Consider the following 57,671-nt stretch of genomic DNA (forward strand, 5'->3'; position numbering starts at 1 on the left):
CAGTTAAATCAATAAACTACCGGTAGTGTAATTATTACTTTTGTTCCCTTTCCTTTGTTGCTAAAAATATTTATTCCGAAAGAATCGCCATACATGAGCTTTATTCTCCTATGAACATTATATAAACCTATGTGTTGACTTTCATTGTCATTGAAATTTAAGCTCGTAATAATTTCGGATAACCTTTCATCATCAATACCCTCACCATTATCCTCAATTTCTATAAACAGTTTATCCTTATCTGTATAGCAATTTATTTCCACCTTTAAATATTTCTTTGTCATAAATCCATATTTGATACTATTTTCAATTATTGGTTGTATTATGAGTTTCGGTATTATGCAATCTTTTGCGGTCTCTTGAAGAATTATGCTGTAATCAAAATTATCTTCGAACCTATATTTTTGTATCATCAAATAATCTTTTATATATTCAATATCCTCAGTTAACTTAACTTTGCGGACATTATTGTTGATGCTGTATCTAAGCAGGTTAGATAGGGAAACAATTACCTTTATGGATGCATCCTTATCAGTTTTAACTAAGTATTTTAACATTTCTAAAATATTGAATAGAAAATGAGGATTAAACTGTGCTTCCAGCTGCTTTAGCGCTGACAGCACTCTTCTTTCAGCCTCCTCCTTATTTTTTTCCATTAATTCTTTTACTTTTATAAGCATTTTATTATAATGATCTCCTATAAGCTCAAATTCATCCTCTGTATTTATGTTAACTACTGTGTCTAGATTTCCTTTCTGTACACTTTTTATAGCCCGGAGCAGTTCGTCTAAAACTTTAGTCTTACTAGCTGCTATTCTACCGGCTATTATAAACATGGTTATAAATAAAATAATGAAAAGGACACTTAAAAATATTTCTCCAATTATATATATTTTTTTGATAAATCCCACAGGGGTTATAGTATGCACATATACATTACCTTCTAAAAGAGAGGATCTATATTGATATAGTTCTTTATCTTTAGAAATATCCCTAAGTTTTCCTATACTATCTAAAAAGGCATTATTGCTTGAAACAATGTTGTTATCATACCTATCAGTAATAACGGCGTGATGCCTTGTATTATTGCTTATTACCTTGTTTAATTCATTCTCTAAAATATCAAAAACTACAAAACCTATAGTTTTTCCTGAGGAATCTAAAACCGGTTTTCCGATAGAATAAATAGTTCTGGTACTTGAATCCAGTTGGGTTCTGTTTAACATCAAAGTAGTATCATTAAGATTTTCCTTCATCCTTTTAAATATTCCCCAAATAAATAAATCATCATTTTCTGCATATTGGGGAATAACAGCGGAATTGCTTATAAGTACTTCACCTTTATCATTGTACACATAAAACATACTTCTGATTTTTTGCTTGTTTACTGTATTATAAAACCGTTCATAAATTATATGTTCATTATGGTTGCCGGATATGACATCTTTTATCTCCTGCCACTGGCTTAGAAACTCCACTTCTTCTATATACTTATTGAATTCTGTCCTTACAATTTGAGCTATTTGAGCATTGTATTTCTTATTGCTATTCTCAACTAAAATCTTACTACTTAGAAAGATCAGGTTATAAAATATAAAGGATATAAAAATAATGGGGACTATGGTATAATGAAGAAATGCCATTCTAAGTTCCTTTTTAAAGAACTTTCTTTTTCTTTCATTCATATCAAGTCCCCCTTATCAATATATTGCTTTATTTATCTTATAAACTGATTTCTTTCTTTCCACTGAGCTTAAAGAATATAAGCAAGGAAATTATTGTAGTGGCGGTTAATATAGTTGACAAGGCTGCTGCTGTACCGTAGCTAGCTCTTATAACTTCTGTATATATAGCTACAGACATAGTTCTTGTCTTACCAGTATAAAGAATTACAGAAGCACTTAACTCATTAATTACTGTAATCCAGCTTAGTATAGCTCCAGATAAAACTCCTGGCAACATCATAACTGCTGTTACCTTGAAGAAGGTCTTCATAGGTGAATAACCTAAGCTTATAGAAGCTTCCTCAACACTTGGGCTTAACTGATATAGTATAGCAGCACTGGATCTAATTGTATATGGTAATCTTCTTATTACGTATACTACTACAATTATAGCAAAAGTACCTGCTATAGCTAATGGTTTTTTATTAAAGGCTAAAAGTAATGTTATACCAAGTACTGATCCCGGAATGATATATGGGAACATTGTTATTGTGTCCAGTAAGGATGTGAACATATTCTTTTTTCTTACAGAAACATAGGATATAAACATTCCTAGCAATACTATTATAAAAATAGCTATTATACCGTAAGTATAAGTATTTGCTATGGAGCTTCCAAGCTTGTTAAGTACTGTTTTGTAGCTGTTTAATGAGAATTCCCTTACAAACATGGAACCTCTTGTCTTTAAGAAAGATGTATAAATAACTGTTGCTTGAGATATTATTGCTAAGCCTACTACAACGTATACATAAAGATGAGCTAATACATTTTTATATCCCTTTAGTTTCTTAGGTTGTATAGGCTTTAATGAACTCATAACGTAGGACTTTTTATTTACTACATATTTTTGTCCTATAAATATTACAGAAGTAATTAATATCATCAATACACTAAGAGCCGCTGCAAAATTAGCTTGTCCTCCAACTTCACTTATAAACTCAGAGTATATTAATACTGGCATTGTTCTATAACCTTCACCTATTAACATTGGTGTTCCAAAGTCTGCTAGACAGTTCATAAATACTAACAAGGAACCTGCTAAAATGGTTGGAGTTATAAGTGGTAATATTATTGTTGCTACCTTTCTAATTCCATTACATCCAAGGCTTTCTGCAGCCTCTCCTAAGGAAGCATCCATCTTTTTAAGAGCACCGGAAACATACATATAAATGTAAGGGAAAAGCTTCAAAGTGAATACTAACAAAATTCCAGTGAACCCATAAATGCTTGGCACTTGGAATCCAAAGGTATTTGAAAAGAACTTAGTTACAACACCGTTTCTTCCAAGAAGTAGGATCCAGGAATATGCTCCTATGAATGGTGGAGATAATACTGATAGGATTATTAACACTTCAACTAATGACTTAAATCTAATTTTTGAAGTAGACATAATGTAGGCCAATGGTGCACCAATCAATATTGCAAGAATTGTTACTAATATGGTTACAACAAAACTGTTAATTAAAGTTTGATAGTAATACTTTTTTGAAAAGAACTGTGCAAAATTTTTAAGGGTAAAGGTTCCGTTTTCTACATCCTTAAAACTTTGTACGAAAAGTGTAAACATTGGATAAATCAAGAACACTACGAATACTAAAAAGCATAATATGCTTATAGATGTCCAGAAGTCTAATTTAAATTTTTTTCTACTTTTAGCTTTCATACTTATTCACTCCATTTATCAGACTTTCTACTCCTAACTCATTAAAGACATTAATTCTTTTAGCATCAACCTCTAAGGTAACCCTATCTCCTGTATTGTAAATATGTTCATGGTCGCTAGACTCCTGTGATACTTCTATTATCTGTCCATTCTCTAGCTCTACTTCGTAATTTACATATCTGCCTAAGAAAGTACTAAAATGTACTTTTCCTTTTATACCTTTTCCATTTTTTGATAAAACAAACTCTTCTGGTCTAACGGATATTACTACATTCTCCTTATCCTTAACCCTACTGCTTAAGTTTGTCATAGGAAGCTTGTAACCTCCTGGGAAAACTACTGCAGTACCTTCATTGTCTACGGTCACTTTTCCTTCGAACAAATTGGAATGTCCAATAAAGGTTGCTACAAAGGTGTTAACTGGTCTTGTATATATTTCTTTTGGTGTACCAATCTGCTGTATTACTCCCTGATTCATAATAGCAATTCTGTCAGATACAGCCAAAGCCTCTTCCTGATCGTGAGTAACATATATTGTTGTAATACCAACTTTCTTTTGAATATCTCTAATAGCAGTTCTCATTTCTACTCTCAATTTAGCATCTAAGTTAGAAAGAGGTTCATCCATAAGAAGCACTGTTGGATGAATTACAATAGCTCTAGCTAAAGCAACTCTTTGCTGTTGTCCTCCAGAAAGTTTATCCGGTAATCTATCCTTATACTGTTCAATCTTAACTACCTTTAAGATATCATCTAAACGTTTCTTCATTTCTTCTTTGCCAAGCTTTCTTAGCTTTAAGCCGTATTCTACGTTTTCATATACTGTCATATGTGGGAAAATAGCATAGTTCTGAAATACCATACCTATATTTCTTTTGTGAGCTGGAATGTCATTTATCACTTTACCATTGAAACTTATTTCACCATCTTCTATACTGTTAAAACCTGCTACCATTCTAAGCAAAGTGGTCTTTCCACAGCCAGAAGGTCCTAGAAGTGTGAAAAATTCACCCTTTTCAATTTCTAAAGACAGTTTTGGAATTACTACATTATCATCATACTTTTTTACTATATTATCAAACTTAATAGTTGTACTCATTATCTTTTCCTCCATATTATAAGATTTATTAAGTCCCTACGAAACGAGGGGGGTAACCTTAATGATTTCGTAGGGACCTTTTACTAGTTTGATGTGAATATATCTTTATATTTATCCATTATTGCTTGTTTATTTTCATTTACCCAATTTTCGTCATCTTCAATAAGGTTAATTTCTTCCATTGTCTGTAAACCTTCAGCAGGTCCAACATCTTTTCTTACGGATCTTCTGTTAAGTTCACTTACAACTAAGTTCTGAGCATCTTTACTTGTAACAAAGTCTATGAATTTTTTAGCATTTTCCATGTTCTTTGCATTTTTAATAATAACAACTCCATCTGGCTTTGCAATAGTACCTTCTTTAGGATAAACGATTTCAACAGGAGCACCATCTTTTACGTACTTTACTGCTGCTTCTTCAAAAGTTAATCCTACTGTGTATTCACCATCACCAACACCTTTATAAACAGCTGATGAACCACTTAGTAACTTACCATCTAAGTTAGCTGTTAGCTTAGCAACATAGTCCCAACCCTTTTCTGGGTCTCCATTACCCATTGCATAAAGCTGATTTACAATTTGCTCAAAGGAAGAAGATGATTTAGTTGGATCTGCATTAGCTATCTTTCCTTTAAGAGCTGGATTTAGTAAATCTTCATAACCTTCTATTTTTATATCTCCTATAAGATTTTTATTAACCATTATAACGCTTGGTATAACTGTAAATCTTGTAATGTGACCATCTACGTTCTTGTATTCGTCATATACATATTCTTCATTTACAGATTGATATTTTTCAAATAATTCCTTCTTTGGTTCTAGTGTTGATAAAGAACCTCCCCAAAGAATATCACCCATTGGGTTATCTCCTTCAGCCTCAACTCTCTTTAAGAGCTCTCCGCTACCGGCTGCTACAACTTCTACCTTAACGCCAGTCTGATTTTGGAATTCGTTTACAATTGGGTCAATAAATTCTAGTGGATGTGGTGAATAGATTACCAAAGATCCTGCGTCTTTACTACCTTCTCCGCCGGTCTCCGCTTTATTACTACAAGCTCCTAAAGAAACCGCCATAACCGCTGCAACTAAAACTGATAAAGCTTTTTTCATGTTAATCCTCCTCATTTTTTAACAATGCCTTGATCTTGCATCAAGAATGTTAACGTTTTCTATGATTAAATAATATACCAAAACCTTTATATCGAAAATACCATAAAACTATTATAATATCCGAAAAACTGAACCAAATATCTTGTTAAAATATGGTTCTTAATATATGAACTTTCCCTCTGATTTAGTAATATCAAGCTTTAATCAACTATAAAAAGCCCATTAAGTTAGTCCTTCTCCATATACATGTAAACATTCTTATAGCTTTTTATAAGCAATACTTACTTAAAAGCATACAAAAAAGTCCTTGATTATATTTAATCAAGAACTGCAAATGTTTCAATCATCTCTCTTATATCATGGAATTTGGCAAAGGAAGAACTATCGTCCTGAAGCTACCTTTGTGCAATATAACATTGTGTTTCTGAATTTTCTAAACTATTGAAGATATCTATTTAGTATCTTTCATTAAGTACAGCATCAATATTTGCAAGTACTTGTATTAGTTTTTCAAAATCAAATTCTTTTTGAGTAAATTCATCTTTTCCATATGCTCTTGTATTATCATATCTGAAAGTAAAAATTAAATCTTCTTCTAGAAAGTATCTTCCAATATGCAGTTGCATAATATATTCAATAAGTTCATTTTTTCTTTTATATATGTAATCATTGAAACCGTCTTTAATAACATCTAAGCCTTTGTCCATATTGGATAAAGCTAAAAAGTCAGTAATCATTATCCTAATCCAATTTATATCTATAATTGATCCTTCCTCTTTTGAAACTTCTTGTATATTTGTAGTATTAAGGAAAAATAACATAGATCAAAGAAAAAATTATTTAGAAACTAGTTAATGATAGGTTATTTTCTACTTTAGAATAAAAAAAGAGCCTCAATAAAAGGCTCTTAATTAGTCTTTGAAATTTATATCAAAACAAGTTATTAAAATTATGATTTATCATCCTATGACTAACGATATTAAATCCCATTTTTTTATAAAAATTTATTGCATCCTGATTAAATTGCCAAACATTTAGTTCAACCTCTGACACTTTGTTAGAATAAATCCAATTTAAGGCTTCATTAAACAATAACTTTCCGATACCTTTCTTCCTATATTCTTCTTTTACATATAAACTATCAATATAAGCAAACTTCCTTTTTTTCAATATATTTATATCAGGGGTTTCTTTTATATATACTTGGATTAAGCCTATTATTTTAGAATTAATTACTGATACATACAAGATAGATTCTTCTTGCTCTATTAAACTATTTATGTATTCAATTGATCGGGAAGGTCCCTCATATTCAGAAAAATACTGTGGTAAACTATTTCTATGATAAGTATCTAACTCTTCGTATAATTTGCAGATTTCTTCATAATCAAGCTTTGTAGCTTCTCTTACAATAACATTCATAAAATTATCACCTCTAACTTCCTTAATAATTATAGTAAGAATATTCTACAACTTATCATAAGCCTATATTATTAATAATTATATAACAACTTTGCTTCTAACAATAGTGTTTTATACCATATATTTCATACATTCAACTTATCATAGCATATTTATCTACAAATCTCTATTATTTTTTGAACTATAGATTGCTTATCAAAACTTTATGCCAAAACTAGCATAATTTATCATTATTTACCATATATAATCAACAGTTACAAAATAACAAGAGGCCAATAGCGAATATAGAAAGAAGGTTGGTAGATGCAATGCTAGAAGATCAATCTTTAAGCCCTTCAGTTAATTGCAGTAAAACTAAAGTTACTAAAGTAAAAAAAACTAAGAAAAAATATGTTATGCCCCTATTTCGTCGTTTAGTAAACAAAAGCTATATAGTTGTGAATTGCGGAGTAATTACTTATAGACAAGTGACAAAGGAAGCGGATTACTTTTATGTGTTAAATAATATCACTAAAATAACAGAGGAAAAAAAATATATTCGCTTATTTGGTGATTTTTTAAAGTATACTATAGAACATTCTTTTATTAATCTACCAGGTTATGGCACACCAGAATCCATATCTACCATTGATATTCCAAAGTCCTTTGCTAATATGAAGGAGTTAATAAACTATATAAAAGAAAATTTAAATTACAACAATTAAAAAAACACCTCTAGCCACGGTACAATACTCTTTACCGCTGCTAAAGGTGTTTTTATTTAATTACTCATTATCTTGATACTTATGCCACACATATCCATAAGCCTTAACTCCATCTTCTTCTCTTTCTAAGTAAACTCCTTGTATTTCAGGTTCAAAGCCTGGAAATTGATTTATGCCTTCTTCCAGAATTAGGAAGTATCTTTGTGCTACTTCGTTCCATCTCTCTCCCGGAACAACACAGAAGATTCCTGGAGGATAAGGCAAAGCCCCTTCTAACGCTATCTCTCCAACTATATCTCTAAGTGGGATTAACTTTGCATTATTTCTTACCAATTCCCAATTAGCTTTCTGAGGATGCATAGCTATTTCCGGAAAATAAGCTTCTTGAAATAATTTCTTTTGGTAGTCTTTCGCCTGTTTTTCCTTATAGAAATCATGCATTTCTTGGCAAAGCCTTCTTATGGTGTAACCTTTATATCTATCTATATGGTTATGATAAACACTAGGCAATACTTCCTTTAAAGGTGCATCTTTCTCAATAAGCTGTTCAAATCTTACCAATTGTTCTACTAAGGCATCCATTTTAGCTTTCCCTTCTGCAGGTGTTAGGATAAATAGTATAGAGTTTAAGTCATTCTTCTCAGGAATTATTCTATTATCTCTTAAGTAATTGGCCAATATAGTGGCTGGTATACCAAAACTATCGTATTCACCAGTTTTAACGTCAATTCCCGGTGTGGTCAACATAAACTTGTTAGGATCTACAAAATATTGATTTTCTCCGTATCCTTCAAAGGAATGCCACTTTTCACCAGGAACAAATTTAAAAAACTCAATATTGTTAGCAATCTCTTCAGTATCGTAATCCTCCCACCTCTTGCCTCTTACAATAGGCGGAATAAAAGGCTTGATCATTGAACATTTTTTTAATACAGCTTTTCTAGCCTCCACTCCTAATTTTATACACTCAATCCATAACCGCTGTCCTGCTTCCCCTTCCTGCATTCTTGCATTAACATCTAGTGATGCAAACAAAGGATAAAAAGGACTGGTGGAAGCATGTAATCTAAATACATTGTTAAATCGTTTATGATCTACATAACGTCTTTGCCCCTTTATATGGTTATCCTTTTTATGTATCTGTGATGCCTGGGAAAAACCTGCCTGTTGCTTATGAACAGATTGAGTTACTATTATTCCTGGATCTTCCGGCTTTAAATCAAGAAGCAATGGCGAACAGTCCTTCATCATTGGAATAAACTGTTCATAGCCAACCCAAGCACTATCAAACAAGATGTAGTCACAAAGATGACCAATCTTATCCACCACTTGTCGTGCGTTATATATAGTACCATCATAGGTACCTAGCTGAATAACCGCCAACCTAAAAGGTCTTTTCTTTTTAGATTTTTCTAAATCCACCTTGGCAGCCGCTTCTCTAAGATACTTTTCATCAAAGCAATGTTCATATATTCCACCAATAAATCCAAAGGGATTTCGAGAAGTTTCCAAATAAACAGGATTACCCCCTGACAATACCAAAGCGGCATTGTACACCGATTTATGGTTATTTCTATCAAAAAGAACCAAATCTCCTGGAGATACTATAGCACTGATAGCTACTGTGTTAGAAGTACTAGTTCCATTCATAACAAAATAGGTTTTATCTGCATTGTATACTTTTGCCGCATAGACCTGAGCCTCCATAGCTGGTCCTTGATGTATCAGCAAATCACCTAGCGCTACATCCGCATTACATATATCTGATCTAAAAATCCTTTCTCCATAAAATTCATAAAGATATCTTCCTGCTGGATGTTTACGGAAATACTTCCCTCCTTGATGTCCAGGACAGTTAAATTGTAAATTACCTCTTTCCACATAACCACTTAAAGTTTTAAAGAAAGGGGGAAGCATCTTTTCTTCATATTCATTAGCCGCTGCCTCTATTTCTTTGCTTAATCTCTCCTTATCAATATTATCAATAGATACTAGACTATAAAGCATTTTTAAAAAATCTTTAGTATATTTGTCAGTATCCTTTGAAAGTAAAAACACTGGAATACCTAACTTTAAATTATATACATCCTTAGCTAAATCTTTATCTTTGTCTGTTAAAACAACCGCTGCAGCATCTATATAATCTGTATTCTGAACTGAAACTATCTGTCTATTTGTACTAAAAAACTTTTTAGAAGCTTCCGTGCAAGCTATTTTTAAGTGTTCCATGGCATTTTCCCTTTCACTAATGAAATATAATAATTTATCTTGCTATCCTATTGAATTTTATAGTTTTTACTACTATCTTTCAATATTAATTTTTCTATAATTTCGTACTTTTATAAATTAATTTAAATTATTTGTTATTTTCCTTAGATAATTAGTGTAATGAAAACTTATATTCATTATAAAAGCAACCTAATTTTAAAAAATTAGGCTGCTTTATAATGGATTAAGAATTAGTTCCCTTTTTATTAATTAAGGTTGGTAGTCCCACTTTCATTAACATAGAACCTACAGGAAGTGCTATAATAATCCCTGCAGAAGCCTGCCATAAGTTACCTGGCACATCCTTTAGTGCAGCTGCAAAACCTGCCGCTAAATTTGGTTGCCTACCTAAAATTAAACTTGCCACAAAAGCTCCTGCCACAAAGTAGGCAGCTGTCATCCACAAACCTGCTACAATAAAGCCCAAGGCGTTATTCCATACCTTTTCACCTTCATAGTCTTTTCTAAAAGCTATGGAAGCGGCTATAATAGCCATTACAGCTTTTATTACTATAGTAAAGGGTGCCCAAATTGGCATGTATAATATATCTGCCAATCCCATCCCCATAGCGGAAGCTACTGCACCTTTTTTCTTCCCCAAGAGCAAGGCTGATAAAAGTACCATGCTGTCTCCTAAATGTACGTATCCACCAAAGGTATTAATTTTTATAGAATAGGTAGCTACAAAAACTATAGCAGCCATCAATGAAGTAATTACCATATTACTAACATGGTTACTGACATTATTATCACTCATCTTTATTCCCCCTTATTTAGAAAATTATTCATATGATTTCGAAATCATATTTCTATTATATACCAGCATAGAAAACTAGCAAATGTACCGGTACAATTTGTATAACCTCAATCCTTAATCATGGAGGTAACCTAAAAAACCTGAGATAATCTCAGGTTTAATAATTTCATAGCCTTATTGTATTAATTTTCAATAAATCTTACTAATTCATTATTGAACTTCTCCCATTGATCATAAAACAATCCATGACCAGAGAATTCAAAGGGTACTAATTTGGAATTCCTTATACCTTGTGCCTGAGCCTCAGCCAAGGCAAATGGCACAACCTTATCATGAATTCCATGGAGAATTAAAGTTGGGCGACTTATTTTCCCTAAATCATAAAACAATTCTTCCTCTCCTAGCCAGGTATTGGCTACAGCTGCTGTAGCCCAAGAAGCAGCTTGCAGTCCCAATTGTAAAAACCATTGGTTGAAAGGTTCTGTTACATTTTGATAAAAGAATATTTGACCAAAGTTTTGCAACATTTTAGGTCTGTCTTTATATGTGCCTTCTATAATATTAATTACAGTGTCCCTATCTATTCCATAAGGAAAATAGGGTCTTTTTATCAAACTAGGAGCTGCTGCTGCAAACAAGGCTAGCTTAGATACACCATACTCCTTATGACGGGCCATATACCTAATAGCAATAGCTCCCCCTGTTGAATGACCACATAATACAAAATCCTTTAATTTAAGTTCTTCAACTACCGCTCTTACATCATCAGATAATCTGTTATAATCATATCCAGTAAAAGGTTTATCAGAATAGCCAAATCCTCGAGTATCTATACCTATACACCTATAGCCTAGCTTAGGTAACTGATTAAATTGATACTCAAATAGCTTATGACTGCCTGGCCACCCATGTAAAAATAAGATTACTTTCTTACCTTCAGGATTCAGGTCCTCTACAAATACTTTTACCTTATCTTCTACATTAATAAAATAACCCATTTGCCCCTCCGCAAAAATTATCCAATATAGATAATATTCACTAATTGGCAAATGAGTTACTATAATGTGAAACTATACTTTTTACTTAAATACATTTATATACATTTGTTTTATTTCGCTAATTAACGGATATCTTGGATTTGCACCGGTGCATTGATCATCAAATGCTTGCTCTGCCATATTATCAAGAGTTTCATAAAATCTAACTTCGCTTACCCCTGCATCATGGATGGTCTTTGGTATATTAACCTTTTCTTTTAACTCATCTATTGCCTTTATTAGCAGCTCAATTTTCTCATCTTCATTCTTCCCACCTAATCCAAGATAATCTGCTACACGAGCATATCTCCATTTAGCATTTGGGTATTTATATTGAGGGAAAGCCGCTTGTTTTCTTGGATTGTCCACAGCATTAAACTTTATTACTTCATTGATCAGTATACCATTAGCAACACCATGAGGTAAATGATGGAAAGCTCCAAGTTTGTGAGCCATTGAGTGACATACTCCTAAGAAGGCATTGGCAAAGGCCATTCCAGCCATAGTTGAAGCGTGGGCCATTTTTTCCCTAGCCTTAACATTAGTAGGACCTTCATTATAAGCCTGTGGCAAATATTTAAAAATCAATCTTATAGCCTCAAGAGCTAAACCATTAGTATATTCTGATGCCATAACAGATACTATAGCTTCCAAAGCATGGGTGAGAGCATCTATACCGGAAGCGGCTGTTAGTCCCTTTGGCATATCCATCATAAGTTCTGCATCAACAATAGCCATATCTGGAGTTAGCTCATAATCTGCCAGTGGATATTTTACCTCAGTTTTTTCATCGGTGATTACTGCAAAAGGTGTTACCTCCGAACCTGTACCAGCAGAAGTAGGTATAGCAACCATAATAGCCTTTTCACCCATCTTAGGGAAGTGGTAAACTCTCTTTCTTATATCCATAAATCTCATAGCTAAGTCTTCGAATCTTACCTCTGGATGCTCATACATTACCCACATAATCTTAGCAGCATCCATTGGTGAACCTCCACCAATAGCTATTATAGTATCCGGCTTAAAGTTTTTCATTTCTGCTGCACCCTTTTTAGCGGTAGCTAAAGTTGGATCCGGTTCAACGTCGAAAAACACCTTAAAATCTATCTTTAGTTCATCCAGTATATCTGTTACCTTTTTTACAAACCCCAAATTATACAGTACTTTGTCTGTTACAATAAAGGCTCTTTTCCTATTCATTTCTGAAAGCTCTCTTAAGGCAGTAGCAAGGCAACCATATTTAAAGTAAATTTTCTCAGGTACTCTAAACCACAACATGTTTTCTCTCCTCTCGGCCACGTTCTTTATATTCAAAAGATGCTTAACTCCTACATTTTCTGATACAGAGTTACCACCCCAAGAACCGCAACCTAGAGTTAAGGATGGTGCTAGTTTAAAGTTGTATAAGTCTCCTATAGCTCCCTGAGAAGATGGCATATTTATAATGGTTCTTCCGGTTTTCATAGTAGCGCCAAACTTTGCTATTCTATCTCTTGATTTAACTTGATCTGTATATAATACAGAAGTATGCCCAAAGCCACCATGCTCCACTAATTTTGCAGCCTTATGCAAAGCTTCATCAAAGTCCTTAACCCTGTAAGCAGCTAAGATTGGTGATAATTTCTCATGGGCAAAAGGTTCTTCTAGTTCTACAGATTCTACCTCTCCTATTAAGACCTTAGCATTATCCGGTACTTCTATACCAGCTAACTGGGCTATCTTATAAGCTGATTGACCAACAATATCAGGATTTAAAGCACCATCTCTAATTAATATATTTCGAACCTTATCAATTTCATCTTCTTTTAATATATAGGCACCTCTTTGGGTAAACTCTTCCATAACTTCATCATATACAGAATCTATAATTATAACAGATTGTTCTGAAGCACAGATAACTCCATTATCAAAGGTTTTGGAAAGTAAAATTGAATTTACTGCCATTTTAATATGAGCTGTTTCATCAATAATAGCCGGTGTGTTACCAGCCCCAACACCTATGGCCGGTTTTCCTGATGAATAAGCTGCCTTAACCATTCCAGGTCCACCAGTAGCTAATACTATATCTGCTTCTTTCATTACCATAGTAGATAAAGCAAGAGAAGGCTCATCTATCCAACCTATGATATTTTCTGGAGCTCCAGCCTTTACCGCAGCTTCTAGAACTATTTTAGCAGCCTCTATAGTTGACTTTTTAGCTCTTGGATGAGGAGAGAAAATAACTCCGTTTCTTGTTTTTAATGCTATAAGAGCCTTAAATATAGCTGTAGAAGTAGGATTAGTAGTAGGTACTACCGCAGCTACCACTCCTATAGGTTCTGCTATTTTAACAATACCAAAAGACTCATCTCTTTCAATAACACCACAGGTTTTTTCATCCTTATATTTATTGTAAATATATTCTGAAGCAAAATGGTTCTTTATAACCTTGTCTTCAACAATACCCATACCAGTTTCTTCTGTAGCCATCTTTGCTAATCTTATTCTGGCATTAGTAGCAGCCATAGCAGCCTGTCTGAAAATCTCATCTACCTGTTCTTGGCTATAAGTGGCATACTTTTTTTGTGCCTCTCTAACCATTTCAATTTTCTGTTTTAATTCTTCACTATTAGTAACTCTCATGATTCATAACCTCCTTACACATGTATTATTTGCATATCCCTTAAAGAATATAAAATCAAAGAGGATTGTTATTTTTTTAACATTTTCACTTAAAAAATTTTACCTTCTTTTGCATACTATTAGTAATTATTATTATAGAAAAATTAAAAAATATTTTTTAAAGAAAAAGCAAATATGACTTCATTAATAAACCTTATATAAAAAGTGATTTTCTTTAATTTCACTTTACCATAATCTGCATCAAAATTCAAATTCATCTAATAAGATTCAAGTCATCTCTTAACATATTGTTAATCTTTTAACAATTACATTGTACTATAGTTTCATTATACTGTCAACCCTTATTTTTGATCCATAAACAAAAGTATATAAATTTAAATTTTAGTAATACTAACAAATGGAGGTGTTGTTAATGACTATTAGTTTAACTACAAAGGAAAGATATTTGCTAGAAGATCAAAAGAATCATGAAGCTATTTGCATAGAGAAGTATAATAACTATGCTAATTTAGCTCAAGATCCACAGCTTAAAGCCCTATTTTCAAATCACGCTAAAATAGAACAAGAGCATTACAATACAATTCAACAGTTATTAAATGGTCAAGTTCCATCATTAGGTAATCAACAAGGGGGAGCTAACAATCAACAAGTGCAGCAACCTCAAGTAAGCAATAGCTTCCAGCCACAAGTAAATACTCCTAACTATAGTACAACGGATAAAGATTTGTGTACAGATATGCTCATGACAGAAAAGTACGTATCCAGTACATATAATACTGCAATATTTGAATTTAAGGATACTCAAGTTAGAGATGTGCTAAATCATATTCAAAAAGAAGAGCAAAAACATGGAGAAGCAATTTTTAAATACATGGAAAGCAAAGGAATGTATCAAGTTCAGTAAATTATTTATAATCATTTTACCAACAGCATATAATAGAATTTTAAAAGAAAAGGTATAAAAATTAATAACTTTATACCTTTTCTTTTATTTTATACCTCTTTCTTAAATGATCACCGATTCTACTAGTAAAATCTCCGATAACAATCACAGCCCCATGACCTAAATCTTGCATCTGCTTTATTTTTCTTAGAAGCACTGCATGACCTAATTTCATATATCCTATCTATAACACATTTTAATGTCAATATTTATAATAGGAAATTTCAACTATTAACTAAAAAAATAGTCCTTATTATTTAAAAGTAAGTCTTAATAACCTTTTAGTGTTATTGACACTCTTACCCATGGTTGATAAAATATTCACATATTCAAGATAGGGGTGTAACGCATGAAGGAACTTATTGACAAATTATATAAACAAAATAATCTAACAAAAGAAGAATTACTATACTTATTAAATAATCTTGATGATGAAAGCAAGGAGTACCTTACTCTGAAAGCTCATGAAACTCGAATGGCTCACTATGGTGATAAAGTATATATGCGTGGTCTTATAGAATTTACAAACTACTGCAAAAATAACTGTCTTTATTGTGGTATACAAGCATCTAATAAGAATGCTCAACGATATCGTTTATCTTTGGAGGATATACTGAATTGCTGTTCTATAGGCTATAAACTTGGTTATAGAACCTTTGTATTGCAAGGTGGTGAAGACCCATACTTTACCGATGATAAAATAATTGAAATTTTACATAACATAAAAGATAAATTTCCAGAATGCGCCATAACCTTATCTATAGGTGAAAAGTCCTATGAATCCTATAAAAAATTTTATGACGCCGGAGCGGATAGATATCTTTTAAGGCATGAAACTGCATCTAAAAAGTTATATGATAGTCTTCATCCTAACATGTCCTTTGAAAACAGAATACAGTGTTTAAAAAATTTAAAGGAAATTGGTTATCAAGTTGGTGCAGGTTTTATGATTGGACTACCTAATCAAAACAATGAAGACGTAGTGGAAGACTTAATCTTTTTAAAGGAATTTCAGCCCCATATGGTGGGTATCGGCCCTTTTATTCCTCATAAAGACACAATTTTAGCTAAGGAAAAAGGTGGTACTTTAGAAACTACAGTAACATTGCTGTCCATAATCCGATTGTTACTTCCTTCTGTACTCCTACCTGCTACTACTGCTCTCGGTAGTATTCACCCCTTAGGTAGAGAAAAAGGGATAAAAGCTGGTGCTAATGTAGTTATGCCTAACTTATCTCCTACCAATGTTAGAGCTAAATATTCTCTATATGATGGGAAAATATGTATTGGAGACGAAGCAGCAGAATGTAGAAGATGCATAGAAAACAGAATAATTAGAGCAGGCTTTTCCGTAGACATGAGTCGTGGAGATAATATAAATTGGAGGCGAATATAAATGAATAATACACCTAATGCTAACAGGAAACATATAGCTATTTATGGTAAGACAAACTCTGGCAAGTCCTCTCTTTTAAATGCCATAATAGGTCAAGAAATTTCAATAGTTTCAGATTTAGAAGGAACCACCACTGACCCAGTAAAAAAGGCTATGGAACTTATACCTTATGGTCCAGTACTTTTTATTGATACTGCTGGTTTAGGGGATAATAGTGAAATTGGTAATTTAAGAGTAGAAAGAACCTTAAAAGTGCTTCAAAATACTGATTTTGCTCTCTATGTTTTAGATGTAAAAGATAAAGATCTGTCTGTTTATAAGGATACCCTAAAACTATTTAAAAAATATAACATTCCTTTTATGACAGTTATTAATAAAATAGATACTGCCACAGAGGAAGAATTAGAATCTGCTAAGGAAGAACACAAAGATGCGGTTTTTGTTTCCGCTTTAAAAGAAGAGAATATACTTGATTTAAAGGATGAGCTTATAAAAAGGCTACAAAAAGAAGAAGAGGATCCCCCTTTGATTGGAGATCTTATTCCTTATAACGGTAAGGTAGTAATGGTTGTTCCTATAGATTCAGAAGCTCCAAAAGGAAGATTGATTCTACCTCAAGTACAATTGATCCGCGACTGCTTAGATCATGGCATAAAAAGCTACGTTGTTAGGGATACAGAGCTGGAGGAAGCTTTGAAGGATCTATCTGACATAGATATAGTAGTAACAGATTCTCAAGCTTTTAAAAAGGTAAGTGAGATAGTACCACCTAATATTAAACTCACAAGTTTTTCTATACTGCAGGCTAGATGTAAAGGTGATTTAAATACCTTTATTGAAGGTGTTAAAAAAATAAAAGATCTAGATGAAAACTCAAAAATTTTAATAAGTGAAAGCTGCACACACAATCATTCTCATGAAGATATTGGCAGAATTAAAATACCAAGACTTTTAAACCAACATGTTGAAAAAAAACTAAATTATGAATTTAAAATGGGTCATGATTTCCCGGCAAATTTAGAAGACTACGACCTTGTTATACACTGTGGCTCCTGCATGTTAAACAGAAAAACTATGCTGACAAGAATAGCACTATGTAAGGAAAAAGGTGTAGCCATTACTAACTATGGAATTATACTAGCTTATTTAACAGGAATATTGGACAGATCTATTGAATTTATAGAGAGCAATTAACTATGCTTTTAGCTTATAAGGACTGGCTTTCTTAATTTTAATATACAAAGGCCGTAGTATTAACTGCTAATACTACAGCCTTTGTTTTATCTCTCATTTCCATAGAAAAATACTTTAATATTCTACTTAATCCTTAAAATAATCGGTAAAAAGCTCTGACCACTTAGTAGCATAGTCGCCTACCGCCCATTGATTTACCACTATTTGCTGATTGCCATCAATATCTATAGTCACAGCAGCATTTTCCAAGCCTTCTGCAGGATTATTGAATACCATTAATTTATTATTTGTTAGCACTATTAATAGATCCTCATTTGGAGAAGATACAGCATCAACAGCCTCTGGAATCGCTTCTAAAATTTCTTCCCACTTTAGGCATAAACTATCATGAGATACTAAAGCTTCTGGAACATCACCCTCATAATCCACATAATCCTCTACAGTATAAAACCAACTTCCATTACCCTCATGGGTAAATTCATTAAAAACTGGTATTGAAATTGTCCATCTACCTCGTTTTCTTTTTAAAACTAAATTATCTAAATCCATTACTCTTTTTTTCTTTATAAAATCAAACTCTTCATCATTGTTATTAGAGTTTTTGGATTTAAAGTCTTCTGCAATCTTAATTAATTCATTCTGCTGAGCTTTACTAAGCATATCAAATAGCTTAGTTTTTTCTTGTCTTTTACTACTATCTCCAAGGCTTTCGATATTATAAAATTGCATGGCATTAAAACCGCTCCTAAAGGTTCCACCACCGGTAATATAATCATCAGTCATGATAGACACATATTTGTTTCCAACATATATGGGCCATTCCACATGAAAATTAAAGGGATTTAGGCCATTATCCTCGAGATACTCCTCTTGAAAGGACTTCTCTGTAAATATTCCCTTTCTTTCCTGGCCTAATATATTACTATTAATTGCTTTAAAGTTGTAATAATAACTATATTTAAGATAAAAATCTTCACTATCAATATTCTCATTTTTTTCCTTAAGTTCAATGCTATCGTTATATAATTCGTAAAAATTATCTCCTACTGGTGTTACTAAGGCATCTTTCTTTTTCTTAGTTGCAATCTTACCATCCTCGGAATATATCCAATAGGAGGTATAAGTATGGGCAGCTTTTCCTCCAATACCTTCCTCATTGTCATCTTTAGTAGTAGCTGTAGATAAACCTATGAGAACTCCTGCTTTATTAAAAGTGTTTGCTCCCTTGCTATTATTAACTTTTTTATTTACTTCTTCACTGTTCTTAGTACAGCCTAAAAAAATAGTCATAAAAATACCTAATATTAAAGTAACTATTATTATGTGTTTTTTCTTCACAAAATTTATCTCCTTTAGTTTTATAGTGTGGAAAATTTATTTATCTATTTTCCAGCTAATTATATATTAAATATTATTTATTATTTATTTTCTTATCTTCTTCAAGAATATGCTTCAATATCCATTCAAATATAAAAGCCAACAAATCCTTTAAGTAACCATCTTGATTTTCATCGATTTCCTTTAAATCAACTTCATTAATCTTTTTTATAAAGTAATCATGTTGTGCTTTTTGGCTTAAAAAACCATTATAAGATACAGATTTCATGTATTCTTCTTCGTAATGAAAATGATATAAAGTATACTGTCTTAACTCTTCAATAATTTCAATTATATTGTCGTACTTGTCCAATTTAAAATCATCATATAATAAATCATAAGCCCTATTACCAATTTCAAAAAGATGCTTGTGCTGTTCATCTATCTTTTCTATTCCTATACAATATTCATCTTTCCACTTCAACATATCCATCCTCCTTAATATCATTCATTTACTATTGTTTATTATAATACAAGTACTATAGTATTTTAAAGTATTACGTGGAAATATTTTATTACAAAATAATTATATGTATATTTTTAATTTTTCTTATAATCATATATTAGTACACAAAAAAACATTTCATCCTTCAGGATAAAATGTTATTTATTATCAATTAACTTATTTGATTTTAATAATTATAATTTTTCTTTATATCTACTCCATGTTCTGTTTTTTCTATGTATACATTACCAACTAAAAAGGAAAAATCTTTGCTTGCAACAAATTTAATGCCTTCTAACTCATAGCATTCATCATCATCTTTTTGCCTATCATAAACCATTTCCATTTCTGCTGTACCACAACAAACCTCACATAATTGAAATCTTACAGCATTCTTCTCTTTGTCTTTTAAATAATCTTTTAAATATTCTATAGCTTCTCTGCTAGCTATAACCTTCATGCTAATCCCCCTATAATTTAAATTATTTCTACAATTAATTTACTTCCATCAAAAAAACTTCTCCATCTTCCTGACCCATACCACCTCAATTATCTACGAAATAGAGAATCCACTTATAGGTATTATAATTAATATATATTATACCATAAGATCTTATTATATATTAACTAAAGGCACCAGAAAAATACCTTCCTAGTGCCTTTACTTTGAATTACATATTTTTATTGAATCATATAATTTTTATACCTAAATAGACGGCTCAAAAGATAAACAAAAAATATAAAAAAACCACCGGCTACAGAAGTTATAGGAACATACCAAATATTCTCTATAGAATCTATTAATACTTCCCTAGGATTGCTCTTATTATAGCGAAAAGTTACCTTTTCACCTAGCTTGCTTTTTTCCTTTTTATCCGGATAAATACTTGTGCCAACTACTTTTTCTCCTGTTTCCTTAACAGTAAAGCTAACTTTAGGATATTTATAATTCCGCCAGCCATCATGTCGTTCTAAGATAATGTCATAACCTATTATTTCCCCTGCAGTAACCTCACTGTTCCTTATGAAAGATATTACTTGAGCAAACTTAAATAAACCATATATTATAAGGAAAGAGGAAACAAAGATTACAAAGGCCTTAATTGGATCTATTATTTTCATTCTCCTTCTCACCAACTTTTAATTAGTTGCCATTTATACTAGCTTATGCAAATTAAGACGAAGAAGGAACTATTTCTTCCAAAACTGCCTACTAAATAGAAGAAGTAAAGGATATATCTCTAATCGACCTGCAAGCATACAAAAAGACATTACCAATTTGCTAAAGTCTGAAAAGGATGAGAAGTTACCCATAGGTCCTACTTCTCCTAAGCCTGGACCAACATTGCCTAAAGTAGTTGCTACTGCAGAAATATTAGTTATCATATCCTTTCCATCCAAAGATACTAATATCAATGCAACAAAATAAATAAATATATATATTACAAAAAAGCTTGAAATTGCCGATAAAGTGCCCTCATTTACTGTTTTTCCACCATATTTTACAGTGGACACTGACTTTGGATGAATTATTTTATGGACTTCTCTTTTAACAGACTTAAATAATAGTAGTATTCTTATATTTTTAACAGATCCAGCTGTGGAGCCAGCACATCCACCAATAAACATTAATATTAACAATATAGTCTTACTAAAAGTTGGCCACTGATTAAAGTCTGTACTAGCATAACCAGTAGTAGTAATTATTGTAACAACCTGAAAAGCAGCTTGTCTTAAAGATTTCCCAAAACTATGAAAAATATTAACATTTAGATTAAAAGTAATTAAGATTGTAGCCACTAAAACAATAACAGCATATAATCTAAATTCTTCATCCTTAAGGAAATCTTTTATATTTCCTTTAATAGCTAAGTAATACAAGGAAAAATTAATACCACAAGAAAAACAGAATATGGTTATGATAATTTCTGCAGCTAAATTATTATAATAGCCAACACTCATACTTTTGTTAGAAAATCCACCTGTACCTACTGATCCAAAGGTATAAATACAGCAATCATATAAAGGTAAGCCACTAATTTTAAGTAAAATTATTTCAATAATGGTTATTACAATATATATTTCATATAGTATTATAGCAGTTTTCTTCAACCTAGGTACTAATTTCCCTGGATTAGGACCAGGACTTTCTGCCTTCATTATCTGCATATTTCCTGCTCCTATATTAGGTAATATAGCCATGGTCAGAACTAATATTCCCATTCCGCCTATCCAGTGGGTAAAGCTTCTCCAAAAGGTTAATCCTAATGGAAGAGCTTCTACATTTGTTAAAATACTAGAACCTGTAGTTGTTAAACCTGATACAGTTTCAAAAAAACAGTCAACTAAAGACGGAATTGCTCCACTGAAATAAAAAGGCAGTGATCCAAAAAAAGATGCTAAAATCCATCCAATTGCTGCTATGGCAAAACCATCTCTTGCATATATAGTTTTATTTTTGGGTTTAATAAAGAGGCTACATAAACCAATAATTAGCAATATTCCAATAGTATATAAAAAGGCAGTTACATCACTACCTTTATACCAAATTGCTACCCCTAAAGAAGGAATCATTGCCAATGCTTCACATATTAATAATATCCCCAATTCTTTTAATACCATTAAGTAATTCATTTTGTAATCCTCCATTTGCTTTAGATATCAACTCTTTAGGTGTGGATATATTCTGCTTTTTAGTTATAACGATTATCCTATCACCTGCCTTAATAAGATCTTTACCATGAGGTACTACAACTTCTTTTCTTCTTACTATAGTAGCAATAATTGTATCAGACACTATCTTTATATTTTTAAGAGGTTTATCAATAAGTCCACTGGATTTATCTACTGCAAATTCTATAACCTCAGCTTGTCCGTCAACAATTCTATGTAAAGACTCTACAGATTTTCCCCTTACAAATTTTAAAATAAGATTTGTTGTTATTTGCTTTGGACTAATTACCGTATCTAAACCTAAATGAGTAACTATATTATCATAATTGGTTCTACTAACCTTAGTTATAACCTTTTTTACTCCTAAATTTTTAGCAATTAAGGAGGCCATAATATTTTCTTCATCAATACCTGTAACCGCAATAAATCCATCTATTGTATCAATATTCTCTGATCTTAATACCGCTTCATCGGTACCATCATCATTAATTATAAGAGCATTAGGTAATTCATCTGCCAGTTCAAGGCATCTACTACTATTAATTTCTATTATTTTAGTATTTATACCCATTCCAACTAGAAGTTTGTACAAATAATAGGTTATTCTTCCTCCACCTACAATAATAACATTCTTAATTTTGTCTGGATTTTTTCCATGGTACTTGCAAAAGCTGTATACACTAGAAGGATTACCAATAACATATATATGATCATTTTCCTCAATTACTGTGGATCCATTTGGTACAAGCACTTTATTATTTCTTACTATTATTCCTATAAGAACCGTTGACTTTGATTCCTTGTCTATATCTGCTATAGTTTTACCAATTAAGCCCATGCCTTCTCTTACTATAAAATCTACCATTCTTACTCTGCCTTTAGCAAAGTTCTCTACATTAATGGCAGAAGTAAATCCCATAGAACGAGCAATTTCTTCTGCTGCAGCAAACTCAGGATTTATTACAAAATCCAAACCTATCTGATCTTTTATTATAGATAGCTCCTGTGAATATTCAGGATTTCTAACTCTTGCTACCGCTTTTTTTGCTCCTAACTTTTTGGCTGTTAAGCAACAAAGCATATTTACTTCATCACTACCAGTAACTGCAATTATTAGATCAGTATCTATCACTCCAGCTTCCATAAGAATGTTAGTGCTGACCCCATTACCTTTTATACACAAAACATCTAAGTTTTCATCGGCCTTTGCTAAAGCATCAGCATCCTTATCAATAACAGTTATATCATAATTTTGATCCATAGCTAAATTTTCTGCTAATGTATATCCAACCTTACCGGCTCCAACGATAATGATTTTCATTAATATTATCCTCCTTCTCTAGTTTTCTACTAGAGGCAAACTATAATTCCATATGTCATTGAATTTATTAGTAATCTTTTTAACTACTTCCTCATCATTAGTAACTACGCAATATTCAAAATTTACTTTAATAGTGCCATTGTGATAATGCTTAGATGAAAAGGAAAGAATTAGAGCATAATTTCCTATTACCACTATATTGCTTCTATATTTACTATTAATCTTCATATGACCGCCTGCACTACAGATCTTGTTAATATAGTTTCTTGACACTATACCATTTCTTCCTACCATTGGTATTATAATTTTTGACTTCTTTATATTATCTGTAATCAAAGTCCTTTCAATAATTTCTTGATACACTTCGTTATCAAAGGTTCCTGATATAAGGACTTCAGACACAGCTTCTTTTCTTAGTAACTTTTCTATATATTCCTTTAATTCCTCAACATGATCTATATAAAAAATAGCTCTTTCCATATAAATCCCCCCTTTTAATCATAGAATCATGACCTTAATTCTACATCACTCACCTCTCATCATTCAATGGCTATAAAAAAACAGAAAACAGGAATTGCAAGAGCAATTCCTGATTTACTTAAATTTATACCTACTTTCCATATATTTTCTTCTTTTCTTTCTTCTTATTGAACGTCTAATACTCTTTCTAATAAGTAGGAAAAGATAAATTAAAAGCAATATTATAATAATCCAACTAAATAATCCCTTTCCTAAAAAAACTTTAGACTCTGTTGAAAAAACTAAATTAATCCTAGCTTCCATACTTTTAGCTGCTATAAGGTTAACCTTTCCAATAGAAACTCCATTTTTTATGTATTCTACAGTACCAAGTACTTGACCCTGTTTTATAGGAGCAGTTATATTTGTATTTATATTTTTTACCTTTTCTATCTTCAAGTTATTTTCTCCTATCGGTAAAACAGCCTTTAGATCCTCTTCTGCTACAAGTGGAAGTTTATCCCCATCTTTGGACTTTGCTACAGAAACTGTTTCAATAACATCATTTTTCTTTACTACACTTTCCATGGTGTAATTGCCAAAACCATATTCATACAAGGCTTTAGTGTATTGAAATACAGCATTATTACCATCTTTTACATTCATAACCGCTGCTATTAATTCCATTCCCTCTTCATTTACAGCGGATGAAATAAGATTATTACCTGCTCCACTAGTATAGCCTGTCTTTATACCAGTAACAGTATATGTATATTCTTTAGAATCCTTAGAATATTTATATTCATTATTGTCCCACAAAAGCTTATTGCTTGTTCTTAAAGGCGGCCATTCCGTATGCTTGTTAGTTGCTGGTAATTCATTATAATATTCTTGTTTTACAATTTCCCTAAATTTAGGAATTGTCATAGCATGCTTTGCCATTAGTACCATATCCCTGGCGGTAGTTAGATGCTTTTTATATTCTTCTGTATCATCCATACCACAAACATTATAAAAGGTAGTATGTGTAGCTCCTAACTCCTTTGCACGCTGATTCATTCTTTCTATAAAAGCTTTTCTAGTAGGATAAACATTTTCAGCTATGATATTAGCGGTTTCATTTGCTGATTTCACCATCATAACATTAAGCATATGCTCTAAGGTAAGATTAGTTTCACCAGCCATTATGCCTATATTCATTCCACCGTCTCCAATATCAAATACAGCTTCTTGAGAAACTGTAACTTCCTTATTTAAATTCCCTTCTTCTAGAGCAATTATAGCAGTTAGTAATTTAGTGGTACTAGCGGGACGTATTAGAGCATCCGCATTATTTTCAGCTAAAACTAGTCCAGTTTTCGCATCAATTAATATATAAGAACACTCACTATTAATATTAAGTGTATTATTTGAAACAGCTTGAACTCTTTTTATAGGAAACATAAATAACATAAGAATTATTAATAAAAAACTTAATCTCTTCATAAGCTCCTCCTAAGTATGTGATTCCAACCTCAACTATAAACTTATACATGCCTAAAAGTTAATGAAGATTCACTATTTTCAGACATGTATAAGTTAAATCTCACTAATGGTATCCTATATAAAACTAATATTATAAAGATTAATTGTAGATATAAAAATTTGTACAAATACTATATTAAATTAACTATGAACTTTTGTAAAATGTAAATATTTGCAACAGTTAAAAACAGTCATTACTTATTTCCATCCGTAGCCGTTTGTATAATTATTTCCTACAGAATAAGGCTTTATGCCTCTAATGCAAGCATTATCCTTCTATATTCCATCCATATGCCAGACATAACCTGGTACCCTGGTGTTACAATTGACATAGCTTCTTTGACACCATAAATTTTAACAATTTCCCAAGCCAGCAAACAGAATTTTTCTTGTATAGTTGTCATAGCACTCTTAAGTTTATTAGGTAAAATATTACAATTTGCTTTAGCTAATGCTCTAGAAAGATTATAAAATATATCAATAAGGCCTGAAGCATATCTGTATACTGAATTAATTCTAAACTTTATCTCTTCTTCTGCACATTCTAAGTAATGAACCTTGAGAATTAAAGGAATCTCTTGGCACATATCATCTATAAGACATAAGTATTTAATTATATCTTTATTATATTTAAATTGTGGTAACTTAAGTATATCCTTTAGTGCTTCCATTGCCATCTCAGAGCATTCAGTAATTTCTTTAAGCAAATTATTAATAATTATCATAATAAACCTCCTGGCCATGATGACACATATTAATATAATATGAAGATGTTTATTTTGTGTTAACGAAAACCAGGATATATCATAATTCGATTTTATTTTACTACAATATATAATTATATACAAAATCCTGCTTATTACAATGAATCAAAAGCAGAAAAAAGTAGATAAGTATATATTCTTTAATATTTATTCACTAGCATAATTTCTATAAATGTATTTCACTGCACTTAAAATAGTTGCTAAATATATAAAGCTTTCCCCATTGGCTATTTACACATAAAAGCATAGATTTATGGTTAATACTATTATATAAACATGGACATTGGGGAGGAATAACATAATGAAGGCTTCACTCTCTAAAAAAATTTTTTTCACACTATTTTTGATGATATTTATTTTAGTTTGTGGATATTTCCTATATATTTATCTAGGATTGAAAAAAATTGAAAAGGTAGAAATACCCCAAAGCAAAGAGGAACTAGGCATTAATTATGTGGAAGTAAAAGAATCACCTTTAGATATTCGCAACATAGCTCTTTTCGGTATTGACACAGGAAGAGAAAAGTACGACCCACCTCATTCCGATACTATAATCATTCTTACCATAGATAAACTTCATAACAAAATAAAAATCTCCTCTATATTAAGAGATTCTTATGTATTTATTGAGGGACATGGACAATCAAAAATCACGGAAGCTTATACCTATGGTGGACCCTTATTGGCTGTAAAAACCTTAAACCAAAATTTTAACTTGGATATAAAGGAATACATGACGGTAGATTTCAAAGGACTATCAAAAATTATTGATGCTCTAGGAGGAGTGGATATTGAGATAAAAAATAATGAAATCAAAGAAATTAACAAATGGACAAAGGAACTTGCCCAATTGCAAAATGTTAATCCTACTTATATCAAAACAAGCGGCGTTCAGCATTTAAACGGAATACAAGCGGTTGCCTATAGCCGCATAAGAAATTTAGGTGCTGGAGAATTTGATAGAACTTCTAGGCAAAGAAAAGTATTAACAGCTCTTTTTAATAATATCAAAGAAATAGACATTACTAGTTTTCCAAGTCTAGTCTGGGAACTTACCCCTTATGTAAGTACCAATATATCAACTAACGATATTCTTGCCCTTGCTTCTTCTTTGCTACTTTCTCCTCCACCGCTAGAAGAAATGAGATTTCCTATAGATGGGTACTGCAAAGGTACTACTATATCCGGTATTTGGTATTTAACTATGGAGCCTGATATAGAAACTACAGCAGATCAAATTACAAATTACATATATAATGATGTTTTGCCTACTCCAAAAGCCCCTCTTTTTTAGAGCCTTGTTTGGCTCTAAAATTTTATAATTTACTATAACTATAAAATAAGGAGACCCTAATGGATCTCCAAACTTACATTTATTCTACCTTTTATTAAACTTATTTATTGAAAATACGATAGGAGTAGCAATTAGTGTAGCTAATATGGCTTCTAATAAGCCGTTAAGAGCTCCTGCTGTAAGGAAAGCCTTACCGGTAACGCCTTTAGCTGAAATATATTTCTCTAAGTAAATTATGTAAATCATACCTAGCACTCCAACAGTATTAGTTAGAGAACCTAAAGCAGCTCCTAAGGCAACTCCAACGGTTTTATTAAACTTTGAAAGAAACTTGTACACATAAAATGGAACAATTCCTATCAAAATCCTTGGCAAAACAGATACTAAAGGATTATAAAATGCAAAAGATACTATAGTAGGATTGACAATATTCTGATATATACTAAATAGTCCAAAAATTAATCCTACTAGCCCTCCAGCTACAGGTCCTAGCAATATGGAACCTATAATTACAGGTAGATGCATAATGGTGAGTTTAAAAGGTTGTATTGGGATAAAGCCCAAGCCTGAAAGTCCCATTACTATGGTAATTGCCGATAGCAATCCAACTTTCACCATCTCGTTTGTACTAAGTCTTCTTGATACATTTTGATTTAACATTTCATTCCTCCTCGCTCTTATTCCCCTAAGGGATATAAGTCGTATTTAATTGATAATTTTTTAACAGTTCAGTTTCCCGCAATTAATCCAGGAATACCGACAAAATTTATTTTATCACGTAGATAGAATTTTGCAATAAAAATTTTATAGTAATAAGAATTTAGAAAATTAAATATATTTTAAAATACATCTTTAAATAAGTTAATCTATAGCATAAAACTTTTGGGAGGTCCATATGGGGAAGAATAAAAGTTTTAGACTAAAAAAGCGAGAAACTATTTTAACTTTAGTATTATTAGTTATGCTTTTGTATAGCGCTCCTCTAATTAAAATAAAAATTAATAGATTTAGAACCTTAAGTTCACTTAAAGTATTAAGCAATCAAGGTGTATATTTTATGACATATAAACTGGACTATAAATTAGATAATTACTTAAAAAGAGGATCAGAAAATATTAATCAATTATACGATTTTATAGATAAAGCTACTGCAATTCCTCTTATCAACAATAACAGCACCACCGTATATGCTCCTAAAATAGAAGATAATGAATCTTATTATGAAGATGAAGAATGTAGCGCTTTTTCAACCTTCGATAATAAAGGCAGTATGCTCTTTGCTAGAAATTTAGACTTAAAGGGTAAGCATCCAATATTAGCCCTCTATACTAATCCTTCTAAGGGCTACTCTTCAATTTCTATAGTTGAAATGACCACTTTAGGCTTAACCAATGATAATGGAAAATTACTTACTTCTTTAAAGCAATATGATGAAAGAACTCCTCTTCTACGGGCTCCCTACATGCCTAGAGATGGAATGAATGAAAAGGGCTTAGTAGTGGCTACTTTGAATGTTCCAAATGAAAAAATAATTTATGATATTTCTAAACCGGTATTAGGTCGTTGGCAAGTTCTAAGATTACTGCTAGATAAGGCAGCTACAGTAGAGGAAGCCTTAGCATTAATGAAAAACTATAATTGCTTTGATGGTTCTGTTCACTTCTTTATTGCCGACTGCTGGGGAAATTCTGCTGTAGTTGAGTATGTAGATGGAAAAATGAAAGTTATACGTTCAGATGAAAATTTTCAAGTAGTAACAAATTTTTATTTATCTAAGAAAGAAAGGTCTGGTAAAGGTAAAGAAAGATATAATACCGCTTATACTCTACTTAGCTCTACCAATGGTAATATAGATGAAGTAGATGCTATGAAAATTCTAAAATCAGTGAAAGAGGATTCTACCGTATATTCTATAATATATAATCAAGGAACCGGTAATGTTTATCTTGCGTATAATGGTAACTATGATAATGTATATAAATTTAATTTAAAAATTCAATAAGTGTTATATAACTGTTTATTACTGTCATATATTAACATATAAATATCTTGGAGGAGGTCCTTTTGATGTATGGTGATGAAATTATTCAAGAAATGATTGAGGGATTGCAGCAAAATGGAGAAATACGCTTAACCGATGGATTGAGGGAAATAAGTATACAAGCTTTAGAAGAAGTAGAAACTCTTTATATTACTAGTACCAACAGGGAATTTGATGATGCTGAAGAAGCAGTACAATGGGTTGTGGAACAATTGGGAGGTATTGAGAATGTAGAAGAATGGGAATGAGTTTTATATTCTTTCAGAAGTGATATAAATAAAGCTTGTTCTTAGCATTAAAATCTAAGAACAAGCTTTTTAATCTCTTATCAATCTTTACTTTTAAGTAGTTTTATAACATAAAGGAAAATATTTATGAAGTCAAGATACAAACTTAAAGCAGCAATAACTGCAAACTTGGATCTATAGCTTTCATCATAGGCATAAGCACTTTGATGAAAATGCTTAATTTTTTGCATGTCATAGGCCGTTAATCCACAAAATATTGCAATACCTAACAAGGATATAAACTTATTCATTCCAAGGAAGGCACTAGGTAATATAATACCAATAATTTCGATTAAGATAAGTCCTATTACTCCCATTATTAAAACTCTACCTAAAGTAGATAAATCTTTCTTAGTAGTAATACCAATCATAGCTGAGCAAAAGAACATTAATGCACATAGTCCGAAAGCTACAGATACAGTACCAAGACCATAAGCATAAAATACGATGCTTAAAGTAAATCCATTTAGAAATGAATAAACAAAGAACCATGTTCTAGCGGCAGAAATACTAAGCCTATCAATTCTTCTACTTAAATTCCATACCACAACCACTTCCAGTATCATTGCCACAAATATAAATGGTAATATTTTTATTAAATAATTCTCATTGCTAGTTATTAAAAGTTGAGTTCCTACTGCTGTAGCAAAGGTTACTAGTAAACCTAAGGCCATGATAAGCAAGGTTTTGGATATAAAATTACTCTCACTTTTTACATATAAATTTTCCATATAATCACCTCTCTTTGATTATAAAAATATTATAACATATAATCTCTTTTTCATAAATTTTATTTGTAAATTTAGCTTAAATTATGATATAGAATCCAAATTAACAGTTTCTTTTACCGGAAGTTTCCTGCAAGTAAAAATTATAACTTGATGTTCCTTAGAATACTCTTGTAAAAACTCCATTGCATTATGCAATCTACTTTCATCATATTGTATGAAAGCATCATCTAAAAATATGGGTACATTTGATTTCTTAAATATCAAATTACTTAAAGCTAAACGTAAGGAAAAATAAACCTGATCAAAGGTACCACCGCTAAGAAAATCTAAACTCCTCAAAGATTCCTCTTGTAGCACTTTTATTTGGTAATTATCCGCAGGAGATACCCTTACCTTATTATACTTACCCTTTGTTATACTACTTAAAATATTAGCAACTTCAGCATTAAGATTAGGAATAAAGTTACTTTGCACCTCTTGGAAAGCTTCATCTAATACTGTAGATGCTATCTTTGAAGCTTCATATAAGTTCTTTAATTTTGCTATTTGCTCCCTACACTGTTCAATCTCTTCTTCTACCATCCATAATTGTCTCTTATCTTTAAACCTAGTTTCAATTTTATGTTCTATATCCTTTTTTAGTTCTTTACTTTCAATAATTTTTCTATTTAGCTCAGCTATTTGCTCATCTAAACTATCTACAAGTTCATTTAGCTTTTTATCCTCTTTTTCTTGTGCTTCTTTAATATTGTCCAGTGCCTCTTTTAAATCTTCTATAAAGTTCTGGCAATAATTTAAATTATACATATTATCATTAAAGTTTTTAAAATTAGATAAAAGATGCTTTAACTCCTTTTCTGCACTAGTGAAGGCTATAAGTTTCTTTTCTACTTCATCAATTTTACTCTTGTATTGCTCCTGTAATTTATTGATAGCAAACTGCAGTTCACGGTATTCTTTTAATCTTATGTAAAAGTGCTCCATGTTGCTACAATCACACTGTTTAAATATTTTTTCAAAGTATTTTTGTATTTTATCTAACCTTTCCCAAGCCTTTGTAATCCTTAATTTATCTAGCTGTAGTTCCTTCTCCTTAAGGCTTATATTAATACCTTCTAATGTACTAATGGTACTTCTACAACTGTCCAGCTTATTCTTTAAATCCATATAACTTTCAACATGATACTTGCTATATAATTCCTTTAGCTTTTCTTCCACTTCCCTTTTCTCTTTTAATAAAAGCCCATCACTATTTGCTTCCGCTTTGGCTATAATTTGCAGCTCTTTAGTAGCCCTTTTATATTGGCTATACCCGTAAATACCCATTAATATACCTACAAATCCAATAATATCAGCAGTCAAATTTCTAGAAACTGCTCCATAAATTATTGCCAAGCTTATTAAAGAGCCTACTAATATTAAGAATTTAAAATTTTTCCTTTTGTCCTTTAAAATATCCTTTTTTAACTCTCTATTATCCTTTATTTTTTTCGACTCTATAGCATAGGATAAATGCTGTAGCTTTTCCTCAAGTCTTATTATAGTATTTTCTTCCTCAATAGTAATATTTAAAAGTTTAGCATCTTCTTGAAATTCACTGTTAAGATAAGCTATTCGACTTTGAAGAGCTTTTATTTCCTCTTCCAGCAAGGACTGTTGCTGCATAAGATTCTCCAATTCCTTTTTTTCCATAGCTAAAATATTTAACTTTTTATCTACATTTTCTTCCAATAATTGAAAACCTTCATAGTGATTAAGTTCTTCTTTCTCTCTTTCTAACAAGCTTTTTAGTTTTTTTGCTTCCTCTTCAATTACCTTCAAAGCTTCGTATCTTTCCTTATAAATAACAAAAGTTTCTGAAGCTTTATATATCAAATCTTCTGCTTCTTTAATAGTTCCATCATAGTATTTATCCTTAAAAATTCTTTCCTTTTCACTCTCCATAGAAGTATTTTTTATATCCCTTTTCCTTTTTAAAACCTGTTCTAAATTTTGCTCTAAAATTCTTATTTTATTCAAGTTTTCCTGGAGAAGTTTGCTATCCTCTAAATTGCTTCTGTGTAAAAGCTCTAACTCCTGCTGTTCCATCTTTAAGCTCATAATCTTATCTTCTAAAATATCAATCTTTCCTTGTTTTCTTGATCCTCTTAAGGATTTCTTATAATTTTCTAAAGCTAACTTAGCCTTGTTATAAGAAAGATCTTCTTGCCCACTCTCTTGAATATTGGAGAGTTTTTTCATAATTTCATCTTCCTTATCCATAGCTACCTTTGCACCTAATTGCTTTATAAACAAAGTTTTTTCAAAGGCATCTTCACCAAGTCCAAAAAGGTCCCTTCCTGGTTGATAGTTATCTAGATGCAGGGCCTCTTGCCCTGTAATAAAATCATATACTACTGTATGATCTTCTTTTTTCGTAGCGCCAAAAGTTCGCTCTATAACATACTCCCTTCCTCTTTCATCTTGGAAGGTCAGCCTTCCTTCTGCTCTGTTATCATACCAAGGAATATATTTTTTTCGTTCATTGTCTGCAATGGCCCTTTTCTGTGAATTCATGCCATAAAACATAGTCTTTATAAAATGCTGGATGGTGCTTTTTCCTGATTCATTGCTCCCATATATAATATTAAGCCCATCATTAAAGTCTAAATTTAAATCTTTTAATTTACCAAAGCTTTTAATATATATATTCTTAATCTTCATATTTTCTCACCACCCTGTAGTCTAAAGCTTCAACTCCCATTCTTAATGCCATCTTTAACTTTTCCTTCTCTTCCTCATCTTCTGCTAAACTTAACTTTTCAAGGATTTTCTTTACAAAGACTCCCTTAAGATTGTATTCTTGTGCCAAGGACTTATAATCAATTTTAGCTTCTGTTAAATCCACTATCTTAACATAATAGAAAGATTCCTTTAATTTATCCTCTAAAACAGATTTGTTTATAATAAACTCTTCATCAATTTGCCCCTTGAGAACTATTTTATATATGTCTCTTCTTATATCATCTAATATTTGAGCTTTGTCCTTCTTTTCATCATGTAAACCTAACTTTTTATTTATTTCCAAAAGGATATCATCATAATTTTCAACTCCAGAAATTTCCACCTGTAACTCATGCAAACGTCTTTTGCAAATTTCTTGAAATCCTAATTTTACAAAGCCCTTACCAACTTCACCTATAACAATTCCTTTAGGCCCTAATTCATCAAACCCCCTTCCCTCTACACAACCTGAATAAGACCAATAGGTCTTTCCATTTCGTTGTATTCCTGAATATTTGTGAATATGGCCTAAGGCTAAATAATCTAAACCACTATTATAAATGTCTGATTCCATAATAGGATTATAGTCAGAGCTACCATTGCCTTGAACCACATCACCGTGCATAACCATAATATTAATCTTCGAAGGATCTTCTACAGTAAAGTTTTTTAATAGACCTTCCCTCTCATAAGTGCTACCAAAGGATCTACCATATACACATACTCCTAATTCCTCCAGAGCAATCTTTTCCATATTAGTGCCAAATATATGCACATTTTCCGGCCAACTCACAGTATTATAATAGCTATTTTTGTCTAGAGGATCATGATTACCGGCACTAATGAAAATATGTATATGACTCACTTGTTCAAAATACTTTTTCATAACCTTTATTGTCTCATAGGTTACAGTTGAATTATCAAAGATATCTCCACTGATTAATATAAACTGAACCCCTTCATCCTTGGCCATTTTTATTATGTTAGCAAAGGTTTCTCTTAGGTCTTCCTTTCTTTTTTCCGCCATGTTTTTTTCATATTCCTTGAAAGGCGTATCAAAATGAAAATCACTACAATGTATTATTTTTACTGTGCTCATAAAGTCCTCCACAAACTAAAATTAATGAGGTACCAAAAGGCACCTCCTTAACAATTCCCTCTTATTTTTCAATAGTTTCTATCAGTTTCTCAATTTCTTTAACAGTTTCTTCAACAGAACCATTATTATCAATTACATAGTGACATTTTATAGTAGAAAAAAACTCTCTATCATGCTTTATTCTTCTTTCCACTTCTTCTTGAGCCTTTCTTAAAGCAGTAGCATCCATATTTTTATTTCCCTTTATATGCCGATTAAGAATTCTTTCTTTTCTAATACTCTCGTCTACCTCAATATAAATAAAGATTAAGTTAGCATCTGTAATCTCTCTTTCTAGTGCAATAACGCCAACAGGATCTATAGTATAAAAGGTTATTCCTTTACCTCTATATTGACTTCTTGTAGCAAAATAATGATGGCTGTCAAAAAAAGTATAGGCTATCATTTCGTCTTTATATTTTTCTACATCTTCCCTTGAAATAAATAGATGTCCTCTTTCATTTTCAAATCTTTTAGGCCTGTCGGTATAGCTTTCAATAACATTATAACCTTTTTCCCTGAAATGCTGGAGTATCGTAGTTTTTCCACTACCGGATTTGCCTATTAGTCCTATGATATGATCATTAGCCTTATTCTCCATTTTTACTACCTCCAAGCTTTAAAAATATACAAATAGCTATATAAATATCATACCATCTCATAGGGAATTATGTAAATGCTTAACTAAGCATATTTGAATTTATCACAAATTTATATAGGCCAATTTTTCTCAAAGTAAAAAACGCTAACTATTGCTGTGTTAACGTTTTTTACATCAAATATATTTATTAAAAATATAACCTAGTACCTATTCTTCTATCGTATTCAGACCAAGTATCCGGCTCTAATAGATCTTTAATCTGGCCTATTTTATTCATAGTAGCATCCACATAATCTGCAAAGTGGACTATATAAGCTTCTTCAGTGTTAGGAGCCTTTGGAGACCCATACTCTACTTTTCCATGGTGCTGAACTATACATCCTCTTAATCGATGTTTAAAATCCTCGCTATAAATATTTCCACCAGCCTTAAAGGCTTCTTCTATCATCCCCATGCCTATTACTATATGACCTTCCATTTCACCTCTCATAGTTACCTTAAAGGGTCCTTCTGTGTTATACTCCTCTATTTTACCAATATCGTGAAGCTTTGCAGCTAAAATTGCAATTTCCTTAAAGCGACAATCATATCTATAGGCTAACATCTTAGTTAGGTACATTACATTCAAAGTATGTTCTAATAACCCGCCTCTATAATTATGATGTTGACTCAATCCTCCGATACCATACTTAAATTTTTCAACAAAGTCTGGATTAGAAAAGAAGTAGGCATTTAAGCTTTGACTTTCTTTTGTTTTGAACTCTTCGCAGGATATTTGTTCTAGTTCCTGCATTAATTCATCAATAGGTCTATTTATAGAAGGAAGGTAGTGGTCTAACTTATAGTTCTTTTCAATTTTATACTCTGTGGCTTTAAGGATTCCATCCTTTGTAGCTTTTATAGTTATTACGTCTCCTACCTTTATACTATTACTTTTATCACAAATTAAGGCCCTCATTTCACCGGTTTTATCACCAATAAAGGCCGTTACATTTTCTCCATCAAAGGACAACTTTTTCATTACCATAAAACTATCATTAACTTTTGAACCATCTTTTATATCTTTAATGTATAGCTTCTTCAATAATACCACCTCTCATCTGAAAAACTCAATTTTAGTTTTTCCTAAGAGTAGGGATTTTATTAAGGATATAAAAACAAGGGAGACACACAGTCTCCCTTGCATTATTTTAAGTTTTCAGCAGCTTCTACTACCTTTTCTACAGTTATGCCAAACTTTTCAAATAGTAAGTTTCCAGGAGCAGATGCACCAAAGGTATCTATAGAAACTATATCCCCATCAAGTCCTACATATTTGTGCCATCCAAAGGAACTAGCAGCTTCTACTGCAACTCTCTTTCTAACTGACTTAGGTAGAATAGCTTCTTTATATTCTTCACTTTGTCTTTCAAAGATTTCAAAAGAAGGCATGCTAACTACTCTAGCCTTTATTCCTTTTTCGTTTAATATTTTTGCAGCTTCAACTATAAGTTGAACTTCAGATCCTGTAGCCATCAATATAATATCTGGTGTACCATTACTGTAGTCCTTAAGAATATAAGCACCCTTTAAGGCTTCTGCAGAACTTCCTTCTAATAGTGGCAAGTCTTGACGGCTTAATATTAAGGCTGTAGGAGCATCCTTTGTAGTTAATGCTGAACACCAAGCAGCAGCCACTTCTCTAGCATCAGCTGGTCTATAAGTGATAAAGTTTGGTATGCTTCTCAAACCTGCTAAATGTTCTATTGGTTCATGAGTAGGTCCGTCTTCTCCAACACCAATACTGTCGTGAGTTAGTATATAAATTACAGGAAGCTTCATAAGTGCTGACAATCTCATGGAATGCTTCATGTAATCGCTAAATACGAAGAAAGTAGATACAAAAGGAATTAGTCCACCATGAACAGCTATTCCATTTGCTATAGCTGCCATAGCATGTTCTCTTACACCAAAATGTAAGTTAGCTCCCTTTCTATCCTCTGCTGAAAAATCTCCCTTACCTTTCATGTAAGTCTTAGTAGAAGGAGCTAAATCAGCGGATCCACCAAATAGGTTTGGTATATATTCTATAAGTCTATTTAAAACTTCTCCAGAAGAGCTTCTAGTAGCAGCCTTTCCTTCAAACTTCCAAAGCTTCTCTTCTTTTAACAAGTCTACTGAAAGCTCCTTACTGTGGTAAGTTTCCCATAGCTTTGCTAAATCAGGATATTGCTTTTTATAATCTTCGAAAAGCTTATTCCACTCTTCTTCCGCTTTCTTTCCCTTTTCCTGTAAAGTAGACATATAATCTCTTACTTCCTGTGGTACATGGAACTCAACACCATAGTTCCAATTAAAGAACTCTTTTGTCTTTGCTATATTATCATCACCTAAAGGTTCTCCATGAGAAGAAGCACTTCCTTCTTTTGGTGAACCATATCCAATCTTTGTCTTTATTTCAATTAAGGTTGGACGATCTTTATCTGCCTTAGCTTCTTCTAAAGCTTTATTGATAGCTTCTACATCATTACCGTCTTCAACTAACAATACCTGCCAGCCATAAGCCTTAAATCTTTCTCCAACCTTTTCTCTAAAGGCAATGTCTGTGCTTCCTTCTATAGAAATATTATTTGAATCATACAATACTATTAACTTTCCAAGCCCTAAGGTTCCTGCTAAAGATGCTGCTTCACCTGAAATACCTTCCATCATACAGCCATCTCCAGCTAAGGCATAGGTGTAATGGTCTACTATTTCAAAACCTGGCTTATTAAATATGCTAGCAAGATGAGCCTCTGCCATAGCCATACCTACTGCATTAGCGATACCTTGACCTAGGGGGCCTGTAGTAATTTCAACACCTACAGTATGGCCATATTCTGGATGACCTGGTGTTTTGCTTCCCCATTGTCTGAAATTTTTTAAATCATCTATGCTAAGCCCATATCCAAAAAGATGCAACAATGAATATAAGAGCATTGATCCATGTCCAGCTGAAAGAATAAATCTATCTCTATTTACCCAATTTGGATTACTTGGATTATGCTTCATAACCTTTGACCATAAAGTATAGGCCATAGGTGCTGCTCCTAAAGGCAATCCTGGATGTCCTGATTTTGATTTTTGAATAGCTTCGATACTTAACATTCTTATTGTATTGATTGAAAGATTATCAATAGCGCTATTGCTCATATTTAAAGCCTCCTTTTAGTTATCTAGGTTGCTGGCTAAATACACCAAGGCAGCCATATGTAATTTAGTATTGGTAATTCCAACATCTATTCCATTGTATTTTATTGATTCATTTTAATCAATATTATATTTCGATTTTTTCTTATATATTTATATTTACTTCTTTATAATTTGGAAAACTAAATTACGAAAATAGTCAAATTTTAAAAAACAAATTTTCTGAATATTCCAAATTCACCGTTGACTTATCTTTATATTTTTCTTATAATATTATTAACAACTTCCATCAAATTAACATATATATTGCTTCTTAAATTAAATTTTAATATATTCCATATCATTTATAGGTAAGGGGTGATCAGCAAGTATCTAAATTTTAAAGATAGGGGATGATTCCACCAATATAATTTATTAAAACCTTTAGGGGTATGGAAATATTAATCTTAAAAGATGGGAGTGATGGACCGGATCCTTTAAAGTACATCAAGGAGGCTTAGTCCAATGTGGTAATAATTAATGAGATAAACTGAGATTAAAGAAGGCTTTTTCATAGCAATGTTATGAAAAAGCCTTTATATCTTTCTACTTCTTTCTTAGACCCTAATTAAATATTAATTAGTCAACTTTTTTAATCCTTCTTCAACTATTGCCTGCACTTGCTCAGTAAGATTCTTTTGATCTTCCTTAGACAATCCTGCAGTTTCTATAGGTTTATGAAACATTATTTTTATTGTATGACCGCTTACTTTCTTTCCTACTTCTAACACTTTATAAGTTCCATCTATTGTTACTGGCACTATTGGCGCTTCGGATTTAATTGCCATTTTCAAGCTTCCCTTTTTCATAGTTCCCATGGCGGAACTTAAGCTTCTAGTTCCTTCAGGAAAAATAACCATGGAATAGCCTTTCTTTATATTTTCAATTCCTTGGTTTATAGCCTTCATACCTTCTCTTGCGTTTGATCTATCTATAAATACAGTACCTATAGCCCTCACCCATGTAGGAATAAGGGGTAACTTTGATAGTTCCTTTTTAGCAATAAAACCAGTTACCTGATTCATAGATGCCAAAAGGGCAAAAACATCAAAAATTGCTTGATGATTGGCCACAAACACACACGGTTCATCCGGTATATTTTCCTCACCATATATCTGAAAATCTGTTTTAGTAATCTTTAAAATATGATTGGTCATTTCTTTAATTTTTTTAAAAGCATACTGAGCTGCCTTTTGTGGATCCTTTTTTTCTAAGTATTTCACTTTAACTAAAGCTGTACTTTTTAAAGTTAAATATACAGCAAAGTAACTATACCATAAAAATTTCAACAATATCACTCCCTGCATAAATATAACGTCATAATTATTAATATAGAATTGGTAGAGAAGTTATTGAAGTAATCCTTCTTAAATTATTGCCAAGTTTTCAAGGTCTTACTATTTTAATGGCTTTTGGAAGTATTTCAAGACTTATATCCCTAGCCCTAAACAATTCTCCATCAATATTTACAGATATCTCTTCTTCACTTTGTATTCTAATCTTCTTTGTTTTATAAAAGCTCACTTCTTTTATTGTATCATGAATTCCTTTAATTAGTCTTGGAAATAATCTAATAATTTTAAAAGGGCTTACTTCCTTGACATGGCAGATTTCAAAAGTTCCATCACATAATTCAGCCTTTGGCGCTACCATCATACCTCCACCATAGTATTTGCCATTAGCTACTGCCGTTAATAATGTTTCCTCGTATATATTTTTGTCATCTAATTGAATTTTTAACTTCTTACTTTTATATCCAAATACAGTGGTAAATATGCTGATCAAATAAGCAAACTTTGAAGGTATTAAGGGTAGTCTTTTTATCTTTATAGCATTATAGACTATTTCTGCATCTAAACCGACAGAGGCTATATTAATAAAATACTTATCATTACACTTTCCTAAATCCACTAATTCAAATTCCTTCTTAATACTAGTTATCAGTATGTCTTCTAAATCTTCCTTATTCGTTAAGCTTCTAATAAAATCATTCCCACTACCGCTTGGAATTATAGCCAAACTACTATCACTTTCAGCCATACCATTTAGAACTTCGTTTAGGGTACCATCTCCCCCTACAGAGTATACCCTCATAACCTCTTTGCTAGTATACTCCTTTGCAATTTCTCTAGCATGTCCAGCTTTTTCTGTAATTTCTATAATGTATTCTATTGATTCCTTCTTACAGGCTTTTTCTATCATTGGAATTATATCTTTTGTTCTTCCTTTACCTGCTTGAGGATTTATTATAAATAGATGCCTCATAGCACACACTCTCTTTCGTTTATAATTAGCTTGTCTAAACCTATTTTATTATATTAGCAGGTTTTAGTATAGTATATATTTATAAAGAGAATCAAACCTTTTACTGGTAATTAAATTCAAAAGCAAAAAATAGATATTTTTAAGCTACAAAGAAAAACTTCAGCCAAAAAGGCTGAAATCTTACTTATATAATAATCTTATAATTTTTTTACATTCATAGCTCTCATAGAATTTAAAACAGCTATCACTGTAACCCCTACATCACCAAATACTGCTTCCCACATGGTACCTAAGCCTATAGCAACTAATATCAGTATTAAAACCTTAACGGCAAGGGCAAAGCAAATATTTTGCAAAACAATTTTTCTTGTATTCTTTGCAATTTTTATTGCATCAACTATCTTATAAGGCTCATCGGTCATTATAACAACATCAGAAGCTTCTATTGCTGCATCAGAGCCTACCCCTCCCATTGCTATACCTATATCTGCTCTAGCCAAAACGGGAGCATCATTAATACCATCTCCTACAAAAATTAACTTCCCTTTTGTAGATTTTTCTTTTTCTAGCGACTCTAGTTTTTCCACCTTTTGATCTGGCAATAGTTCAGCATAAACTTCATCAAGCTCAAGCTCCTTACCTATTCTTTCTGCTACAAACCTATTATCTCCTGTTAGCATTGATGTCTTTCTTACACCTAGGGACTTTAGAGTTTTTATAGCCTCTGCAGAATCCTTTTTTATTTCATCTGAAATCACTAAATATCCTAAATATCTTTTATCAAGAGCAATATAAACTACAGTGCCAATAGCATCTATTTTTTTGTAGGCTATATTTTCTTTATCCATTAATCTGTAATTACCTGCTAAAATCTCTTTTCCTTCAACTAAAACTTTAACTCCCTGTCCTGAAATTTCTTCATAATTACTAATTTTACCTTTTATTATCTCTTTACCGTAAGCCTTTAATATAGATGTGGCTATAGGATGATTGGAAAAGGCTTCAGCATAAGCTGCATAGCTTAAAAGTTCATCCTTATTGACCTTATTTTCTGTCCTTATCTCTGTTACTTCAAAGACTCCCTTAGTTAAGGTTCCTGTTTTATCAAAGACAACCATCTCCACATTGTTTAATGCCTCAAGATAATTTCCACCTTTAACTAATATACCATTTTTAGAGGCTGCTCCTATTCCTCCAAAGAAACCCAAAGGTACAGATACCACTAAAGCACATGGACAAGATACTACTAAGAAGGATAAGGCCCTATATAACCACTGAGAGAAGGTTGCTCCTTCAACGAAAAGTGGTGGAATTATAGCTAAAGCTATGGCTAAGAACACTACAACAGGAGTATAAACTCTCGCAAACTTAGTTATAAACTTTTCCGTTGGAGCCTTCTTACTGCCGGCGTTTTCTACTAAATCAAGAATTTTTGCTACAGTAGAATCAGCAAATTCCTTTTCTATTTTTATTGTTAAGACAGCATTTTTATTAATTGCACCACTAAGAACTGCATCTCCTACTCCTACCCTAGTAGGCACTGATTCACCAGTTAAAGCGGAGGTATCTATCATGGAAGTTCCTTCTACTATAACTCCATCAAGAGGTACCTTTTCACCAGGTTTAACTATTATTAAATCCCCAAGGCTCACATCTTCTGGAGAAACTTTTCTTATTTCCTCATCAATTTTAAGATTAGCATAATCAGGTCTAATATCCATTAAAGCAGTTATGGATTTTCTTGAATTATTAACCGCCATATCCTGAAATATTTCTCCAACTTGGTAGAAGAGCATTACTGCCACTGCTTCAGGATATTCTTTAATAAGAAAAGCTCCAATGGTAGCCAAGGCCATTAAAAAGTTCTCATCAAACACTTCACCCTTTAATATATTTTTTCCAGCCCTTAAAACTACCTTTCCACCTACGATAATATAGCTTATAAGAAAGAGGATTAATTCTAATGTTTGAGGAAAATCAAAGGCTAAGGCTACTGCAAATATCAAAGCACCTATAGCTAGCTTTATTAGTTCCCCTTTTCCTTCTTGCTCTTCTTCCATCTTTTTCGAAGTGTTTTTATTTTGTAGCTCTATTACTTCTACCTCTGGTTCATGACTTTTCACTACTTCTTTAATCTTATTTACCATTTCCTTTGTAGAAACATCTTTATCTATTTGAATTGAAAGTTTAGTGTTGATAAAATCTACAGTAGCCTCTTCAACATCTACTAGCTTCTGAACTTCCTTTTCTATCTTAGCGGCACAGTTAGCACAGTCTAGTCCCTTTAAAATAAACTCCATTTTTTGATTGCTATTTTTAATCTTCTCCTTAACCTTCACATGAGCTTCAACCTCTGTGACAGTCTTTATAACTAAGGAAAGTAATTTATTCACATCACCATTTTCATTAACTTCAATAGTTAGGGTCTTAGTAGGAAAATTAACACTGGCAAAATGAATTCCTTCTAAATTAGAAACTCTTTGCTCTATTTTGGCAGCGCAATTAGCACAGTCTAGACCTTCTAATATAAATTGTCGTCTCAACTTGCCTTTACTATCTTTTATATTATTTGCTTCCATTTTAGATCCCCCGTTTCTATTACTATCTTTTCTCCAATATGTGATTTAGGCCTTGATCAAATATACTCTTAACATGATCATCATCTAAGGAATAATAAACTACCTTACCTTCCTTTCTGAATTTAACTAATCTAGCTTGTTTTAGTACTCTCAATTGATGAGATATTGCTGATTGAGTCATATTAAGCAAGGCTGCAATATCGCATACGCACATTTCCTCTTGAAATAATGCACATAGGATTTTTATTCGGGTAGTATCACCAAAGACCTTAAATAAATCAGACAGGTCGTAAAGCAGTTCTTCCTCAGGTATATGTTCTTTAACTTTGTCTACTATATCTTGATGTATGGTTAAACTATTGCAAATCTCCAAATTATCCTTTTCTCCCATCACTTTCACCTCTAATTTGAATATATGAATCATTGTTCATATATTCATTATATGCTTGTCAAATTTTTATGTCAATAAATCTAATAAAAATTCTTTTTTCAATTTATAAAAATCCTATAAAGTTCACTGTATTTTTTTATTTTTTAGTGCCATTATATTTAATGTCATTATGTTGACATATAAATATTGATTATTTTTCCACTATATGTTATAATTTCTGTGAAAAGGGGAGTAGCTAGGCATTGGCCTTTAACTATTCGTCATTACGGCGTAAGCCCGGATAGTTAGCTCGTATATAAAAATTTAAGTTTTTAAACTTAAATTTTTTACTTGAGTTAGCAAGACCTTTGTTTCACTAGAAATTATTGTGAGACAAAGGTCTTTTTTAATACTTTTAAGTATATCTAATCTAAATACCAGAGGAAATTTGAAAAAATCTAAATAATATTCTAAAAGAAAGGGTGTTGTTCATTGAAGTGGTTTACGAAAAGCCAAGAATCTATAATCGAAGAATTTGGCACAGACATCCTTAATGGATTAACCCACGAAGAAGTTGCCAAAAGACAAGAAAAATATGGACTGAATAAATTAGAAGGTAAAAAGAAAAAAACTATGTTTCAAATGCTCTTAGCCCAATTAAATGATGTACTTATATATATACTATTAGCTGCAGCGGTAATTTCTGTAATATTAGATGAGCCTAGTGACGCTATAGTTATTGCTGTAGTTGTGGTAATCAATGCAGTAGTTGGTGTAATACAAGAATCTAAAGCCGAGAAATCTTTAGAAGCTCTAAAGCAATTAGCAACCCCTAAGGCTATTGCTAAGCGAAATGGTGAATTGATAGAAATACCATCAGAAGAAATAGTTCCTGGTGATATTGTTATCATTGACGCTGGAAGATATATACCTTGCGATATCAGACTTATAGAAACCGCCAATTTAAAAGTAGAAGAATCAGCTTTGACTGGTGAATCGGTACCTGTAGACAAGGATGCCTCCATTAATTTAGAATCAGAAGATACTCCTCTTGGAGATCAAAAGAATATGGCCTTTATGTCTACCCTAGCTACTTATGGTCGAGGAGTAGGTATAGCCGTGGCTACCGGTATGGATACGGAAATAGGAAAAATAGCAAAAATGTTAGATGAGCAAGAAAATGAACTTACTCCCCTTCAGAAGAAGTTAGCTCAACTTGGTAAATTCTTAGGTGCCGGTGCTATTATTATTTGTCTTCTTATGTTTGTCGTTGGAATATTAAGAGGTAACCCTCCTCTTGAAATGTTATTAATAGCTATAAGCTTAGCTGTGGCTGCTATACCTGAAGGCTTGGCCGCTATAGTAACCATTGTTCTAGCTATAGGTGTTCAAAAAATGATAAAGAAAAACGCTATAGTTAGAAAGCTCCCCTCTGTTGAAACCCTAGGTTCTGTTAATATAGTTTGCTCTGATAAAACTGGAACACTTACCCAAAACAAAATGACTGTTATGAAGTATTATGCTGATGGAATTTTAAGCCCTATAAATACCATGGATATTAAAATTCCAAGCCATAAGCTCCTTCTTGAAAACATGATGCTTTGTAATGACGCTACCTATACAGAAAACTCAAAAACAGGTGATCCTACAGAAATAGCTTTACTAGAAATGGGTGTTAAATTCAATATAACCACAGAGGAATTAAATAAAAACCACAAAAGAGTTATGGAAATTCCTTTTGAATCCGATAGAAAGTTGATGACTACAGTAAATAAATATAATGATGAATACTATGTAATGACCAAAGGTGCTATCGATAATCTATTAAATATTTGTACGAAGGCCTATGTTAATGGTAAAATTCTTCCCCTAACAGATGATATTAAGACCGATATTATGAGTAGCTCCAACGCCATGTCCGATGATGCCTTAAGAGTTTTAGGAGGTGCCTTCAAGGTAATTACTAGTACAGAGGTTGAAATAGATAGTCTTGAAAAAGATTTAATCTTCATAGGCTTAGTGGGCATTATTGATCCACCTAGAGAGGAAGTTAAAGATTCCATTGCTCTATGTAAACAATCCGGTATAAAAACCATAATGATAACAGGAGACCATAAAAATACCGCCTTTGCTATTGCAAAGGAATTAGGTATCGCAGAGGACGAGTCTCAGGCTATCTTTGGTACAGAACTTGATAAGATGAGCGATGAAGAGCTTAGCTCTAAAATAGATAACTTAAGAGTATTTGCTAGAGTTTCACCGGAACATAAGGTTAGAATAGTAAAAGCCTTTAAGTCAAAGGGAAATATAGTATCCATGACCGGTGATGGGGTTAACGATGCTCCTTCACTTAAAATGGCAGATATCGGTGTTGCCATGGGTATTACTGGAACCGACGTTGCTAAAGGTGCCTCCGATATGGTTCTAACAGACGACAATTTCTCTACTATAGTTACTGCTATTGAAGAAGGTAGAAATATCTTTAACAATATTAAGAAATCTGTACTTTTCCTATTGTCTTGTAATGCTGGTGAAATAATAGCTTTATTTTTCGCAATAATACTAGGTTGGGAAGCTCCTTTGCTATCTATCCACATTCTTTGGGTTAACCTTATTACAGATACCCTTCCAGCTTTGTCTTTGGGAATGGATCCCGGTGATAAAGATGTAATGAAGGAAAAACCTAGAGATCCCGATGAAAACTTATTTGCCCATGGCGGCGGCATTAAGGTATTACTTAACGGATTGTTAATCGGTCTATTAACCTTAACAGCTTTTGTTATTGGTGCAAAAATGTACACAGGTACCAAAAACATACTTCCTCTGTTCCCAGCAAATATATCTGAAGAGGCTCTAAGACACGCAAGAACTATGGCTTTCGTAGTACTTAGTGTATCCCAATTGTTCCATTCCTTTAATATGAGACATCCGGATAAGTCTATATTCCAATTAGGCCTCTTTAGCAATAAATACTTAATTGGAGCTGTTATAATAGGTATTTTGCTACAAGATATAGTAATAACAGTGCCTTTCTTAAGAAATGTTTTCAATGTCTATGATCTGTATATGAAGGATTGGCTCATTGTAGGTATACTTTCTGTAATGCCTCTTGTTATAAATGAAATTGCTAAACTCATAAAAAGGGCCACTGCAAGATCATAGTATAGATCCAAATTACTAGAACTAATATTATAAATCATATATTTCAAAGGCTGATGCAAAGTAATAAGCTTTTCATCAGCCTTTTTCCTTTAATATAAAATAAAAATTACTCTAATATCTCAGAACTTATGTTTAATATCTAAAAATATTGACTAATTTCTTCATTGTTGTAAAATAATTTTATCTTTATGAAAATTGGGGGGCTTGCGAATATGTTAGGAACTATTATAAATTTCCTTGCAATTATTGCCGGGTCTATTTTAGGCTTATTGCTAAGAGGGGGTATTTCTGAAAGATTTAATAAAACTATAATGCAAGGTTTAGCTTTATGTGTACTACTAATTGGCATTCAAGGATCCTTAAAGGCGGAAAACACCTTAGTAGTAATTATATGTATGGCTTTAGGTGCTCTTATAGGAGAAGCTATAGATATAGATAAGGCACTGAAAAAACTAGGAGATAAAATAGAATCTAAATTTAACAATACCAATAGCAAGATTTCTGAAGGATTTGTTAGTGCTAGCTTACTCTTTTGTGTTGGTGCCATGTCCATTGTAGGTTCCTTGCAAAGCGGACTTCAAAATGATCACAAAATTCTTTTTTCTAAATCTATATTAGATGGCATAAGCTCCATAATCTTCACTTCAACATTAGGTATTGGGGTAATGTTATCTGCCGTTGTTGTACTAATTTATCAGGGCTCAATAACTTTAGGAGCATCCTTTCTTGTGCCTATATTAACAGAAGCTGTAAAATTAAATATGGAAGCTTGCGGTAGTCTTATAATCATAGGTTTAGGTTTAAATATGCTAGGAGTAACAAAAATAAAAGTAGCTAATTTGCTTCCTGCAATATTCTTGCCTATACTAGCACCATACATAATAAATCTATTTCACTTTTAGTTAAAAGAGCTATTAAATTATTTTTTCACTGGGTTGTTGCACTATTCTATTGTGTAGCAGCCCTCTTCTTTTTTTATCAAAAAATCCTACCTTAAAATCTTATTTTACTCAAGGATCAATATTTAAAAATATACATAATTATGTTATAAATTGATATTTTATGTTACTTATCATATGATATAAGTAAGGAACCCTTTGGAGGTGCTAAACTTATGTTTGTAGGAAGAAAATATGAATTGGAACAACTGAATAAATTATATACAAGAGATGGCTTTCAATTAGTAATATTATATGGACGGAGAAAGGTTGGAAAAACTTCTCTAATTAAAGAGTTTGTAAAAGACAAAGATACTCTATATTACGCTATGGATGAAAGCAATGAAGCATCAGCTATGGATAATTTTAATAAATTAATATGTAATTTTTTCAATATCAACGAAGAATCTTCTCCTATTATTAGCTGGGAGGACTGCCTAAAAACTATCGCTGATAATTGTGGTAATAAGAGAATAGTAGTAGTTTTAGAGGAACTTTCATATATAGGCCAAAACAATGCTTTATTTCTATCCCAACTAAAAAAAGCTATAGAATTCTATTTTAAAGCTACTCAAATCTTTCTTATAATTAGCGGTTCTGCCAATGGATTCATGGAAAAGACCTTTCTAAATCCTAAAAGCTCCCTTTACGGCTTACAAACTGCTCAATTTAAGATAGAACCCTTTAGCTTTTTTGAATGTTCTCATTTTTTTCCATATCTCTCCATTGAAGAAAAAATCATCTATTACTCTACTCTAGGTGGCATTCCTCAATATGTAATGCAATTTGATTATAGTAGAGATTATGAGACCAATGTAATGGAATTTATTCTAAATAAGAGTTCCTATCTTTTCAACGAACCAGAAAATTATTTAAAAGCTCAAGTTGAAGATATTAACTTTGCTAATAAAATTCTCTCCTTACTATCTAAGGGAGATTATAACTTAGAAAGGTTTCATAATAAAAATATTTCAACTGGAGAAGATTTGATTTTAATGATTAAGAAATTGAAAAAATTAAATATAATCAGTCGTAGACGATCTGTAGGTATGAGTATTGTTAGACCATGGAGCTTTTATAGACTAGAGGATAACTTCTTTAGATTCTGGTATAGATTTGTTTATAAAAACCGAGGTCTAATTGATATGAATATGATAGATTATTTATTTCAAAATAAAATAAAAAGAGATTTAAACAGCCATATTGGATATGTTTTTGAAGAAATTTCAACGGAATATCTAAAAAAACTCAACTCTGAGTATAAACTTCCCTTTGTATTTGAAAGTATAGGAAGCTGGGTTGGATATAATCCAGTTCTACAAAAGCCCTCACAATTGGACATTGTGGCCACTAGTTATGATAGTGTTTTAGTTGGTGAATGTAAATGGAGTCAAAGCTTAACCACCATTGATGTACTAGAAAATCTAGTTCTTAAAGCCGAAACACTAAAGTATAAAAATAAGTATTATTGCTTATTTAGCAAATGTGGTTACGACAAAAAAGTTTTGGAGTATGTAAAAAATAAGAATAACTTTTATTTATTCACCTTAAAGGATATAGATATTTAATATTGTGAAAAAATTATAAAACACTGTATAAATTTCCTTACCTTGTCAATAATTAAGATATACAAAGGTAAAGGAAGTGATAATATGAGCAAAAATAAAAAAATTGGATTAGCGGTTCTATTAGTAATAGGAATTCTTATATGCACTTGGAGCATTTATAATTCTATAACAACTATGTCTCAAAACAATAATTCTACAAAACAATTGACAGATAATAATTCTTCTAACACTAATAATGGTAGTCCTACAATAATTGATGGTGAAGAAAGCAATGAAAATACCTCAAAGTCAACTAAGAAAAATTCCTCCGATGAAGATGCATTTAGCAATAGTCTTAAGGAAAGCTCAGAAAAATATATCATTTACACTGTAGAAAAAGATGAAACTTTAAAAGACATATGCGAAAAATATTCAGATAAATGTCCCATTCCTGTTTTGTCTAAAGCTATACTTCAAATAAACAACTTAAGTAACTCCAGCAAAATTAGTGAAGGTAATAAATTAAAAATACCTGAAAAATACATTAGTACTGGAATCAAATATACCGTTAGAAATGGCGATTCCCTTTCCTCTATTGCTATGCACTTCATGAAGGATTATGACTATTCTGAAGCCTTAAAAATAATTAAACAAGATAATTTCTTATCCTCTGATACTATAAAGGTAGGAGATGAACTTTTCATTCGTAATTATGACTCAATAGAGGTTAGCAGTCAGTTAGAGAATAAAGATACCAAAAATAAAGAAGATAAAAATGATAAAGAGGACAAAGCTTCCAGCAAAAAAAGTACAGAGGATAGCAAAGATAAAGATAAAGATGAAAACAAAGATAAAGAAACTATGAACCAAAATGTGGATAAATCAAAAAACAATGCTACTTTAAATTCACTTACTAATAGAATCGGAAACTTAGTAACTTATACAGTGAAGAAAAATGATACTTTAAACTCAATAGCTAAAAATTATGAAAACACTTGTCCTGTGCAAGTAGCCAGTAAAATTATTTTGCAAATCAATAATTTAGATAGTAGTTCATCTATAAAGGAAGGTATGAAAATTAAACTACCGGAGAACTATTTATCAAAAGGTAAAATATACAAGGTTAAGGCTGGAGATACCCTATCAAATATAGTAGCAGAAAATATGCCTAACATTGACCATGATCTTGCTTTAAAGATTATAGTGGAAGATAACGATATAAAAAACCATACTATATATCCAAATCAAGAACTATTTATAACATCAATAGAAAAATAATTATACTATTATAAAAAATAGCCCAACTTTATGTTGAGGCTATTTTTACTATTTTCAGTTTTGTCCAACTTCTTCTAATTGATAGAAAGAATTTCTTTAACTACCTGTTTCATTTCATCCTTAGAGCATACTTTCTTATGCAATATAGGTCGCTTTTCTATGTCCTTTACTGCTCTTGGTATTTCTACCCCACTTAATTTACACATTTCATTTATTAAAGATATTTCGTCAATTTCCTTATATTTTTCATCAACGGCTCCCATTACAGCACTGTTGAACTTATAAGGGCTAGCTGTTGAAGCTATAACTGTAGGAGTATTATCCTTAGTTTCTTCTATATACTTTTTATAGGCTGTATAAGCTACAGCAGTGTGAGTATCTATTAAATAATGATCCTTATTGAAAACCTCTCTTATGGCTTCAAAGGTATCTTCTTCTGAAGCATAAGCACCAAAGAAATCTTTTAATCCTGCTTTCATATCATCATCTATCTCATAATAGCCTTCAGTGGCAAGACCTTTCATTAAAGCTGTCACCTTGTTAGAATCTTCTCCACTAATAAAGTAAAGTAATCTTTCAAGATTGCTAGATATTAATATATCCATAGATGGTGATGAAGTTAGGACAAATTCCCTTCTCTTATCATATATGCCCGTCTTAATAAAATCATATAGAACCTTATTTTCATTAGAAGCACAAATTAATTTATTAATAGGTAACCCCATCTTTTTAGCCAAATATGCTGCCAATATATTACCAAAGTTTCCTGTAGGAACCACTATATTTATTTTGTCTCCTAAAGCAATGTCGCCTTTTCTTACCAATGTCAAATAGCCATAGAAATAATAAGCTACCTGTGGAACTAATCTTCCTATGTTTATAGAGTTGGCAGAAGAAAACATACTGTTATTTTCTTCCATAGCTTTTTTAAATTTCTCATCATTAAATATAGCCTTAACCCCATTCTGTGCATCATCAAAATTTCCCTCTATACCAATTACATAGGAATTAGAACTTTCATGAGTAGTCATTTGAAGCTTTTGAATTTGGCTAACTCCCTTCTCTGGGAAAAATACTATTATTTTTATACCTTCTACATTTGAAAAGCCTTCTAGTGCTGCCTTACCGGTATCCCCTGAAGTTGCAGTAAGGATAACTACTTCTTTATTTATATTATGCTTTTTTAAAGATGTGGTAAGTAAATGTGGTAAAATTGAAAGTGCCATATCCTTAAAAGCTATAGTTGGACCATGGAAAAGCTCTAAGAAATATGCACCACCGGCCTTTCTTAAAGGTGCTATATCTTCATGATCAAATTTCTTATCATAAGCTTTATTAACACAATTCATTAGTTCTTCTTCAGTAAAGTCTGTAAAAAATTCTTTCATTACTGTGTATGCTACTTCCTTATAGCTCATATTGATCATGGAGCTTAAATCTACAGACAGTGTAGGAATAGCATTTGGTACATAAAGACCTCCATCCATTGCAATTCCAGCAATTATTGCTTGGCTAGAACTTATTAACTCTCCATTACCTCTAGTACTTTTATATAATACTGACATAAAATCACTCCCCAATAAAATAATCCATTAATTTACAGCCATCTTGGAAAAATAAGCCTGACTTTGCAGCTCCATCTTCATCAAAGTTATAAGGATTTGCAATTTCTTTTCTACTGTCATATATTAAAAATGGTACTGGATCACTGGTATGAGTTCTCAATGTTAAAGGTGTTGGATGGTCCGGCAACACCATTATTTTATAATCTTCTGAAGCCTTGTCTAATTCCTGTATCAAGAACCCTGCAATTTTTTCATCTATTAGCTCTATTGATTTAACTTTATTATCTCTTTCATTTCTATGTCCACATTCATCTGGCGCTTCAATATGTATATATACGAAATCCTTTCCCTTATTTAAAGCTTCTAAAGCAGCCTTTGCCTTTCCAGTATAGTTGGTGTGAACATTTCCTGTGGCTCCTTCCACTTCTATTACCTCAAGATCAGCACACTTACCTATTCCTTTAATTAAATCTACGGCAGATATAACTGCTCCCTTTAATCCATACTTTTCATGGAATTTTGTAAGCAGAGGCTTTTTCCCTTCGCCCCAAATCCATATAGAATTTGCTGGTTTTAATCCTCTTTTTATTCTATCTAAATTTATAGGGTGTTTTTCCAGTATATCTACACTTTTCTCCATCATTTCTAATAGTACTTTACTATCCTTACCGGTAGGCAAATATTCTTCAATTTTTCTACCGATAATATCATGAGGAGGTATTAGCTTATAATCTGAAGGGGCTTTATCCCAAACTAAAAGATGTCTATAACTAACACCTGCATAAAGCTTCATCTCTTCAGTTTCCAGTTCCTTCTTTAAATCTTCAATTAATATGGCTGCCTCTTCAGTAGTTATTTCATCTGCACTGTGATCTAGCATGATTCTATCCTTATAATTTTCAGCTTCAGATAAAGTAACCACATTACATCTAAAGGTTACATCTGTGTCCTTTAAGTCTATACCCATACTGGCTGCTTCAAAGGGTGAACGACCAGTATAATATAGCTTAGGGTTATAACCCATTACCGCTAAATTTGCAGTATCACTTCCTGGAGGCATACCTTCAGGTATAGTATTTACTAAACCAACTTCTCCTTTTGATGCAAGGTAATCAAAGTTATTTGTTTTAGCATATTGAAGAGGTGTTTTATTACCTAGTTCTTCAACTATATAATCTGCCATGCCATCTGCAAGGATAACTACATATTTCAAAATAAGCCCCCCTAAATATTTTCTACTCTTATGATGTTTTCTACCTTAATAACTGAAGGTAATTTCTTAATTTTTTTTATAGCTTCATTTATATTCTTTTCAAAAGTTTCATGAGTAATGAATACTAAAGGCACTTTCTTTTCATCTTTACCCTTCTGAATTACGCTAGCCAAACTTACACCATTTCTGCCAAAAATAGAGGAAATATCCGCCAACGTTCCTGGATTATCCATAACAGCAAATCTAAGATAGTACTTGCATACAGTATCATCCATACTTTGAACCTTAAGCTGGCAATTTGATTCTTTGCTTACTGGAGCTACATAATCATCCATACCATTTCTAAGCACAGCAATAATATCCCCAACTACTGCACTACCGGTAGGTAAGTCTCCAGCTCCCTTTCCGTAAAACATTAAGTCTCCTACAGCATTTCCTTTAATGAAAATTGCATTGAAAGCATCATTTACATTAGCTAATGGATGCTTAGAAGGAATCATGGCTGGATGTACTCTAAGTTCCAATTCTCCGTTATTTTCCTTAGCTATAGCTAGTAATTTAATAGTATAACCAAATTCCTTGGCATATTGTATATCTACAGCAGTAATTCCAGTTATACCTTCCCTATATATTGAATTTACATCTACTGCGCTATTAAAGGATAAATCACTTAATATAGCTAGTTTATACATAGCATCATAGCCTTCAACATCTGAAGTAGGATCTGCTTCAGCGAAACCTAATTTTTGTGCTAATTTAAGCGCCTCATCAAATTCCATTCCTTCTTGAGACATCTTTGTAAGTATAAAATTAGTAGTACCATTAATTATTCCTAATATTTGCTCAATTTTATTTGCAGTTAAACTCTCGCTAATTGTATTGATAATAGGAATACCTCCTGCTACACTAGCCTCAAAGTATAGCATTACTCCTTCTTTCTTTGCTGCCTCCATTATCTCCTTACCTTGAGTAGCTAATAGAAACTTGTTGGCAGTTACTACATGTTTTTTCCTACTAATAGCTTTAAGTATATAGTCCTTAGCAGGCTCTACTCCTCCCATAAGCTCCACTACAATTCTAATACTGTCATCCTCTAATATCTCATTAAAGTCTGTTGTGATAATCTCCTCAGGAACGTCCACATTTCTAGCTTTATTTTTATTTCTTACAAGAATTTTAGCCACTTCAATTTCATATCCGGATCTTATGGAAACTTGTTCCCTATTTTCTTCAAGTATCTTCCACACTCCGCTACCTACATTTCCTAGACCTAAAATTGCAATTCTAACTTTCTTCATAAAAAATAGCCTCCCTTAATTACTATACAGCAATAAGCAAAGGTAAAACTTGACTTATTGCATAATATGTTAATGTTGTGATACAACCATATTTAATAGGCCACCTAATTTTAGCATCTTTCGTTGTCTTTCAGTTACTAATAAAGCCATTTCATATTCTCTGTTTTGAGTAAGATTTTTTACTATAATCTTTTCAGACTCAACTTGCTTATCAGCATTTTCGATAACAAGCTTATCATTAGCTTGAATGCTATCATAGTCTTCTTCATGAAGAAATACCAATGGTATTATTCCATTATTAATTAAATTATCTCTGTGTATTCTAGCAAAGGATTTAGCCATAACAGCTTTAACTCCTAAATATAAAGGAGCAAGAGCAGCATGCTCTCTGCTAGATCCCTGCCCATAGTTGGCTCCTCCAACTACTATACCTCCACCGTTTTCCTTAGCCTTCTTTGGAAATTCTTTGTCACAAGGAACTAAACAGTAATCAGCTAAATATGGTATATTGGATCTAAATGGAAGCAACTTAGCATTAGAAGGCATAATATGATCTGTAGTAATGTTATCTCCAACCTTTATAAGGACTTTACCCTCAACCTTTGAAGAAAGCGGTTGACCCTTAGGGAAAGGTTTAATGTTAGGCCCTCGCTTTACCTCCACTTCACTGCCATTTTCTGCTGGCTCAATTATTAAATTATCGTTTATTATAAATTCCTCTGGCATAGAAATATCATAATCTTCTCCTAAATCTCTAGGATCTGTTATTACCCCTGTAATGGCAGAAGCTGCTGCTACCTCTGGACTAACTAAGTAAACATCCGCAGAAAAAGTTCCTGATCTACCTTCAAAATTCCTGTTAAAGGTTCTTAGGGAAACTCCCTTAGATGCAGGTGCTTGCCCCATACCTATACAAGGTCCACAGGCGCTTTCAAGAATCCTTGCTCCAGAAGATATAAATACCTCTAAAGCCCCATTTCTAGCCATAGTTGTTAACACCTGCTTTGATCCCGGTGAAATAACTAAAGAAACCTCTTCTGCTACAGTATTACCATCTAAAATAGATGCTACTTTCATCATATCCACATAGGAGGAGTTTGTACAACTTCCAATTGCCACTTGATTTACTTTGATTCCCTTTAATTCTCTCACAGGCTTTACATTATCAGGACTGTGAGGACAAGCAATTAAAGGTTCTAATTCTGATAAATTGATTTCTATTTCTCCATCATAAACAGCATCTTCATCAGCCTTCAGTTCCACAAAATCCTTCTCTCTTCCTTGAGCCTTAAGATATTCTAAGGTTCTTTCATCGCTAGGGAAGATTGAAGTAGTGGCCCCTAGTTCTGCTCCCATATTTGTTATAGTAGCTCTCTGTGGAACCGTTAAGGTTTTAACACCTTCACCACTATATTCAAAAATCTTTCCCACTCCACCTTTAACGGTAAGTCTTCTTAGTAGTTCTAATATAATATCCTTAGCTGAAACCCAAGGTCTTAAAGCTCCTGTCAGCTTTACCCTTATTATTTCAGGCATATTTAAATAATATTCTCCACCGCCCATAGCTACTGCTACATCTAATCCTCCAGCACCAATAGCTAACATTCCAATTCCACCACCAGTTGGAGTATGGCTATCGGAACCTAATAAAGTTTCCCCTGGAACACCAAATCTCTCTAAGTGAACTTGATGGCATATTCCATTACCAGGTTTAGAAAAATATATGCCATGCTTTTTGGCAACGGTTTGAATATATAAATGATCATCTGCGTTTTCTGGACCTGCTTGTAACATATTGTGATCAATATAAGCTACAGATCTTTTTGTTCTAACTCTATCTATACCCATAGCTTCAAACTGAAGGTATGCCATAGTACCTGTTGAATCCTGAGTTAGGGTCTGATCGATTCGGATTGCGATCTCCTCACCCTTGACCATTTTTCCTTTTACAAGATGCGACTTTAATATTTTTTGTACAACATTATTCCCCATTGCCATACCTCCACTTTTCTTACATATCTATCCTATAGATATGAATATTTATGCATTGCTATTTCCCCTCTATATCGCATAAAAGCCTACTATTAGATATATCGAAAATTTTATCATACTTTTAATATTATATCAATTATTTTTGATACTGTAGCAATATTGAGAGCATTTCCCTGAAATTATATCAATAAATTTCGAAAAAAACACTGAAAGTGTAAATACTTTCAGTGCTAAGGGGAAAATTATCTAAACCGCTGTTATGGCATCATAGCAGCGAGATTTAGCCCAAGGGTTTCATCTAGTCCAAACATCAAATTCATACACTGCACCGCCTGCCCTGCGGCTCCTTTTATTAAATTATCAATAACGGATACAGTTATTATATTTCCAGTTCTTTCGTCGAATCTTGAGTATACATGACAGAAATTGCTACCTCTAACGTGTCTTGTTTCTGGAGCCTTATCTACTATTTTAACAAAATAATTATTGCCGTAAAACTGCTTATACAGCTCCAATAAATTCTTCTGGTCGATGTTTACTTTACTTTTACTATAGCATGTGGCTATAATACCTCTATTCATTGGTATTAAATGAGGGGTAAAGGTAATATTTAGACTTTCATCGGCAATATTACTAAGTTCCTGTTCAATTTCCGGTGTATGTCTATGGGTTCCAATACCATAGGCTTTCACAGATTCATTTACCTCACAAAACAAGTTGGCAACATTGGCATTTCTGCCAGCACCTGAAACACCTGATTTTGCATCTATTATTATAGAATTTGTATCAATTATTTTATTAGTCAACAGTGGGGCTATAGCTAAGATAGATGCGGTAGGATAGCAACCAGGATTAGCAATAAGTGAAGCTTTAGCAATCCGCTCTCTGTTTAATTCTACCA

Annotated in this window: 46 protein-coding genes and 1 pseudogene (1 of these 47 running past the window's edge); 11 read left to right on the plus strand and 36 right to left on the minus strand. The window is 32.2% G+C overall.

The features are described from left to right. Positions 1-8 precede the first annotated feature (8 nt). From N3C_RS05920 to N3C_RS05945, 6 genes are all read right to left on the minus strand, one after another. Positions 9-1,685: a sensor histidine kinase gene (locus tag N3C_RS05920; RefSeq protein ID WP_074365136.1), complete on the minus strand. Its 1,677-nt coding sequence runs from the start codon at positions 1,683-1,685 to the stop codon at positions 9-11. Positions 1,686-1,722: 37 nt separating this feature from the next. Continuing rightward, on the minus strand, positions 1,723-3,387 hold the full coding sequence (locus N3C_RS05925) for an ABC transporter permease (RefSeq protein ID WP_074365137.1): 1,665 nt from the start codon (positions 3,385-3,387) through the stop codon (positions 1,723-1,725). Further along, positions 3,377-4,486 carry an ABC transporter ATP-binding protein gene (locus N3C_RS05930; protein WP_074365138.1) on the minus strand — a complete coding sequence of 370 codons (1,110 nt, stop codon included), beginning with the start codon at positions 4,484-4,486 and terminating at the stop codon, positions 3,377-3,379. Before N3C_RS05930 ends, N3C_RS05925 begins: the two co-directional genes overlap by 11 nt. An 83-nt stretch (positions 4,487-4,569) precedes the next feature. Beyond that, positions 4,570-5,595, minus strand: coding sequence for an ABC transporter substrate-binding protein (locus tag N3C_RS05935; RefSeq protein ID WP_074365139.1), 1,026 nt, complete (start codon positions 5,593-5,595; stop codon positions 4,570-4,572). A 455-nt stretch (positions 5,596-6,050) separates the two neighbouring features. Then, positions 6,051-6,416, minus strand: coding sequence for a hypothetical protein (locus N3C_RS05940; protein ID WP_143312611.1), 366 nt, complete (start codon positions 6,414-6,416; stop codon positions 6,051-6,053). Between the two features lie 109 nt (positions 6,417-6,525). Beyond that, the gene (locus tag N3C_RS05945) at positions 6,526-7,017 is read right to left on the minus strand and encodes a GNAT family N-acetyltransferase (protein ID WP_074365141.1); all 492 of its coding nucleotides are present in this window, start codon (positions 7,015-7,017) and stop codon (positions 6,526-6,528) included. A 308-nt stretch (positions 7,018-7,325) separates the two neighbouring features. On the opposite strand from N3C_RS05945, the gene N3C_RS05950 reads away from it, so the two are divergent. Continuing rightward, complete coding sequence (locus tag N3C_RS05950; RefSeq protein ID WP_178377777.1) at positions 7,326-7,721, plus strand: hypothetical protein; 396 nt, start codon at positions 7,326-7,328, stop codon at positions 7,719-7,721. A 60-nt stretch (positions 7,722-7,781) separates the two neighbouring features. On the opposite strand, the gene speC is transcribed toward N3C_RS05950, so the two are convergent. From speC to adhE, 4 genes are all read right to left on the minus strand, one after another. Further along, a complete protein-coding gene (gene speC / locus N3C_RS05955; protein WP_074365143.1) occupies positions 7,782-9,950 on the minus strand; it encodes an ornithine decarboxylase in 2,169 nt (722 codons plus the stop codon). Between the two features lie 223 nt (positions 9,951-10,173). After that, positions 10,174-10,746 carry an ECF transporter S component gene (locus tag N3C_RS05960; RefSeq protein ID WP_074365144.1) on the minus strand — a complete coding sequence of 191 codons (573 nt, stop codon included), beginning with the start codon at positions 10,744-10,746 and terminating at the stop codon, positions 10,174-10,176. Between the two features lie 182 nt (positions 10,747-10,928). Further along, entirely contained in the window at positions 10,929-11,744 is an 816-nt protein-coding gene (locus tag N3C_RS05965) for an alpha/beta fold hydrolase (RefSeq protein ID WP_074365145.1), read from the minus strand. Positions 11,745-11,825: 81 nt separating this feature from the next. Continuing rightward, the gene (gene adhE / locus N3C_RS05970) at positions 11,826-14,405 is read right to left on the minus strand and encodes a bifunctional acetaldehyde-CoA/alcohol dehydrogenase (protein ID WP_074365146.1); all 2,580 of its coding nucleotides are present in this window, start codon (positions 14,403-14,405) and stop codon (positions 11,826-11,828) included. A 412-nt stretch (positions 14,406-14,817) separates the two neighbouring features. On the opposite strand from adhE, the gene N3C_RS05975 reads away from it, so the two are divergent. Further along, on the plus strand, positions 14,818-15,309 hold the full coding sequence (locus tag N3C_RS05975; protein WP_074365147.1) for a spore coat protein: 492 nt from the start codon (positions 14,818-14,820) through the stop codon (positions 15,307-15,309). A 109-nt stretch (positions 15,310-15,418) separates the two neighbouring features. On the opposite strand, the pseudogene N3C_RS14830 reads toward N3C_RS05975, so the two are convergent. Further along, a pseudogene (locus tag N3C_RS14830) lies at positions 15,419-15,517 on the minus strand (hypothetical protein); the annotation flags it as partial. Positions 15,518-15,697: 180 nt separating this feature from the next. On the opposite strand from N3C_RS14830, the gene hydE reads away from it, so the two are divergent. Continuing rightward, a complete protein-coding gene (gene hydE / locus N3C_RS05985) occupies positions 15,698-16,744 on the plus strand; it encodes a [FeFe] hydrogenase H-cluster radical SAM maturase HydE (protein ID WP_074365148.1) in 1,047 nt (348 codons plus the stop codon). Continuing rightward, a complete protein-coding gene (hydF, locus tag N3C_RS05990; protein ID WP_074365149.1) occupies positions 16,745-17,938 on the plus strand; it encodes a [FeFe] hydrogenase H-cluster maturation GTPase HydF in 1,194 nt (397 codons plus the stop codon). 126 nt (positions 17,939-18,064) lie between these two features. Here hydF and N3C_RS05995 read toward each other — a convergent pair whose 3' ends face one another. The 9 genes from N3C_RS05995 to N3C_RS06035 all read right to left on the minus strand — a co-directional run bounded on the left by N3C_RS05995 (position 18,065) and on the right by N3C_RS06035 (position 26,462). Beyond that, a complete protein-coding gene (locus N3C_RS05995; RefSeq protein ID WP_074365150.1) occupies positions 18,065-19,276 on the minus strand; it encodes a hypothetical protein in 1,212 nt (403 codons plus the stop codon). 73 nt (positions 19,277-19,349) lie between these two features. Next, positions 19,350-19,742, minus strand: coding sequence for a bacteriohemerythrin (locus tag N3C_RS06000; RefSeq protein ID WP_074365151.1), 393 nt, complete (start codon positions 19,740-19,742; stop codon positions 19,350-19,352). A gap of 205 nt (positions 19,743-19,947) precedes the next feature. Then, positions 19,948-20,220: a hypothetical protein gene (locus N3C_RS06005; RefSeq protein WP_074365152.1), complete on the minus strand. Its 273-nt coding sequence runs from the start codon at positions 20,218-20,220 to the stop codon at positions 19,948-19,950. Positions 20,221-20,441: 221 nt separating this feature from the next. Next, the gene (locus N3C_RS06010) at positions 20,442-20,882 is read right to left on the minus strand and encodes a DUF3592 domain-containing protein (protein WP_074365153.1); all 441 of its coding nucleotides are present in this window, start codon (positions 20,880-20,882) and stop codon (positions 20,442-20,444) included. Between the two features lie 69 nt (positions 20,883-20,951). Next, positions 20,952-22,394, minus strand: a complete 1,443-nt coding sequence (locus N3C_RS06015) for a TrkH family potassium uptake protein (protein ID WP_074365154.1) — start codon at positions 22,392-22,394, stop codon at positions 20,952-20,954. After that, the gene (gene trkA / locus N3C_RS06020; protein WP_074365155.1) at positions 22,345-23,754 is read right to left on the minus strand and encodes a Trk system potassium transporter TrkA; all 1,410 of its coding nucleotides are present in this window, start codon (positions 23,752-23,754) and stop codon (positions 22,345-22,347) included. Before trkA ends, N3C_RS06015 begins: the two co-directional genes overlap by 50 nt. An 18-nt stretch (positions 23,755-23,772) precedes the next feature. Further along, the gene (locus N3C_RS06025) at positions 23,773-24,234 is read right to left on the minus strand and encodes a hypothetical protein (protein ID WP_074365156.1); all 462 of its coding nucleotides are present in this window, start codon (positions 24,232-24,234) and stop codon (positions 23,773-23,775) included. Positions 24,235-24,348: 114 nt separating this feature from the next. Continuing rightward, positions 24,349-25,698 (minus strand): D-alanyl-D-alanine carboxypeptidase family protein, encoded by a 1,350-nt coding sequence (locus tag N3C_RS06030; RefSeq protein ID WP_074365157.1) that lies wholly within the window; start codon positions 25,696-25,698, stop codon positions 24,349-24,351. Positions 25,699-25,985: 287 nt separating this feature from the next. Further along, entirely contained in the window at positions 25,986-26,462 is a 477-nt protein-coding gene (locus N3C_RS06035; RefSeq protein ID WP_074365158.1) for a hypothetical protein, read from the minus strand. A 340-nt stretch (positions 26,463-26,802) separates the two neighbouring features. Between N3C_RS06035 and N3C_RS06040 the strand changes: the two genes are divergently transcribed. Then, positions 26,803-27,795, plus strand: coding sequence for an LCP family protein (locus tag N3C_RS06040; protein WP_074365159.1), 993 nt, complete (start codon positions 26,803-26,805; stop codon positions 27,793-27,795). 84 nt (positions 27,796-27,879) lie between these two features. Here N3C_RS06040 and N3C_RS06045 read toward each other — a convergent pair whose 3' ends face one another. Further along, positions 27,880-28,455 (minus strand): ECF transporter S component, encoded by a 576-nt coding sequence (locus N3C_RS06045; protein WP_074365160.1) that lies wholly within the window; start codon positions 28,453-28,455, stop codon positions 27,880-27,882. Between the two features lie 235 nt (positions 28,456-28,690). On the opposite strand from N3C_RS06045, the gene N3C_RS06050 reads away from it, so the two are divergent. Further along, the gene (locus tag N3C_RS06050) at positions 28,691-29,797 is read left to right on the plus strand and encodes a linear amide C-N hydrolase (protein ID WP_074365161.1); all 1,107 of its coding nucleotides are present in this window, start codon (positions 28,691-28,693) and stop codon (positions 29,795-29,797) included. A gap of 65 nt (positions 29,798-29,862) precedes the next feature. Further along, on the plus strand, positions 29,863-30,084 hold the full coding sequence (locus N3C_RS06055) for a hypothetical protein (RefSeq protein ID WP_074365162.1): 222 nt from the start codon (positions 29,863-29,865) through the stop codon (positions 30,082-30,084). Positions 30,085-30,164: 80 nt separating this feature from the next. Here the strand turns inward: N3C_RS06055 and N3C_RS06060 are convergent, their stop codons facing one another. The 10 genes from N3C_RS06060 to N3C_RS06105 all read right to left on the minus strand — a co-directional run bounded on the left by N3C_RS06060 (position 30,165) and on the right by N3C_RS06105 (position 43,798). Then, positions 30,165-30,854, minus strand: coding sequence for a Bax inhibitor-1/YccA family protein (locus N3C_RS06060; RefSeq protein ID WP_074365163.1), 690 nt, complete (start codon positions 30,852-30,854; stop codon positions 30,165-30,167). 81 nt (positions 30,855-30,935) lie between these two features. Further along, entirely contained in the window at positions 30,936-33,557 is a 2,622-nt protein-coding gene (locus N3C_RS06065) for an ATP-binding protein (protein WP_074365164.1), read from the minus strand. Then, the gene (locus N3C_RS06070) at positions 33,547-34,716 is read right to left on the minus strand and encodes a metallophosphoesterase family protein (RefSeq protein ID WP_074365165.1); all 1,170 of its coding nucleotides are present in this window, start codon (positions 34,714-34,716) and stop codon (positions 33,547-33,549) included. Before N3C_RS06070 ends, N3C_RS06065 begins: the two co-directional genes overlap by 11 nt. A 61-nt stretch (positions 34,717-34,777) precedes the next feature. Continuing rightward, positions 34,778-35,356: an AAA family ATPase gene (locus N3C_RS06075; RefSeq protein WP_074365166.1), complete on the minus strand. Its 579-nt coding sequence runs from the start codon at positions 35,354-35,356 to the stop codon at positions 34,778-34,780. Positions 35,357-35,543: 187 nt separating this feature from the next. Continuing rightward, positions 35,544-36,440 (minus strand): HD domain-containing protein, encoded by an 897-nt coding sequence (locus tag N3C_RS06080; RefSeq protein ID WP_074365167.1) that lies wholly within the window; start codon positions 36,438-36,440, stop codon positions 35,544-35,546. 101 nt (positions 36,441-36,541) lie between these two features. Then, entirely contained in the window at positions 36,542-38,527 is a 1,986-nt protein-coding gene (gene tkt, locus N3C_RS06085) for a transketolase (RefSeq protein ID WP_074365168.1), read from the minus strand. A 611-nt stretch (positions 38,528-39,138) separates the two neighbouring features. Continuing rightward, positions 39,139-39,861 (minus strand): lysophospholipid acyltransferase family protein, encoded by a 723-nt coding sequence (locus N3C_RS06090; protein ID WP_242944048.1) that lies wholly within the window; start codon positions 39,859-39,861, stop codon positions 39,139-39,141. An 88-nt stretch (positions 39,862-39,949) separates the two neighbouring features. Beyond that, positions 39,950-40,828, minus strand: coding sequence for a diacylglycerol/lipid kinase family protein (locus tag N3C_RS06095; RefSeq protein WP_074365170.1), 879 nt, complete (start codon positions 40,826-40,828; stop codon positions 39,950-39,952). A gap of 197 nt (positions 40,829-41,025) precedes the next feature. Continuing rightward, on the minus strand, positions 41,026-43,407 hold the full coding sequence (locus N3C_RS06100; protein ID WP_074365171.1) for a heavy metal translocating P-type ATPase: 2,382 nt from the start codon (positions 43,405-43,407) through the stop codon (positions 41,026-41,028). A 22-nt stretch (positions 43,408-43,429) separates the two neighbouring features. Continuing rightward, positions 43,430-43,798 carry an ArsR/SmtB family transcription factor gene (locus tag N3C_RS06105; RefSeq protein ID WP_074365172.1) on the minus strand — a complete coding sequence of 123 codons (369 nt, stop codon included), beginning with the start codon at positions 43,796-43,798 and terminating at the stop codon, positions 43,430-43,432. Positions 43,799-44,269: 471 nt separating this feature from the next. Between N3C_RS06105 and N3C_RS06110 the strand changes: the two genes are divergently transcribed. From N3C_RS06110 to N3C_RS06125, 4 genes are all read left to right on the plus strand, one after another. Next, a complete protein-coding gene (locus tag N3C_RS06110) occupies positions 44,270-46,939 on the plus strand; it encodes a cation-translocating P-type ATPase (protein WP_074365173.1) in 2,670 nt (889 codons plus the stop codon). A gap of 212 nt (positions 46,940-47,151) precedes the next feature. Beyond that, positions 47,152-47,841: a DUF554 domain-containing protein gene (locus tag N3C_RS06115; protein WP_074365174.1), complete on the plus strand. Its 690-nt coding sequence runs from the start codon at positions 47,152-47,154 to the stop codon at positions 47,839-47,841. Positions 47,842-48,053: 212 nt separating this feature from the next. Further along, positions 48,054-49,445, plus strand: a complete 1,392-nt coding sequence (locus tag N3C_RS06120; protein WP_074365175.1) for an ATP-binding protein — start codon at positions 48,054-48,056, stop codon at positions 49,443-49,445. A gap of 84 nt (positions 49,446-49,529) precedes the next feature. Next, complete coding sequence (locus N3C_RS06125) at positions 49,530-50,702, plus strand: LysM peptidoglycan-binding domain-containing protein (protein ID WP_074365176.1); 1,173 nt, start codon at positions 49,530-49,532, stop codon at positions 50,700-50,702. Between the two features lie 74 nt (positions 50,703-50,776). Here N3C_RS06125 and thrC read toward each other — a convergent pair whose 3' ends face one another. The 5 genes from thrC to argC all read right to left on the minus strand — a co-directional run. Next, a complete protein-coding gene (gene thrC, locus N3C_RS06130; protein ID WP_074365177.1) occupies positions 50,777-52,267 on the minus strand; it encodes a threonine synthase in 1,491 nt (496 codons plus the stop codon). 4 nt (positions 52,268-52,271) lie between these two features. Continuing rightward, positions 52,272-53,480, minus strand: coding sequence for a cofactor-independent phosphoglycerate mutase (locus N3C_RS06135; RefSeq protein ID WP_074365178.1), 1,209 nt, complete (start codon positions 53,478-53,480; stop codon positions 52,272-52,274). Positions 53,481-53,491: 11 nt separating this feature from the next. Further along, entirely contained in the window at positions 53,492-54,778 is a 1,287-nt protein-coding gene (locus N3C_RS06140) for a homoserine dehydrogenase (RefSeq protein WP_074365179.1), read from the minus strand. 69 nt (positions 54,779-54,847) lie between these two features. After that, positions 54,848-56,770 carry an aconitate hydratase gene (locus N3C_RS06145; RefSeq protein WP_074365180.1) on the minus strand — a complete coding sequence of 641 codons (1,923 nt, stop codon included), beginning with the start codon at positions 56,768-56,770 and terminating at the stop codon, positions 54,848-54,850. A 257-nt stretch (positions 56,771-57,027) separates the two neighbouring features. After that, positions 57,028-57,671, minus strand: partial view of an N-acetyl-gamma-glutamyl-phosphate reductase gene (argC, locus tag N3C_RS06150; RefSeq protein WP_074365181.1) — the 3' portion only. Its footprint extends 394 nt past the window's final position; 644 of the gene's 1,038 nt are visible here — the last part of the coding sequence; the start codon falls outside the window, past its right edge; its stop codon occupies positions 57,028-57,030.

This window comes from Clostridium sp. N3C (genome assembly GCF_900095445.1).
GTDB lineage: Bacteria > Bacillota > Clostridia > Clostridiales > Clostridiaceae > Clostridium_AU.

Coding starts and splice junctions, on each gene's coding strand:
- N3C_RS06105 (WP_074365172.1), bottom strand. CDS start 43,798: ATGGGAGAAAAGGATAATTTGGAGATTTGCAATAGTTTAACCATACAT.
- N3C_RS05965 (WP_074365145.1), bottom strand. CDS start 11,744: ATGGGTTATTTTATTAATGTAGAAGATAAGGTAAAAGTATTTGTAGAG.
- N3C_RS06030 (WP_074365157.1), bottom strand. CDS start 25,698: ATGAAGAGATTAAGTTTTTTATTAATAATTCTTATGTTATTTATGTTT.
- N3C_RS06040 (WP_074365159.1), top strand. CDS start 26,803: ATGAAGGCTTCACTCTCTAAAAAAATTTTTTTCACACTATTTTTGATG.
- hydE (WP_074365148.1), top strand. CDS start 15,698: ATGAAGGAACTTATTGACAAATTATATAAACAAAATAATCTAACAAAA.
- N3C_RS06070 (WP_074365165.1), bottom strand. CDS start 34,716: ATGAGCACAGTAAAAATAATACATTGTAGTGATTTTCATTTTGATACG.
- N3C_RS06055 (WP_074365162.1), top strand. CDS start 29,863: ATGTATGGTGATGAAATTATTCAAGAAATGATTGAGGGATTGCAGCAA.
- N3C_RS06025 (WP_074365156.1), bottom strand. CDS start 24,234: ATGGAAAGAGCTATTTTTTATATAGATCATGTTGAGGAATTAAAGGAA.
- N3C_RS05940 (WP_143312611.1), bottom strand. CDS start 6,416: ATGTTATTTTTCCTTAATACTACAAATATACAAGAAGTTTCAAAAGAG.
- thrC (WP_074365177.1), bottom strand. CDS start 52,267: ATGTCAGTATTATATAAAAGTACTAGAGGTAATGGAGAGTTAATAAGT.
- N3C_RS05930 (WP_074365138.1), bottom strand. CDS start 4,486: ATGAGTACAACTATTAAGTTTGATAATATAGTAAAAAAGTATGATGAT.
- N3C_RS06035 (WP_074365158.1), bottom strand. CDS start 26,462: ATGATAATTATTAATAATTTGCTTAAAGAAATTACTGAATGCTCTGAG.
- adhE (WP_074365146.1), bottom strand. CDS start 14,405: ATGAGAGTTACTAATAGTGAAGAATTAAAACAGAAAATTGAAATGGTT.
- N3C_RS06065 (WP_074365164.1), bottom strand. CDS start 33,557: ATGAAGATTAAGAATATATATATTAAAAGCTTTGGTAAATTAAAAGAT.
- N3C_RS06045 (WP_074365160.1), bottom strand. CDS start 28,455: ATGTTAAATCAAAATGTATCAAGAAGACTTAGTACAAACGAGATGGTG.
- N3C_RS06100 (WP_074365171.1), bottom strand. CDS start 43,407: ATGGAAGCAAATAATATAAAAGATAGTAAAGGCAAGTTGAGACGACAA.
- N3C_RS06145 (WP_074365180.1), bottom strand. CDS start 56,770: ATGGGGAATAATGTTGTACAAAAAATATTAAAGTCGCATCTTGTAAAA.
- N3C_RS05920 (WP_074365136.1), bottom strand. CDS start 1,685: ATGAATGAAAGAAAAAGAAAGTTCTTTAAAAAGGAACTTAGAATGGCA.
- N3C_RS06095 (WP_074365170.1), bottom strand. CDS start 40,828: ATGAGGCATCTATTTATAATAAATCCTCAAGCAGGTAAAGGAAGAACA.
- N3C_RS06140 (WP_074365179.1), bottom strand. CDS start 54,778: ATGAAGAAAGTTAGAATTGCAATTTTAGGTCTAGGAAATGTAGGTAGC.
- N3C_RS06115 (WP_074365174.1), top strand. CDS start 47,152: ATGTTAGGAACTATTATAAATTTCCTTGCAATTATTGCCGGGTCTATT.
- N3C_RS06060 (WP_074365163.1), bottom strand. CDS start 30,854: ATGGAAAATTTATATGTAAAAAGTGAGAGTAATTTTATATCCAAAACC.
- N3C_RS06125 (WP_074365176.1), top strand. CDS start 49,530: ATGAGCAAAAATAAAAAAATTGGATTAGCGGTTCTATTAGTAATAGGA.
- speC (WP_074365143.1), bottom strand. CDS start 9,950: ATGGAACACTTAAAAATAGCTTGCACGGAAGCTTCTAAAAAGTTTTTT.
- N3C_RS05935 (WP_074365139.1), bottom strand. CDS start 5,595: ATGAAAAAAGCTTTATCAGTTTTAGTTGCAGCGGTTATGGCGGTTTCT.
- N3C_RS06000 (WP_074365151.1), bottom strand. CDS start 19,742: ATGTTGAAGTGGAAAGATGAATATTGTATAGGAATAGAAAAGATAGAT.
- N3C_RS06050 (WP_074365161.1), top strand. CDS start 28,691: ATGGGGAAGAATAAAAGTTTTAGACTAAAAAAGCGAGAAACTATTTTA.
- N3C_RS06005 (WP_074365152.1), bottom strand. CDS start 20,220: ATGAAGGTTATAGCTAGCAGAGAAGCTATAGAATATTTAAAAGATTAT.
- N3C_RS05925 (WP_074365137.1), bottom strand. CDS start 3,387: ATGAAAGCTAAAAGTAGAAAAAAATTTAAATTAGACTTCTGGACATCT.
- N3C_RS06010 (WP_074365153.1), bottom strand. CDS start 20,882: ATGAAAATAATAGATCCAATTAAGGCCTTTGTAATCTTTGTTTCCTCT.
- N3C_RS06015 (WP_074365154.1), bottom strand. CDS start 22,394: ATGAATTACTTAATGGTATTAAAAGAATTGGGGATATTATTAATATGT.
- N3C_RS06120 (WP_074365175.1), top strand. CDS start 48,054: ATGTTTGTAGGAAGAAAATATGAATTGGAACAACTGAATAAATTATAT.
- N3C_RS05960 (WP_074365144.1), bottom strand. CDS start 10,746: ATGAGTGATAATAATGTCAGTAACCATGTTAGTAATATGGTAATTACT.
- hydF (WP_074365149.1), top strand. CDS start 16,745: ATGAATAATACACCTAATGCTAACAGGAAACATATAGCTATTTATGGT.
- N3C_RS05945 (WP_074365141.1), bottom strand. CDS start 7,017: ATGAATGTTATTGTAAGAGAAGCTACAAAGCTTGATTATGAAGAAATC.
- trkA (WP_074365155.1), bottom strand. CDS start 23,754: ATGAAAATCATTATCGTTGGAGCCGGTAAGGTTGGATATACATTAGCA.
- N3C_RS06075 (WP_074365166.1), bottom strand. CDS start 35,356: ATGGAGAATAAGGCTAATGATCATATCATAGGACTAATAGGCAAATCC.
- tkt (WP_074365168.1), bottom strand. CDS start 38,527: ATGAGCAATAGCGCTATTGATAATCTTTCAATCAATACAATAAGAATG.
- N3C_RS05950 (WP_178377777.1), top strand. CDS start 7,326: ATGCTAGAAGATCAATCTTTAAGCCCTTCAGTTAATTGCAGTAAAACT.
- N3C_RS05975 (WP_074365147.1), top strand. CDS start 14,818: ATGACTATTAGTTTAACTACAAAGGAAAGATATTTGCTAGAAGATCAA.